The sequence below is a fragment of the Bombella dulcis genome, assembly GCF_026385505.1.
Lineage (GTDB): Bacteria > Pseudomonadota > Alphaproteobacteria > Acetobacterales > Acetobacteraceae > Bombella > Bombella dulcis.
The window spans coordinates 1-57671 of the sequence record NZ_JANIDV010000006.1 but is presented as its reverse complement, the minus strand read 5'-3'; the positions used below and the strand labels follow the sequence as shown (position 1 = coordinate 57671).

Genomic DNA, 57671 nt, shown 5'->3' with positions numbered 1-57671 from the left:
CCCTGTATCCATGCAGCAGCCTCACCACCCGGCAAGGCCCTGCCCAAAACGGGCCACTGCGCACTCCACGTCACCTGCCGGGGTAAAACGTCCTACCGACAGACGCAAGCTCCTGCGTGCCTCCGCCTCCGTCAGCCCCATTGCCTTCAGAACGTAGGATGGTGCCCCGGATGCTGCCGAGCAGGCCGAACCTGATGAAAAGGCAACTCCCGGCACGGCGGCCATGACCTGCCAGGCCTCAGGCCCGGCGGGCAGGCATATGTTCAAGACGCCCGGCAGCCGTGGGGCGGATGCTCCGTTAAGACGGGCTGCCGGGAACAGCTGCCGCATACCCTGCCATAGCCCATCCCGCAAGCCCGCAAGACGCTCCGCTTCAGCCTCCCCAGTCTCCACGGCCATCCGTGCGGCCACCCCCATGCCCACGATGAGAGGAACAGGCAGGGTGCCGGAACGCAGACCCCGCTCCTGCCCGCCACCGGACAGCAGCGGGACCAGCCGCACACGGGGCCTCCGCCGGACATACAGGGCACCCACTCCCTTCGGACCATATATCTTGTGTCCCGAAAATGAGGCGAGATCGACTCCCTCCAGCGTGCAGGGCAGCTTGCCGAACATCTGGGCCATGTCCACATGCAGCAGGGCACCGGCCTGCTTCACGGACAGCATGAGGCGGGGAATATCCTGCACCACGCCTGTCTCGTTGTTTGCCGCCATGATGCTGACCAGCAGGGTGGGTGTCTTCAGGGCCTCTTCCAGACGATCCGGCAGCAGGCGGCCATCCGGCTCCACGGGCAGGATGACAGGCTCGAACCCCTCCGCCGCCAGAGACCGCACGGCTTCCAGAACGCATTTATGTTCCGTCGCCACGGTGATGATGCGCCGCCGTCCGTCGCCCTGTTCCTTCAGGAAGCGGGCTGCTCCCTTGATGGCCAGATTGTTGGACTCCGTCGCCCCGGAGGTCCAGATCACTTCCTGCGGACTGACCTGAAGGGCTTCGGCCAGTTCCTCCCTGGCACGCTCCACGGCGTCCTCTGCCTGCCGCCCCGGAAGATGCAGGCTCCCCGCATTGGCAGGCTGCTGCGTGAACCACGGCAGCATCGCCTCCACCACGGCAGGATCACAGGGAGTCGTGGCAAGATAGTCCAGATAAATCACGTCATCCTGACGGGTCACTGGCTTCTCCCGCAGGACGATGTTTTTTTCAGGAGGCCCCGTTCAGCAAAACGCTGCGCCATGAGGCCATAAGCCCGCCCGAAGGCCCGTACATCATCAGCCACGACATTCCACGGCAGGGAGACACGGATGGCCTGCCCCGCCGCCTCACCCTGTCCCATCGCTTCCAGCACATGCGACCGGCTCACCTTGCCGGACGAACAGGCAGACCCGGCAGACACGCAGTAACCTTCAATATCCAGTGCCATGAGCTGCATCTGGGCAGGCACGCCGGGCAGGACGGCACTGACCGTGTTGGGCAGACGGGCCACCCCATGCCCCATGATGATGGCTCCAGCCTGTACCATGACAGCCTCCAGCTCATCCCTGAGGACGGCCAGAATGTTCCAGTCCTGCCTCCGGCTCTCTTCTAGGGCAGCGGCCATGCCCATGTGGGAAGCGAGGGCCGGTGTGCCGCCACGCCGTCCCCGCTCCTGCCCTCCACCGGGCAGCAGAGGGGACAGGGGCCTGTCTTCTGGCAGAAGCAGCACGCCTGACCCCTTCGGGCCTCCCATCTTATGGGCAGACAGGGCCAGACTGGCTCCCTCCAGTGAACCATCCTTCAGGGCCAGCAAGAAATCATCCTGTTCCCGCATCCGTCCTGCCGCCTGTACGGCATCAACATGCAGGAAAGCCCCATGACGGCGGCACAGAGCCGCAACCTCCCGCAGCGGTGCATGAACACCCGTCTCGTTATTTGCCGCCATGATGCAGACCAGTGGAGCTTCATGAGCCTCCAGCATCTCTTCCAGAGCCGTACGGTCAATCACACCCTGCCCATCCACAGGGATGATTCCAGCCTCCGGCACAGCCCTGCGGATGGCATCATGCTCGGTGGCCCCCATGAGGATGGGGCGTCCTTCTGCATGACCGAAGGCATGCAGGGCAAGCGTATCGGCCTCCGTCCCTCCCGACGTAAAGACACAGCTGTCCGCTTCCCGCCCGAAAGATGCTGCGATCTGACGCCTGGCCTCCTCCAGCATGATGCGGGCCTTACGTCCCGCCGCATGGACGGAGGCAGGGTTTCCCACCTGGTCCAGTCCTGCCAGCATGGCATCCCGTGCTGCGGGGCGCAGGGGTTCAGTCGCATTGGCATCCAGATAGACTGGAGCCTGCTGCATCGCCGCTGCCTGCTGAACCATCTTTCCCTTCCTCCGGCCTGATAAAGGGCCTCCGTGCCCCTGACATCCCGTGATAGGCTTCGCCCCTGTAAGGAGACAAATACAATCTTCTTTACCAATTTGAAAAAACCATCACGACAGAGTCGATTTTGGTAGAAATTACCAAGATGAAACCGATATACAACGCCGGTATGTTCCTCCCGGACAGGGGCCATCCTTCTGCCGGGGGCGTAAAATCATGCCCGGAGTCCTGACCCGACCGGGCATAGTCGGTTCGCACATCACTCTGGGCCTCCATCAGGCGGCGGGGTGGACAAGAAGATGAGAGACGCATGCCTGAAGTCATGTTCGCCGGCCCGGATGGGCGGCTCGAAGGCCATTACCATCACTCCGAAAACCCAGACGCCCCCCTCGCCCTGATCATCCACCCGCACCCGCTGCATGGCGGGACGATGAACAACCGCATTGCCTACACCATGTACCGGCGTTTCCAGACAATGGGGTTTTCCGTCCTGCGTTACAACTCCCGTGGGGTCGGCCGCTCCCAGGGGCGTTATGACGGTGGAATCGGGGAAATCTCCGATGCCGCCGCTGCGCTGGACTGGATGCAGATGATCAATCCCAATTCTTCGGAACTGTGGATCGCCGGCTATTCCTTCGGGGCCTTCGTGGGGATGCAGCTGCTCATGCGCCGGCCGGAAATCCGGGGCTGGATCAGCGTGGCCCCGCCCGCTGATGATTATGACTTCAACTTCCTTGCCCCCTGCCCGTGCAGCGGCCTGATGATCGCCGGTGGCAAGGACAGCATGGCCCCCGAGCCTGTCATCCGCAAGCTGGTGGACAAGCTCAACACGCAGAAGAATGTCACGGTCGATTACCGTGTCTTCGACAATGCCGACCATATCTTCTCCCAGCAGGCGGAACTGATTGCCGATGCACTGGAAGACCATGTGACAACCCGGCAGAAAAACCTTTTTGCCCCTGAAGAAACGCTGATGATCCAGCCTGCGGCAGAAGCTGTCGGCTGACCAGTCCCCGCCCGACAGGACATCCCTACAGGAAGGCCCTTCATGACCGATATACCGCTTAAAAGCCCGTTCCTGCGAGAGGCCAAGGCCCGTGACATGATCTTCCAGTGTACCGATTTCGAGGCACTGGACGAACAGATGCTGGCAGGCCCGATCACGGCCTATATCGGCTTCGACCCCACGGCGGACTCCCTGCATGTGGGTAATGCCATGTCGATCATGATGCTGCGCCTGCTCCAGAAGCACGGACACAACCCCATCGCCCTGATTGGCGGTGGCACGGCGAAGATCGGCGATCCCTCCTTCCGTGATGAAGCCCGGTCCCTGATGACGGACGAGACCATCACCCACAATCTCGCCGGTCTGCGGGCCTCTCTGGGGCAGTTCCTGAATTTTGATGATGGGAAATGCCGCCTCGTCAATAATGCGGACTGGCTGGACAGGCTCTCCTATATCAGCCTGCTCCAGGATGTCGGGGTGCAGTTCTCCGTCAGCCGGATGCTCTCCTTTGAAAGCGTGAAGCAGCGTCTGGACCGGGAACAGGGGCTGACCTTCCTCGAGTTCAACTATTCCATTCTTCAGGCATTCGATTTCCGGGAGCTGTACCGCCGCCACGGGGCCATCCTCCAGATGGGCGGCTCTGACCAGTGGGGCAACATCGTCTCCGGCATCGACCTTGCCCGCCGCACCGATGGTGCCCGCCTGTTCGGGCTGACAACACCGCTTGTCACCACCTCCTCCGGTGCAAAAATGGGCAAGTCCGCCAACGGGGCCGTATGGGTCCGAAAAGAGCGGCGGCCTGTCTTCGATTACTGGCAGTTCTGGCGCAATACCGAGGATGCCGACGTAGGCCGCTTCCTCAAGATGTTCACGGACCTCCCCGTAGAGGAATGTGAACGTCTCGGTGCGCTGGAGGGTGCGGAGATCAACGAGGCCAAGAAGATTCTGGCCACCGAGGCCACGGCCATCTGCCACGGCCGTGCTGCCGCCGAGGAAGCTGCCGAGACGGCCCGCAAGGTGTTTGAACAGGGCAGCGTTCAGGCCGCCCTGCCGGAAGTCACGCTGCCTTCCGGCCTGCCTGCCGAGGGGCTGCCCGCCTTCAAACTCTTCGCAGAAGCCGGGCTGGCCGCCAGCGGTGGTGAGGCCCGCCGTCTCATCCGTGGTGGAGGTGCACGGCTTAATGACGTGGTCATCAGGGATGAAAACCAGACCATCACCTCCGCCGACTTGACCGATGGAGCACTGAAACTCTCCTCCGGCAGGAAAAAGCATATTCTCGTCCGGGTGGGGTAACAGTCCACCACACAGTCAGGGAAGAATCAGACCCCTCCCTGACTGTGTGGCGTGCAGTAACGCATCTGGACAAAACTGGCCGTATGTGATTCGCTTTCCCCCTTATTCTTAATAAAGGGTTGATGGCGTGAATCCGACTGAAATCTATGATGCTCTCTCGGACCTCGCCTCTCAGCCCTACGATGCCAGTGCATTTCCCTATGATTTTGCGCTCGCCACGGATGCCGCCAGAGCGAACGTGGACCGGTTACGCAAGGGAGGAACCAATCGTTCCGACCTGCCTGATGGTGTTCTGCTGAACCGCCGGTTCCATTTTGCTCCAGCAGACCCGACGGCGGAAATGACAGTTGATTCCGTTCTGGACCAGCTGAAGGCCTCTCCCCGCAATAAACAGGCCAAACCGGCCATTCTCCTAACGACAGACGGCATCATGCTGGCCGCTTTCCACCCTGCCAGCGGGGAAAGCCTTCATTGCCGGCTGGATGAAATGGCCAGACATTTCGGCTTCTTCCTCCCCGCTGCGGGTAAGGAGCGTTACCGGGCCGTGGAAGAAAACCCCGTTGACGTGCAGGCCACGGGCAAGCTGGCCAGGCTCTATGACGCCCTCATCCGGCACAACCCGGAATGGAAGAATCCCAGCCATACGCACATCATGAACCAGTTCATGATGCGGCTGATCTTCTGCCTGTTCTCCGAAGATGTCGGCATCTTCCCCAAGGACCAGTTCACCCGCCTCGTGCTGGATTATGGCGGGAAAGAAGGTGAAGCCCTGCATACGGTCCTTCAGGCCGGGTTTGAAGCCATGAACCTGCCGAAGGACGGACGCAGCCACCTGCCGGACTGGACGGCCCCTCTGGAATACGTCAATGGCGGGCTGTTTGCGGGCGAAATTGCCATACCGACCTTTGATGTCACGGCCTTCCGCTACCTGAAGGATGCCTGCCAGCTGGACTGGAAGGACATCAACCCCGACATTTTCGGCTCCATGATCCAGTCCGTGGCGGATACGGGCATCCGGGCCGAACTGGGAATGCATTACACATCCGTCCCCAATATCCGCAAAGTCATCGATCCCCTTTTCCTGGATGGTCTACGCAGCGATATCCAGAAGGAGTGGGACAGAGCTGCTGCCCTACGGAAGCTCCGCAGCAAACTCGGTCATATCCATATTTTTGACCCCGCCTGCGGCTCCGGAAACTTTCTTGTCGTTGCCTACCGCCAGCTCCGGGAGCTGGAAATGACCATCCTGCAACGGCTGGCCACGCTGAACGGCAATGACACGATGGAGCTGTTTTCCATCATCCCGATTGCCAATTTTCACGGCATCGAATGTGCGGACTTTGCCGCAGAGACGGCCAAACTGGCACTGTTCATTGCGGAATATCAGGCCAATGCCCTCTTTGCCGAACGTTTTGGCCGGGCCATCGCCCCCCTGCCGCTACGGGAAGCTGCCCATATTGTCTGCGGCAATGCGCTGCGGCTTGACTGGGAGGCAGTCTGCCCACCACCGGGAGGTGATACACTGGTGTACATCATCGGCAATCCGCCTTTTCTGGGTTCGAACTACCAGAATGCTGAGCAGAAAGCCGACATGGCCATCACTTTCTCCGGTGCCGTGAAAAACTATCGGGGGCTGGATTATGTGGCGGCATGGTTCTTCAAAGCGGCCCGCTATATTCAGGGACGGCAGGCAGAGGCCGCTCTGGTTTCCACCAATTCGCTCTGTCAGGGGCAGGCCGTCAATGCCCTCTGGCCCGACCTGCTGAGGAAGGAGCTGGAGATCAGCTTTGCCCATACTTCCTTCAAATGGCGCAACAATGCCAGTCATAATGCCGCTGTTGTCTGCATCATTGTCGGGTTGAGAAACCGTCCGGAAACCAAGACCACAACACTACTAAAACGACTCTTCACCGGGGAGACGGAGCATCAGGCGCAAAACATCAATGCCTATCTGCTGGATGCTCCGAATGTGTACATTGAAAAGGCCAGCAAAAGCATCTTCGGGCTACCTGAGATGACTTACGGTAACAAACCTACCGATAACGGCCATCTCATCCTCTCACCAGAAGAAAAAATCCAGCTCCTGCAACAGGCCCCACAAGCTGAGCCCTTCATTCGGCGGTTCATGGGCTCCAGAGAGGCCATCAATGATCTTGAGCGTTATTGCCTCTGGATTGATGATGCAGAGCTGAAACAGGCAAGGCAGATTCCGCCCATTGCCGAACGCATAAAGGCTACATATGCAGCCCGTCTTGCCATGAAAGACGCCCGCAACAACCAGAAACTGCTGGACCGACCTTGGCAGTTCAGGGAGCATGACGCCCCACAAAACCACGCCTACCTCGTCCCCAGTGTCAGCTCGGAACGCCGTCCCTATCTTCCGGCCATCCGGGTTAAATCTGACACAATTTCCTCCAACCTCAACTTCGTCCTCTATGACGCCCCGGAATGGTGCTTTGCCCTGCTGATTTCCCGCCTCCATCTGGCATGGGCGGCCTCAGTCTGCGGCAAACTGAAAACAGACTTCCGCTACTCCAACACGCTCGGCTGGCACACCTTCCCCGTGCCCGTCCTCACGGAGGCAGACAAAGAGGTCCTGAAGCAGTCCGGGCGGGAGATCATGAAAGTGAGGGCGTCCTACTTCGACAAAAATATGGCCGAACTGTATGACCCGAACAAAATGCCCGCCGACCTCCAGGCGGCCCACCAGGCCAATGATGCCCTGCTGGAAGGGCTTTATAATAAAGGGCAGGCTTTCGCCAACGACACACAGCGGCTTGAGCATCTCTTCCGCCGCTATGCTGCCCGTGTAGAGCAGAACCGGAAGAAACAGACCGTCCGCAAAAAACGCTCCACAATGAAAAAGCAGGAGGGCTGACCCGATGGCACACATGCTCACCATGACCTATGGCCACAGCAGGGCAGGCACCAACGCACAGGGGATGCGCCCCATGCAGGAGCGTGTCTATAAGGTCCGGCAGGCCCAGCATATTCTTCTCAAAGCCCCACCTGCCGCCGGGAAAAGCCGTGCCCTCATGTTCGTTGCGCTGGACAAGATGCGCCATCAGCATGTGGAAAAAACCATCATCTGCGTGCCGGAGACCTCCATTGGTGGCTCCTTCAGCAGCACCGCCCTTCCCGGCTTTGAATGTGACTGGGTGGTGGAAGACCGCTGGAATCTCTGCCTCGACAGTGATGAAAGCTCCCCCCGCAAGGTACGGGCTTTTCAGGACTTCCTGAAAGATGACACGGCGCAGGTGCTGGTCTGCACCCATGCCACCTTCCGCTTCGGGTATGATGCCGTCATCGCACAGAAGGATGTGGAGCGTTTTGATTCCTGCTTCATCGCCGTGGATGAGTTTCATCATGTCTCAGCGGGAGATAACAACCGCCTCGGCTTCATCCTGCGGGAACTGCTGAGCCGGGACCGCTGCCACCTCATGGCAATGACGGGCAGTTACTTCCGGGGGGATTCCATTCCCGTTCTCCGCCCGGAAGATGAAAGCCGCTTCACCCCCATCACCTACAGCTATTACGAGCAGCTGGAAGGCTATGAGTTCCTCAAGAAACTGGGCATCTCCTACGAGTTCTATAAAGGCACCTACATCAACGGGCTGAAGGATGTTCTGGACCCCACACGTAAGACCATCATCCATATTCCGCATCGTGGATCATCCGAGGCCTTTGGTGACAAATATGATGAAGTCGGGCAGATCATCGACCTCATCGGCACGGTTGAAAGGCGAGACCCGGAAACCGGCTTCGACATCATCCGCCGGCCTGATGGCCAGCTTATCAGGCTGGCTGACCTTGTGGATGACGGCCCCGACCGGGACCGCATAAAAACCAGCCTTGCCAGAACCATCACCGGACCGGATGGCAAACGGGATGACGAAGCCGACCGGGCCAAGGTGGACATCATCATCGCTCTCGGCATGGCCAAGGAAGGATTTGACTGGGTCTGGTGCGAACATGCCCTGACCATAGGCTACCGCTCCTCCCTCACGGAGATCGTCCAGATCATCGGCCGTGCCACACGAGACGCCCCAGGCAAGGCACGGGCTGTCTTCACCAATCTGGTCGCCGAGCCGGGAGTGGAAACACAGACCGTACAGGATGCCGTGAATGACATGCTCAAGGCCATTTCCGGCTCCCTGCTGATGGAGCAGGTTCTGGCACCCAATTTCAAGTTTTACAGGCGGGAGGATGGTGACATCCGTGCCCCTGTCAGCACGGATGCGCAGGGGCATGTCACCATTGGCATCCACAATCTTGATGAACCCCCAACCCAGCGTGCCCGTGACATCTGCGAACGGGACATGAACGACCTTGTCGCCACCACCCATCAGCACATGTCCAGCCGTGCCCTGAACCCCGGCACGGCCCCGGAAGTCATCAACCAGCCCGTGCTGACCGGCATCATCACGCAGCGTTATCCTGACCTGACAGAAGATGAGACAGAATCTGTCCGGCAGCAGCTTTCCGCCCGCATCAACCTTCCTGCACTGGCTCAGAAGAGCCTCCCAGAAGACGATACCTCGCCGGCACAGCCCCATGAAAACGGGCCTTCTTCATCTGAAACATCAGAAGCCTCCTCCACAAAGGAAGAACGGCCTGCAAGTGCGCCCAATACCCTGCTCAGCCTCGTCCAGCGGCTCATCAACGTGAAAGAACTCGATATTGAGCTGATCGACAGCGTCAACTGCTTCCAGGAGCGATTTAAAGTCATCTCCCGGGATATGGATGCGCCCCTGCTGGCGCAGATCAAGACCGCCTTTGCCGCCCAGCGTTACGGCATGACGGATGATGAGGCCATTGCCCTCTGGCCCCGCATCAAGGCCTTCCGTGAGCAGGAGGGCCGCCTGCCCGATGCCCACTCACCCGATGAGCTGGAGCAGCGGCTGGCTCTTGCCCGTCTCCACCTCGCCAGGGCCAAGGCACGCCGCCAGCAGCAACAGGACTGACCCGATGAAACGTCTCACGCTGGATGATATTTTCGCTGAAGATGATGAACTCGGCCTGCTTCCGGATAGTGCCTCATCCATGCAGCACGGGCAGAGCACCCGCAGGACAGGGCTGGACCTCTTGGAGCAGGTAAGCCGTTTTTACGAAGACCATGACAGACTGCCAGATGCCCAGGCTGAGGATCATGATGAAATGTGCCTCGCTGCGGCATGGTACCGTGCGGCTCCAGCTCCCTCCCCGGCCATGAAAGAGGCTGACAGGCTGGGACTGCTTGCCCGGTCCACCCGGCCATCATCTTCCCTGCCAGACTGGCGGAATGATCAGGCGTTTATGAATGCGCCCCAATCGCTGGAAGATATTTTCAGTGATGACGATGATCTGGAGATGGATACCAGCATCTTCAGCCTCCGCCATTCCAGCCCCGCAGCAGAACGGGCCGTGCCGGAGCATCAGGCCAACATCACACCTTGTGCCAATTTTCAGGATTATGCGGCCCTGTTCGAGGCCGTACAGCAGGAGATATCCAGCGGCATCCGCAAGGCAAAACGTGTGCGGAAAAATCAGATTCTTGAACCGGCAGAAGGTGATTTCTTCATCCGCAATGGTCTGATTGCCTATGTCGCCGAGAAATACGAGAAAACCTACCGCCACGGCGACCGGGAACATCGGCTCCGCATCGTTTTCTCCAATGGGACGGAAAGCGATCCACTCATGTCGTCCTTCCGCAAATCCCTGACGGAAGATAAAACGGCGCGCTTCATCTCCCGCATCGGCCTTGGACCGCTTGCCGGTAGCGAGACCGTCACCAATGCCACCGGTACCATTTACGTCGCCCGTTCCCTCTCCGAGGTTCCGGCCATCCGTAACCTGCGGAGGAGGCTTCATAAAATCGGCGTCACAAGTGGCGATGTGCGCCGCCGGGTCGCCGACGCCCGCAATGACCCTACCTTTCTCATGGCTCCCGTGGAGATCGTGGCCACCCATACGCTGGTCAATCTCTCCTACCGCAAGGTGGAAGACTGCCTGCACCGCTTTTTCGCCCCCTCACGGGCGATACTGCATGTCCGTGACCGTATGGGAAAGCTGATCTACCCGAAGGAATGGTTCCTGCTGCCTGTTGAGCTTGTCAGTCAGGCTGCCGATCTCATACAGAAAGGCACACTCCACCTGTACGAGTATGCCCCCCATCAGCAGACCATCTCCCGCAAAAACACATCCCAATAATCCCCCTTACAGGGGCACATGCTCCAGAACCCATTCCACCCGCTGCTGGCGTCTGGGGGGTTTCATGGTCCTGTTTTCTGAATCGGCTTCATCCTCTGCCACGGCCAGATTACGGCCGGGAAGTGCCCTGACGATGATCTGGGAGGTCTGTTCAGGGGCACCCCGCCCCATGTAGAAATCATCTTCTAGAGCGATGACACCTCCCACCTGGCGGAAACGCCATATCTCTGACGGTGCATGAAGGAGAATCTCTTCATCCTCCCGCTCCACCCGCACGTCGGGATGGACATGAAAACGCAGCGTGAAGGGAACATCACTCTCTCCCTCCACGACATCACAGCCCCGCAGCTCTTCACCAGAAGGCTCCAGATAAAGTGACCGGTACCAGATGGCCCCATAAGACGGGTAATAGCCATTATGGGACAGGTGGAGTTCCTGTACGTATCCCTGCCGCCCCTGCCTGCACCATACCTGCGACGGGCGGCGGGTCACATGACCATCCTCTCCGAAATCGGCAGATGAATCCCCATCCACGACCAGCACCGTATGCGCTGCCGAATGACGCAGGGCACGCTGCCATGCCCCGCCTTCCGCCGCTCCACAGTTGACGAACAGACGCTGCCGGTAATGGGAAAATTCAAAGGACATCGTTCCGGCATGGGCTGTCCGGTCCATCCCATGCGGGGCCGGAGCCGCCGCATCCACCAGCAGCAGGGCACGCCCTGCCGTCAGGCGGGCAAAGCCCCCCCTGCCAAGACTGGAGGCCACGACCTTGTACCGCTCCGCCTGCTCCAGAAGCTCCAGAACGTCTTTTTCTCCCCGCTCCTGTGAACCATTGAACAGGGCCAGCCCCCCATCCCCATGACAGAATGCCCGCAGCACGGCACAGGCCCGCCCCAGCATGACAGGAACACAGTCCGGTGGCATCCACTGCAGGGTCGTGAACATGCCCTGAATGGCCGTCAGCTGCTGTACGCAGCGATACTGTGCCTCCGGGCTGCGTTCGGCCACAATACCATCTTCACCCAGCAGCCGCTCCAGCTCCAGTGGAAGCTGCTGCTCGAACCGCTTGAAGAAGCCATCATAATGCGGCACGGCCATATAGACGGCCAGCAGCCCCCGCAGCACGGCCAGCCCTTCCCAGCCTATGGGGGGCAGGGGCAGCATGGCCGAGAGGCGGCGGGCCTCCCGCACTGCCGCATCCAGAACGAGCTGCTGCGCTCCCTCAGTGGCCGTAGAGAGACAGAATTCATAATGCCCCAGCCAGTTGGACAACCGCCGCCCCATCACGCCACTTTCCCGGGCGACAGGATCAGTCGGCGGACGGTCCGCCCATGATGCCACCATGGACCGGGCCAGAAGACGGGCACCATTCGTACCGAATGTCCGGAGGTCTTTCAGCCAGTCAAACCCATAGAACCAGCGACGCACTTCCTCCGGCCAGTCATTGCTCTGCCAGACACCACGCAGGGGCAGGCTGTAGGTCTTCTGGGCAAACCGGAACACGCCGCCAATCAGCAGCGCGCCCTGATCCACGTCACCCTCCTCCCTGTCCTGATACAGACAGACAGGGCTTGCCTCCCCATGCTGCCGCCGGGGCAGGGAGACAAGCATCAGCCTGAAATAACGCCTGCATGAGCTAAACAAGCATCATTCCCCTGCAGCTGACAGAAGGGCGGGACGGGCCGCAGCCCGCATTCCTTCAATCGCCGCACGGCGGTCATCCTTGCCGAAAATGGCCGAACCCGCCACCAGCATGGTCGCTCCGGCCTCCGTCACCAGTGGTGTGGTCTTTTCATCAATGCCACCATCAACACCCAGCACGATGTCACGCCCGGTCTGGCGGATCATCCCGGCAAGGGTGCGTATCTTGGCCAGCTGGCCATGAAGGAACTTCTGCCCCCCGAAACCGGGATTGACCGTCATGACCAGAATGATGTCGACCATATCCATGACCTCGGACAGGGCCTCCGGCGGGGTGGCAGGGCAGATGGCCACGCCCGCCTTGCAGCCCAGCGCATGGATGCTCTGAAGGGTACGGTGCAGATGGGCATTCCCCTCCACATGCACGGTGATATGATCCACCCCCGCTTCTGCCATGGCGGCCAGATAGGGGTCTGCCGGTTCGATCATCAGGTGGGCGTCAAACCGTGCCCTGCTATGGGGCCGCAACGCCTTGATGACGGGCATGCCGAAAGAGATGTTCGGAACAAAATGCCCATCCATGACATCAAGATGCAGCCACGGTGCCTCTGCCACACTGCCCATCTCATGACGCAGACTGGAAAAATCGGCGGCAAGCAGGCTCGGCGCAATAATGGGCATGTAACCTCCATGTAAAGAAATCAGCACAGGTATTCGCATTTAATATTGGCAGAATGAGGGTTTTTTACAAGAGAATCCCTGCCCTCCAGCCAATCCTCCGGACCCGCGTGAAAGAAACGTGAAAGAAAATGGACAGGTACCGTTCCATCTGCTAACGAGAAGCCTGTTCCGAGGGGTGCCTTCATCATGGAGGGCTGAGAGACTGGGTAAGACCATTCAACCCTTTGAACCTGATCCGGTTCGTACCGGCGAAGGGACAGGAAAACATCACGGGGCGGACGTCTGTCCGTTATTCCCCCTGAACTGACGCCTGCACAGCGAACCTTCACCATCGTGTCCCGAAGGCGAAGATTCCATGCGCTCATTTTTCTCCAGCCGAAAAACGGCCCCCCTCTTCCTGCTTCTGTGCAGCCCCGGCTGGGCACTGGCAGCCTCCGAGAAACAGGCTCACAAGCCCGCCACACCCCATCATCCCCCCAGGCATCAGGCACCTCATGCCGTGCAGGCCAGAAAGGTGGAATACCTCACCACTCGCGCCACGCCAGAGGTCGTCCAGCGTGGTGGCGGGCTGATCCGTCCCCAGCATGGCACGCAGTCCATCAGCGAGGTGGGGCGCAGCTACATGGACATACAGGCCCCCACGGCCTCGGCCTTCCAGCTCGTGTCCATCCTGCCGGGTGCCAACGTCACGACATCCGACCCGTTCGGCATTTCACCCAACACCAACATCAGCGTGCGTGGCCTGAGTGGCGATGCGCTGGGCTATGTGCTGGAAGGGATGCCCCTTAACGATGCTGCCTCCTATGGCGGGTATCCCAACCAGTTCGCCGATACGGAGAATTACAGCAAGGTCGGCCTCCAGCAGGGATCAGCCGATCTGGACAACCCGGTCCTCAATGCCGCAGGCGGGCTGATGAAACTCTCCTTTCTCGACCCGTCCCTCAGGCCCGGCGGCCTGGCCTCCTTCTCCTATGGTTCCTTCAATACCAGACGGGGTTTCATCCGGCTGGAAACGGGTGAAATCGGCCATAGTGGCGTGAGGGGGTTCGTCTCCTACTCCAACACCCATGCGGACAACTGGCGGAGCGGCGGATATGACACACGCCAGCACATTGATTTCCGGCTTCTCAAGGAATGGGGGCAGGGAAGCCATGCCGGCATTCTGGGGTCATGGAACAGGGCCAATACCAGCTATTACCCCTTCTCCTCCCTTGAAGACTGGAAAACTGACGGCATCCGCAGCGGCTGGCTGACCCGGCATTTTGACCCTGAAAATAGCACGAATTACTGGCGGCTCTCCCGTGACCCGGAAGAAACGCTCTATGTCGGTGCGCCGGTGCATTTACGCTTCAGTCAGCGTTTCTCCTTCGACATCACCCCCTATGCCCAGAAAGCCTACGGCAACTTCCCCTATGGCTCTACACTCTCCAGCACGGGGAATTATTACGGCACCCAGCCCGTTTCCTCCCTGCCCGTGGGAGACAGCCAGACTGTCCGGGCCGATTACACCCAGCGCAGCTACCGGTCCGGCGTGAACATGGCCTTCCATGCCCATTACAGATGGAATGACTTCGTCATGGGCTACTGGTACGACTATGTAGATGACAATGAGCCACAGCCCTTCACGCTGGTCGGCAATGATGGTTCTGCCACCAACATCTGGGCGGACAAGAAGCGCAGCCGCATCCTCATGCCGGATGGCAACCCCTATCTGGCCGGGGGCTTCCACACCATGTCCCAGACCAACGCCCTCTATGTCGGAGACCATATCTCCCTGATGAATGACAGACTGGCCATGGATATCGGCTTCAAGGAGGTCATGCTGCACCGCTGGGGCACCAATGATGTACCCGGTCCGCAGCGCAACATCTCCAGCAACAGGCAGGAACCCCTGCCCCGCTTCGGCCTGCGCTGGAACTTCACGAAGCAGGATCAGCTCTTCCTCAACGTGAACACCAATTTCCGGGCACCGGCCCTTTCCACCTATTACAACAGCTATGCCGGTGTGGATGCCAATGGCGTGCCCAACGGTTCCATCAGCCAGGCCGGGACCAACCGCCTGAAAAACGAATATTCAGTCTCCGAGGAGTTCGGTTACCGCCGCACGGGGGACTGGCTGACGGCAAGCCTGACCTTCTTCAACTACAATTTCCGCAACCGGCAGATACAGACCGGGGAAGCAAACAACCCCAACATCATCACGACCATCAACGCCGGGAAGCAGACCTCCCGTGGTGTGGATGTGGAGCTGGGCACACGCCCCTGGCACCATATCAGCCCCTATGCGTCCTTCGAATATCTCCATGCCACCATCGACAATGACATCTCTGCCGGAAGCGACACCCTGCCCACAGCAGGCAAGACAGCCGTCCGCAGCCCCCATTTTCAGGCCGGGGCAGGACTGCGCTATGATGACGGGCACTTCTTCAGCATGATCACCATGCATTACATGAGCCATCAATATTCCACCTTCATGAATGACGAGCGTATCCCTTCCATCATGACGGCTGACCTGACCCTTGGTTACCGCTTCAGCACTGTCGGCTTCCTGCATCAGCCCACGTTACGGCTGAACCTGAGCAACATCAGCAACCAGCGTTACCTGTCCGGCATCAATTCCACCACACTGAACGCCCATGACACCACGGGCCTTCATGGGAGCCGGGTCAGCGGATCCGCCCCAGGCTATTATATCGGTGCCCCTTTCGCTGCCCTTGCCAGCCTGACCGCCGGATTCTGAACATGTCGGCACGTCCCCTTGGTCTGGAGAGCGGTTACAATGGCTGTGTCTGGCCTCCCCTGACAGAGAATGACATAGCCGCTCTGCTGCCCCGCTGGGGTGTCCGCCCTGCCGCCCGTGATCCCATCCTCTGGCACAGCCGCCGTCCCTTCTCCGCCTCCGCCATCGTGGCACTGGAGGATGGCGGGCGGCTGTTCCTCAAACGGCATGGACGTGCCCTGCGCTCTGCTGAGACACTGACAGAAGAACATCTGTTTGCCCGCCGTCTGGCCGGGCAGGGCCTGCCCGTCTCCGCTCCCCTGCCCATGCAGGATGGCCGGACGGCTCTGGCCACATCTGACCACACATATGAGGCCTTTCCCCTCTACATGGAGGAAGACGCCTACCGGGGACTGGACTCATGGCGGCCCTATCACAGCACGGCACAGGCAGCCTCCAGCGGCACGCTTCTGGCTCGGCTGCATCAAGCCAGTGAAAGCTACCGGGCACCACCACGCCACAATCCCCCGCTCATCTCTGCACGCCATCCCCTGCTGCATGAGAATCTGGAAGAGGGCCTGATCCCCTGGGCCTCAGCACAGGAAGGACTGACGGAGGCTTATCCGCTCACTGCCCTGCGCCGGGATGTTCTGCCCCTGCTGGCTCCTTTCCACGAGGCCCTTCACCCCCTGCTCCCGGATGACCACCCGCTCTGGGGGCACGGGGACTGGCATGGAGCCAACCTGCTCTGGCACAGGGAAGGACAGGACATCACGGCGGGTCGTGCCTTCGATTTCGGCATGTGTGACCTGACCAGTGCCGCCTTTGATCTCGCTGTCGCCATAGAGCGCAGCTTCATCAGCTGGCTGGACCCGGAAGGCGCACCCGCCGTGCATGAAGAGCAGCTTCTGACCTTCCTGCACGCCTATGATGCCCGGCGTCCCCGCACTTTCATTGAAAAACAGCTCACCGCCTGCTGGCTGCCACTCTGTCATGTCACCTTTGCCCTCTCGGAAGTCGCCTATTACAGCCACATCCTCGGCAGCAGGGAGGCGGCGGACATCTCCTGGCAGGATTATCTCATCGGCCATGCCCGATGGTTCCACACGGGGCGGGGACAGGCCCTGCTGACCCTGCTGAAAGGGACCTGACCTCATGGAACTGATCGCTGCCCTGTTCAGTGCCTCCGGTGTCTGGCTGACGGCACAACGCCGCATGATCGGCTGGCCCATCTCCCTGCTGGCAACGCTCTTTTATGGCACGGTGTTCTTTCAGGCCCATCTCTATGCGGACACGGTGCTGCAGGGAGTGTTCAGCATCGCCATCCTCTATGGCTGGGCCTTGTGGGCACGGGAGAAACGGGCCGGACTGCATCTGCCCGAGTCCCTGCCCACCCTTCCGGCAGACGAACTCCCGGCCCGCCCCCTGGCTGCCGGTCGGGCCATGCTGGAAGCGGGCTTCTTCCTGATTCTTTCGGTCTTCTGGGTTCTGGCCCTCAGGAGGTGGAGTGATGACCCCACGCCCCTGCTGGATGGCGGCCTGAGCGGAGCCAGCCTGCTCGCCCAGCTCTGGACGGCACGCCGCTACCGGGTGAGCTGGCTGCTCTGGTCGGCCATTGACGTGATCTATACGGGCCTGTTCATCAACAGGTCGCTCACCATCACGGCCCTGCTCTATGCCGGCTATACCGGCCTTGGCCTCTATGGCTACTGGAAATGGAAACGCTGAATCCCCGGACCGGAGACCGGGTCAGCCCGGTCCTCACTGATCCATCCGGTCCATTTCTTCCTGAGTCAGACGCTGGATACGGACAGGCCTGCCACTGGCATCATAATAGACGATAGCTCCCCCACGGCGTTCACCGTAGCCATCCGGCTGACCGCTCTTCTTGCGAAAGAGAAGACGATCATGCTCGGGCTGCACGGTCACCTCATCTCCCCGGGGCACGAAATGGAACATGCTGTAATCAGCATGCATCCGGGGCAGGCTGGAAGCGGGCATGGGCTTCCTGACGATGGTGTCAACATCGTCAGCCCGCGCTGGAGCCAGTCCGGCCACGCCCGTCAGCATCATGCCAGCTCCTGCCAGCAGACCGGCCTGTTTCACAAAACGCATATGCTCTCTCCTCCAGACCACACATGCAGGAGCCGGGGACGTCAGTTGGTCCCTCTGCTCTTGCGGCTCCATCCACCACCCAGCGCACGGTACAGGGTCACCATGTTCTGGAACCGTGCCGCCTCGACCATGATACGGGTCTGCTGGGCCTGATAGAGCTGACGCTCCTGCACCAGTGTGGTCAGATAACTGTCAATGCCAGCATGATAGCGCATCCGGGCGAGATCGTAAGCCCGCTGGGCCTGCGTCTCCAGCACGATCATATGACTGTCCTGCCGACGGTAGGTTTCCCGGGCCGTCAGCGCATCAGACACCTCCCGGAAAGCGGACTGGACAGCCTTCTGGTATTCCGCAACGCTCTGTTTCAGCTTTGCCTTGGCGGTGCGCAGGTTCCCCTGATTGACACCCCATGTCAGCAGCGGAATGCTGATATTGGGCGACACGCCCCACGTTTCGGCCAGATGGCTGAACAGGCGACGGAACTGGAGAGAGCTGGTCCCTTCATTCGCTGTCAGCGTCACACGGGGATAGAAGGCTGCCCGGGCCGCACCGACGGACGCATTCGCCCCCAGCAGGTGATGTTCCGCCTCCATGATGTCCGGCCGCTGCTGAAGCAGGTCAGATGGCAGACCAGCGGGAAGATCGGCAATCATCGTCTGCCGCCCCATGGGAAGAGGCGGTGGCAGGGTGGCAGGCAGAGGGGCACCGACGAGCAGCTGCAGCGCATGTTCATCATCCGCTACCGCCCGGGTTTCCTTCTCCTCATCCGACCGGGCCTGCTCAAGCTCGGTCGCACTCTGGGCCAGTGTCAGGGCATCAAGCTCGTCATGGTCATATTCCAGTTTGTTGAGACGCCATGTATCCGCCCTCGTGCGGGCTGTGCGCTGGGCAAGGTCCAGCAGACGCCGGTCCGCCAGCCACTGGATGTAGGTACTTGCCACCTGCGACACGGTCGTGATCCACAGATTCCGCAGGTTTTCCGCCGTACCGAGCGTCTGTTCCTTCTGGGCCTGGCTCATGTTGCGGATGCGGCCCCAGAGATCGATCTCATAGGACGAAAACCCGATGGATGTCTGATAGAAACGCAGGGTGGAAACGGATTCACCTGCCCCCGGTGCGAAGGAGAACCCCGCCGTATCGGAAGGCCCCGCATACTGCGCCCCGGCCCCTACCGAGATGGTCGGGAACAGGGCCGCATTCTGCACCTGATACTGCCCACGTTCGGCAGCCACGGCGGCCATCTGGGCGGCAAGGTCCCGGTTATTGGCAAGGGAGAGGCCTATCAGGGCCTTCAGCCGCGGGTCCGTGAAAAAATCTTCCCAGCCCAGGTCAGAAACCTGCTGATGGGCCGGCTGGCCCGGTCTGATCTCCGCATCTGCCGGGTACGTCTTCGAGACGGCCGGGTCAGGCCGCTGATATTTCGGGGCCAGATTGCAGGAGGACAGCAGCAGGCTGCCAAGCCCCATCAGCCCCGCAAGAACTGCCCTGTTCCTGCCATGCAGTTTCATGTTCATGCGTGGTCTCCTTCCTGCGCTGCCTCATGCTGTTCCGAAAGCCGTTTGACCCTGAAGAGACGCAGCACGACCACGAAGAACAGCGGCACAAAATAGACAGCCAGCACGGTGGCGGTGATCATGCCGCCCACCACGCAGGTCCCGATGGCCACACGGGAGGCAGCACCCGCACCCGTGGCAATCGCCAGCGGAAACACGCCGCAGACGAAGGCGATGGAGGTCATCAGGATGGGGCGCAGACGCTCCCGCCCGGCCTTCAGCACGGCATCTTCCAGCGTGTCGCCGTGATCGTAGAAGAATTTGGCAAATTCCACGATCAGGATGGCATTCTTCACGGCCAGACCGACCGTTGTCAGCAGCCCGACCTGGAAATACACGTCATTGCTCAGCCCACGCCAGAGGGTTGAACCGATGGCCCCCAGCACGCCCAGCGGCAGCACGAGCAGCACGGCGAACGGAATGGCCCAGCTCTCATAAAGGGCCGCCAGACAGAGCAGGATCACGATGACAGCCAGCGCATAGAGCGGCCCTGTGGCATTGCCGGAAGCAAGCTGCTCGAAGGTCAGGCCCGTCCATTCATGCCCGACACCCGGCGGCAAAGTTTTGATGATCTTCTCGATCTCCTCCACCGCACGGCCGGAGCTGACACCCACGGCAGGCACACCCTGAATCTCATAAGAATTCAGACCGTTATAGTTTTCCACCTTCTGCGGGCCGACAATCCAGTGACCGCTGGCAAAGGCATTGAACGGCACCATGTCCCCCACATTGTTACGGACATACCAGCGGTTCAGGTCCTCCGGTGTCATGCGGGAGAACGGTTCACCCTGAATATAGACCTGCTTCACACGGTCATTCCGGGTGAACTGGTTGACGTAGATCGACCCGAACGCCCCCTGAATGGTCGTATTGAGGTCCGCATTGCTGATGCCCTGTGCATTGGCCTTCTCACGGTTGAGGTCCAGCACGAACTGGGGAGCATCCTCCAGCCCCATCGGACGCACGGCAGACAGAAGCGGATTTTTTGAAGCCGCAGCCAGAAGCTTGTTTCGGGCGGCAAGGAAGGCCTGATGGCCGATATGGCCGTTATCTTCCAGCTCCAGATCAAAGCCGGTGGCATTGCCAAGTTCCATCACCGCAGGCGGATTCAAGGCATAGATCTGCGCTGCCGGATCACCCCGGAAATGCTTCATGATCTTGTTGGCAATGGCCATGCTGGAATGTTCATAGCCCGGCCGCTCATCCCACGGCCTGAGACGGATGAAGAACGCACCGGCATTCTGGCCCTGACCGGCAAAGCTGAAGCCGTTCATGGTGAAGACGGATTCGACATCCCTGCCATAGGTCTTCAGCACGTAGTCCGTGACCCGACGGTTGACGGCCCCTGTCTGTGCATCCGTGGCCCCGGCCGGCATGCTGATCTGCCCGAAAATGAGGGCCTGGTCCTCATCCGGCAGGAAGCCTGTCGGTACCTTCATGAACAGGAATCCAACCAGAACCGTGAGACCGGCAAAAATGACCATCGCCAGCACCCGCAGGCGCAGCATGTGGCGTACCCCGCCAATATAACGGTTCGTCAGCCGCTCGAACTGCCGGTTGAACCAGACGGCCGGACGGAAATGGACCTCATTCTGGATCGGCTTGAGCATGGTGGCACAGAGAGCCGGTGTCATGACCATGGCCACCAGAACGGACAGCCACATGGCCGCCACCACCGTGATGGAGAACTGACGGTAGATTACCCCCGTGGACCCGCCGAAAGCCGCCATCGGCAGAAAGACCGCACTGAGGACCAGCACGATACCCACCAGCGCACCGGAAATCTCATCCATGGATTCACGGGCGGCCTCCCGTGGTGAGAGCTTCTTTTCACTCATCACACGTTCGACATTTTCCACTACCACGATGGCGTCATCCACCAGAAGCCCCACGGCCAGCACCATCGCCAGCATGGTCAGCGTGTTGATGCTGTATCCCATCACCGACAGGATGCCGAACGTCCCCAGCAGCACCACAGGTACGGCGATGGTCGGGATCAGCGTGGCCCGGAAATTCTGGAGGAAAACGAGCATCACGACGAAGACCAGAACGATGGCCTCAAGCAGCGTCTCGATCACCTCCTCGATGGAGTGGGTGATGAAAGGTTCCGTATCCAGCGGATAGACGACCTTCAGCCCCTTGGGGAAGAACTGGGACAGCTGGGCGATCTTGGCCCGGACAGCCGCTTCCGTCACCATCTGGTTGGCACCCGGGGCCAGCTTCAGGGCCATGGCCGTGGCGGGCTGGTTGTTATAGCGGGAGGTAAAATTGTAGCTCTGCGCCCCAAGTTCCACATGCCCGATATCCCGCATCCGCACCTGGCTGCCATCCTGCTGGACCTTCAGCAGCATGTTGCTGAACTGTTCCGGCTCCGTCAGGCGGACAGGCCCGATGATGTTCGCATCAAACCCGATCCCCTTGCGGGCAGGCAGGCCACCCAGCTCACCGGACGCCACCTGGATGTTCTGGCTCTGAACGGCACTCTGCACGTCCCCCACGGTCAGGCCATATTTGTACAGCTTGTCCGGGTCCATCCAGATACGCATGGCATATTCGGACCCGAAGAGCGTGTGGTCACCCACACCGGAAATACGGGAGAGCGGGTCCATAACGTTGGACGCCACATAGTCCGAAATATCCTTCCCGTTCATGCTGCCATCCGTGGAGATGAACCCGATGACGAGCATGAAGTTCTTGGCCGCCTTGGTGACGCTCAGCCCCTGGCTCACCACCTCCGGTGGCAGGCGTGGCTGGGCAAGCTGAAGCTTGTTCTGCACCTGCACCTGGGCAATGTCGGGGTTCGTCCCCTGCTCGAAGGTCAGGTCAATTTCCATATGGCCACTGCCATAGGACTGGGCCGACAGATATTCCAGATGATCCAGCCCGGACATCTGCTGGAGGATCGGCCGTACCACCGTATTGTTGACCGTATCCGCCGAGGCCCCGGGGTCATCCACGGCAACGGCGATCTGCGGCGGCGCAATGGTCGGATACTGGGCGATGGGCATGCGGGTGATGGACACGCCCCCCACCAGCATGATGATCAGCCCGACCACCCAGGCAAAGATGGGGCGGTCAATGAAAAAACGTGAAAGTGACATGTAGCGTTACTCCAGCCCCATCTCGGCCAGATTGGCCTCATAGGGCTTGACCGCCACCTCCGGCCTGACCTTCTGCAGCCCCTGCACGATCACCCGCTCCCCGGCATTCACGCCCTTGGTGGCGAGCCAGCTGGACCCCACAGTCTGGCCCAGCGAGACCATGCGCATATGGACATGGTTCTGCCCATCAACCACCATGACATAAGGGTCACCCTTGGGTGTCCGCTGCACGCCCACCTGCGGAAGCAACAGTGCCTTCGGGTCACTGCCTTCCTTGATGTGCGCATGGACGAACATGCCCGGCAGAAGCAGCTTGTCCGGGTTGGGCATGACACCACGCATCACCAGCGTCCCCGTGGCGGGGTCAACCGTGACTTCGGAGAGTTTCAGCTGGCCTGTCTGGTTATAGGTGGACCCATCGGGCAATTCCAGCGTCACAGCAGCTTCATTGCCTTTCCGCTCCAGCTGACCAGATGCCAGTTCACGACGCAGACGGATCATGTCCTCGGCTGCCAGATTGACGTCCACATAGATCGGGTCCAGCCGTGTGACCACGGCGATGGGCGTGCTCTGATTGGCCGTGACCAGCGTGCCCGCCGTGTAGAGTGTCCTGCCGATACGGCCATCAATCGGTGACCGGACATGGGTATAGTTGAGATTGACCTCGGCTGTTTCCACCGCGGCCCTGGCCTGCACAACCTCGGCATCCGCCTGCCGGGATGTCGCCAGGGCGTTATCATAATCCTGACGGCTGATCGCTCTCGGCCCGACCAGCTCCTTATACCGCTTCAGCTGGGCACGGGCACGGATGGCACTGGCCTCCGCCTCCATCAGCCGGCCACGGGCCTGATCATAGGCGGCCTGGAATGGGGCAATGTAAATCTGGTAGAGGGGCTGCCCTGCCTGAACATCCTTCCCTTCCTCAAAGGTACGGGACACCAGAACACCACTGACCTGCGGGCGTATCTGGGCCTGCTCATACGCATCCGTCCGCCCCGGAAGAGATGTTTCCAGCGGGACGCTCTGCGTGTGCAGGGTCACGACAGCTACGGACTGCAGCGGCAGTGCCGGTGGGGCTTTTTTCTGACACCCCGCCAGAACACCAAGGCCCAGCAGGGCCGTACTGCCATAAAGGACCGTTTGGGACAGACATGTAGCCAGTTTCGGACGGAACATGGGCATAGACGGGCAGGCTCTCTAAGGATATGGACACGGACTGACAGGACTACAGGCAAACGGTCTTGCCTGCATCATGTCTCACCACGAAAAAACCGGGTGGGTGCGGAAACTACCCAGTTTCCACCCATGAGGTCAATCCCATTCTGGGCCGACCCAGAAAAACCGTACCCTGAGACCCCGGTTTCATCATCCAAAAAAACCGTACTCTGAGGCTCCGGTTTCATCATGGGGCTTGACAAACCCATGCCAGCATCAGGCACAAACCAGCATCTATTGTCCATCTTGCAAGGAGTTTGGTGCCGTGCAGCCCCATGATGATACGGACCGCCGTAAAACCATCCTCCAAGTTGCTTGCCTGCTGTTGCAGAAACAGGGCTACCACCACACCACAATGGACCACATTGCCCACCATGCGGGCATGTCAAAAAAAACGCTCTATCTTTTTTTCCCGTCCAAACGGAACCTGCTGGAGCAGCTTCTCCTGGCGGAGCTGTTCATCCCGCTAACCCCTACCCCCATTCCGGAAACCGGGCTAGAAGAGCAGCTCCGGAGTCTAGTCTTCCAGATGACAGAAATTCTACTCTGCGAAAAGAGGCTTAGCCTAATGCGGACCATCATCGGCGAGACCAACCGCTCCCCCTCCATCCAGCAGCTCATGACCGAACTCTTCCATATCTCCGGCAACAAGACAAAAATACAGGACTGGCTTGATAAACAAAAACGGGCCGGAAAGCTCCAGTTTCATGATGCAGCTGATGCGGCGGACCATCTTTTCGGCCTGACTGTCGGGGGGCCGATGCTGTCCCTTCTGGCCCACTGTGGTCCTGCACGGGACCAGCAAAGCCTTCACTGCTATCTGAATGAAGGACTCCGCATTTTCCTGCATGGCTGCGCACCATCATCATCGGGCCAGCAACCAGTAACCAGATGATAATGAAGCATTAAAAACAGCTTTCCCGGTACGGCGCATTGGCAAAGCGTCTGCTGTTAGTTATAGAATCTATTCGTAAAACACATGGCAGACCAGACGGAAACGAAAAGGTATCCCCCCTGCCCGGGCTGCGACCCTCCAGACTGATCATTGCAGGATTATCGCATGACTACATCCCCTCCCGACCAGCACAGCCCCAGACGCGCCAACACCCCCGATGAAGGTTACCAGAAGGACCTGAGCCGGCGGCATGTACAGATGATCGCCATTGGCGGGGCCATCGGTACCGGGCTGTTCCTGGGGGCAGGGTCCCGTCTCCAGATTGCCGGTCCCTCCCTTGCGATCACCTATGCCATCTGCGGTCTCTGCGCCTTCATGATCCTGCGGGCAATGGGCGAACTCGTGATGTACCGCCCCAGCAGCGGCAGCTTCGTCACCTACGCCCGGGAATTTCTGGGGGAAGGAGCCGCCTATGCTGCCGGGTGGTTCTTCTTCCTCAACTGGGCCATGACCGGTATCGTGGACATCACGGCCATTGCACTCTACGTCCATTACTGGCCCGTATTCGGGCATATCCCCCAGTGGCTGATCGCTCTTGGTGCGCTGCTTGTGGTGGGAGCCGTCAACCTGACCGGCGTCCGCTATTTTGGTGAGATCGAGTTCTGGTTCTCGCTGGTGAAGGTCCTCACGCTGGTCATCTTCCTTGGCGTAGGGGGCTATATCCTGCTGAGCGGGACACATGTCGGCAATTACACACCGGGCATCCACCTCATCACCGAGTCTGGTGGCATCTTCCCGCACGGGATGGTCGCATCTCTCATGCTGATCCAAGGTGTCGTTTTCGCCTATGCCGCCACGGAACTCATCGGTATTGCCGCCGGTGAATGTGAACAGCCCCGCAAGGTCGTGCCCAGTGCCGTCAACAGCGTGATCTGGCGCATCGTGGTCTTCTATGTCGGCTCCGTGGCCCTGCTGGTCTGCCTCATGCCGTGGTCCGCCTATCATGCCGGGGAAAGCCCGTTCGTCACCTTCTTCCACAAGCTCGGTGTTCCGGCTGCTGACAGCATCATGAACTTCGTCGTGCTGACAGCCGCCCTGTCCAGCCTCAATTCCGGCCTGTATTCCACGGGGCGCATCCTGCGTGCCCTGGCTCTCGGCGGGTCCGGGCCACAGGCCATGAGCAGGCTGAACCGCAATGCCGTCCCCTATGTCGGAATTGGCGTGACGCTCTTCATCTATCTGGTCGGCGTGCTGATGAACTATCTGTACCCGACACAGATTTTTGAAATCGTGCTGAGCATTTCTTCTCTGGGCATTCTGGGCACATGGGCCACCATCCTGCTCTGCCAGCTGCGCCTGCATAAGGCCATCAGGATGGGCCGGATCGCCACCACCGGCTTCTCCATGCCGGGCGCACCCTATACGGGATGGCTGACACTGGCCTTCCTGCTGATGGTGCTGGTCATGATGGCGTTTGACTATCCTTCCGGCACCATCACCATTGGGTCCATCCCCGTGCTGGCCCTGATTTTCTACGGGGGCTGGGTGCTTCTCAAACGCAGGAATGGCGGTTCCGAATCCTGACAGGCAACGGAATCACCCACAGAAAAACCCCGGCGGGACAACCTGCCGGGGTTTTTTGATAATCCAATGAGGAAGCGGCTCAGCCTGCATCTTCCTCCAGCCCCACCCGTGTCGGGCTGCCACCACGAGGGCGGGTCGTGGGCAGATTCTCGCCCGTCACGGCGTAATAGACACGCTCGGCAACATTGGTGGCGTGGTCGCCAATACGTTCCAGATTCTTGGCGATGAAGAGCAGCTCCGTGCAGGCCCGGATGTTCCGGGCATCCTCGATCATGTAGGTGACCAGCTCACGGAAAACCGTCACATAATGCTCATCCACACCACGGTCGGCGTGCCAGACTTCCATGGCCTGATGGGCGTCATGCTCAATGAGGGCATCCACCGTCCGGCCCAGATTCTCCCGCACCAGACGCCCCATGCTCCGCAGGCCGGACAAGGAAATATGACCGTCCCCTGACGCCGCCTTGATCGCCTTGCGGGCAATGGACGCAGCATAATCGCCAATGCGCTCCAGATCACCCGTGATCTTCAGGGCGGCGACAATCTCCCGAAGGTCAGCCCCCATCGGGCTGCGCAGAGCCAGAAGACGGATGACCAGCCCTTCCACCTCCCGCTCCAGCTCATCCACTTCCGGGTCCAGCCGCATGGCCTCCTCGGCCGCCGACTCATCGTGGTCGGCAATGGCCCTGAGGGCCAGCCCGACCTGTTCCTCCACGATGCGGCCAATCTTCACCATCATCGCCCGGAGCTGTTCCAGCTCCTGCTCATAGCTCGAAACGATATGAGAACGCTCGTGTGGCATGGTCTCTTTCCCTTCCCGCTTATCCGAACCGGCCGGTAATATAATCCTGCGTCTGCTTCTCACGGGGGTTGGTGAAGATACGGTCAGCCGTATCCACTTCCACCAGCCTGCCAAGATAGAAGAAAGCGACACGGTCAGCACAGCGTGCCGCCTGCTGCATGTTATGCGTCACGATCGCAATGGTGAACTCTTCTTTCAACTCATCCAGCAGCTCCTCAATCCGGGCCGTGGAAATCGGGTCCAGCGCAGAGGTCGGCTCATCCAGCAGAAGGACCTCAGGCCGGGTCGCAATGCTGCGGGCAATGCAGAGACGCTGCTGCTGCCCACCGGAAAGACCGGTCGCCGGGGCGTTCAGCCTGTCCCGCACTTCGTTCCAGAGGGCGACACGGGTCAGCACGTCCTGGACACGCTCATCCATTTCCGTCCGGCCCAGCTTCTCATGCAGACGCACCCCGAAGGCGATGTTGTCATAAATGGACATGGGGAAAGGGGTCGGCTTCTGGAACACCATCCCGATGCGGGAGCGCAGCATGTCCAGATTGATGGAATCATCAAGGATGTTGCGGCCGTCAAACATCACCTCGCCCGTAGCCCGCTGGCCGGGATACAGGGCATAAATCTTGTTGAAGACACGCAGCAGGGTGGACTTGCCACACCCGCTGGGGCCGATCATGGCCGTCACGCACCGGGCGGGAAAATCCAGTGAAATGCCATGCAGGGCATGGTGGCTGCCGTAATGGAAGTTCAGGTCCCGTACTGCAAGGGCCACATCCTGTGCAGGTGCCTTACCTGACAGCTCGGCAGACGACATTGAAGCAGGAGTCATGAAAATCTCTTCCCTTGATTTCAGTGACGGGATGAAAGCCGCACGGTGATGTTGATGAGCAGCACACCAAACGTCACCAGCAGAGCACCCGTCCAGGCCAGCTGCACCCAGTCCTCATAGGAGGCACCAGCATACTGGTAGATGGCAATGGGCAGGCTGGCCATGGGGCGGGTCATGTCCGTGGACATGGTCTGATTCCCCAGTGACGTGAAAAGCAGCGGGGCCGTCTCACCACCCATGCGGGCCAGAGCCAGCAGGATGCCGGTCGTCACCCCCTTGCGGGCAGACCGCAGGCAGAGGAACAGGATGACCCGCCAGCGGGCCGCCCCCAAGGCCGCACCAGCCTCCCGCATCGCTGTCGGCACCAGACAGAGCATGTCCTCCGTTGTCCGCACGATGAGCGGCAGGGCCAGAACGGCCAGAGCCACCGCACCGGAAAAGCCGGAAAAATGCCCGAACGGCACGACAAGCAGCTGATAGATGAACAGGCCGATCAGGATGGAAGGAGCCGACATCAGCATGTCCGCCACGAAACGCACGACACTGGCAAAATGATTGCCCTTGCGCCCGTACTCGGACAGGTAGATTCCACACATCAGCCCGACAGGAGCCGCCATCAGCAGGGCAAGGCCCGTCTGGAGAAGACTGCCCACGATGGCATTGGCCAGCCCGCCACCGGAACCGGGAGGCCCCATCCTGTGCGTCACCGTCGCCCATGAAAGACCGGCCAGACCACGGCTCAGCAATGTCCAGAGGATGGAGACCAGTACCAGCAGCAGGACACTCCCTGCCGCAATGCTGACACCCGTCGCCACATAATCCAGCATCTGCCGCCGCATGGCCTTGCGGCCCGGACGCCACCGCCCGGAATCAGAACCGGTCCTGCCTGCCCCGCTGGAAGATGCCGGAGTTACAGATGCCGTCATTGGCGTTTCCCTCTGAGACAGCGTGCCAGCACCAGACTGACACAGGAAAGAAGCATGAGGATGAAACCAAGTGCCATGAGAGAGGAAAGGCGTATGGACCCTTCCGGGCTTTCCGGAAACTGGAGGGCAATCAGTGAGGCCACGGTACTGCGTGGCGCAAACAGGGACCAGCCCACGGTCGTCACGTTGCCGATGATGAAGGTCACGGCCATGGTCTCACCCAGCGCACGCCCCATGCCCAGCACGATGGCCCCGATCATGCCATTGCGGGACCACGGCACAACGATCTTGCGCATCATCTCCCAGCGTGTCGCCCCCAGCCCGTAAGCACTTTCCCGCAGCATGGGCGGCACGGCACCGAAAACATCCACCATGACGGCCGTGATGAAGGGAGCCACCATGACGGCCAGCACGATGCCGGATGTCACCAGCCCCGTCCCCACCGGCGGGCCGGACACAATCGGCCCCAGCCCCGGCACATGGCGGAAATGATGGTTCAGGAAGGGCTGCACGTCACGAGCGATGAAAGGCACGATGGTCTGGAAGCCCCACATGCCGAATATGATGGACGGCACGGCTGCCAGAAGCTGGATGGTCGTCCCGACAATGGACGAAAACCGTCCTGAGGCAATGTAGGTCAGCCAGAAGGCCGTACCGAAGGCCATGGGCACGGCGATCAGCATGGCAATGAGCGTACTGACAAGCGTCCCCAGAAGGGGAGCCAGCACCCCGTACACATCTCTGACCGGATTCCATGATGCTTTCGTGAAAAAGGAAAGACCAAATCTGGCGAAAGCCTGCCATCCGCCTGTCGCCATCAGCAGGATCAGCCCGCCCAGCATAGCCAGCACCAGCAGCGAGCATATCAGCAGCAGCCCATGAAAAACGGTGTCAAACCCCGCTTTACGGTGTGATGAACGCAGTACGGGCGTCATGCGCATATGTCCGAAGCCTTGGCCGTTTCAACTTCAGGGGCATCACCCTATCGTGCAGGCTGCCTCCGCCTCCGTGCATTACCGTTCCTGTCCGCAAAGGACAACCGTCCGCCAAAGCGATTACATCACTTTAGGGTCGGAACTGCCCGATTTTTTCCATCATCTCCACATCTGCAGTAGAAAACGCCGTGCGCTTGTCCCGGCTTTATTTCATAATTATGAAAGTAGCATTCCTATTCAGGTCATACCGTTCAGGAGGGGTCAGTGCCCGCACATCAGTTCCGGGGCCATGTCGAGGCAGTGGACAGCCAGACCGGCATCATCAGCGGCTGGGCCATCGACCTGCACGAGCCGGGAAAGCCCGCCCTGCTCCATGTCCTGATGGATGGTCAGGAAATCATGCAGGTTCTCTGTGACCTGCCACGGAAGGACATCCGCAGGATTCTGCTGACACCCGGTGACAGGCTCGGCTTCCGGTTTGCACTTCCCGCAGAGGCCCATGACGGGCTGCCGCATGACTTTTCCATCCGCTTTGACGACCGCCGTGCCCTGCCCTTCCCGGATGAAAAGGCGGACGGGGACGGGCAGGAGGTCATCAGCCTCACCCTTTCCCCACATACCCGCTACATGAGCTACATAGACGGGCTGGAGGAAGGCCGTCTCCGGGGCTGGATTGTCTCCCGCACCCCGGCCAGTGAGACCTGGTCCGGCAGTGTCATCGTGGGCATCAGGATTGACGGCGTCACCATCGGGACCGTCCGGGCTGACCGGTACCGGAGCGACGTTTTCGAGGCCCTGCACTGCGACCCCGACTGCGGCTTCGAGTTCGCCATCCCGCAGCGTTTCCATGACGGCTTTCCGCACGAAATCACTGCCGTGAGCCTCCCTGACGGCACACCGCTCTCCGGCAGCCCGCTGAAAACATCGCTGGCCGATGACCAGCTGACGGCCAGACTGGTGCAGATCGAAAGCAACATCGCCCAGCTGCACCAGCAGCTGACCGCCCTGCGGAACAGTGCCCGCTCCCTGATTCCCCGTCAGCCGCTCGACCTGCGCCATTATGACCAGTGGGCACAAGATTATTACCGACTTCTGCATGAACAGGCGGCCCTCCAGCGGGAAGCCAATCCCCTGACGGAAACGCCCCTTGTCTCCGTCCTCTGCCCGACCTACCGGCCTGACGAGAAAGACTTCCGCACGGCCCTCGATTCCGTCCTGAACCAGACCTATGAAAACTGGGAACTCATCATCATTGATGATGGCAGCCGGTGCCGGCGGACAAAAGCCGTCATCGACGACTATGTCCGGAAAGACAAGCGCATCCGTGCCTTCGCCCTGAAGAAGAATCAGGGCATTGCCGGAGCCACCAATGAAGCCATCGGAAAGGCCAGAGGCGACTACATCACCTTTTTCGACCATGATGACGTGCTGGTGGACATCGCCCTTGAACGCATGGTCCGGGCTGCCCTGAAGACGGGTGCCAGGCTGCTCTACTGCGATGAAGACAAGGTGGACACGACGGGCCGTTTCATCGAACCCAATTTCAAGCCGGATTACGATTACCGCTACCTTCTGGGCTGCAATTACATCTGCCACCTCACCTTCATGGAGGCTGCGACGGTCCGCAGGGTCGGCCCTCTGGAAGACCGCTATAACGGGGCACAGGACCATGATTTCCTCCTGCGGGCCACGGAAATCATCCCCCGTGAAGACATCCATCACGTGCCGGAAGTGCTGTATCACTGGCGCAAGACACCTAATTCCACAGCCAGCAGCATCAGCAGCAAGGACTATGCCATCCGGGCCGCCACGGACTGCATCACGGAACATCTGAAACGGCGCAGGCTGAAAGCCAGTGTCTCCGCCGTGGAGCGTCTGAGCGTCTATGCCCTGGACTGGTCCTTCCGCCGCCAGCCTTCCGTCAGCATCATCATTCCTTTCCGGGACCAGCTGGAGATGACACGAAGCTGTGTCGACGTCCTGCTGGCCTCCCAGACATACCGCAAGTTCAGCATCATTCTCGTGGACAATTTTTCCGTCCAGCAGGACACGCTGGCCTGGCTGGACAGCATCCGGAAACACAGGCAGGTCAGCGTCCTGCGTGTGGAAGAACCTTTCAACTATGCCCGGCTCAACAATCTGGCGGCCAGACAGAGTGAGAGTGACCTGCTACTTTTCCTCAATAATGACGTCATTGTCACGCAGCCGGACTTCATCGGAAAAATGGTGAAAGAAACACAGGCCTCACCCGAGGTCGGAGCTGTGGGGGCACGGCTTCTCTACCCCAACAACACCATCCAGCATGCCGGTGTGGCGGTAGGGCCTGAGATCATTGGTATTCATGTCCACAAGCTAAGATCTGCGACCTTCATGGGCTATATCGGGCGGCTACGCCTCACCCATGAGGTGACGGCCGTCACGGGGGCGGCCATGATGGTCCCCCGTTCCGTCTTCAGTGACCTTGGCGGCTTTGATGAAGTCGGGCTGGCCATAGCCTATAATGACGTCGATCTGTGCCTGAAAATCCGCAGCTCCGGCCGCAGGGTCATCTTCTGTGCCGAAGCCGAGGCCATCCATCATGAAAGCCATTCCCGTGGGAGTGATGACCGCCCGGAACATGAGGCCCGCTTCTTCCATGAAAAACAGGTCATGATGGAACGCTGGAAAGACAATCCGCTCTTTAAAAATGATCCGGCATACCCACATTATTTCAGACAGGACCTGCGGACCTTCTTTGACCTCCGCAACCCCGAGGATTTATGGTCCTGAAGGGTGAGGAAACACGGTAGAGTCCCGTCCGGTTTTCTGAACTTTCCTTCCCCTCTCCCCGGAGGGGAAAGAAAACCTGAAGGAATGACATGATGAGCAAGATCAATCATTATCACACGAGCAACAACACGCCGGACAACACGAAGGCTGTCTCCATCGAGACACTGAATGCCCGTCTGGCTGACCTGATCGACCTGGCTCTGGTGACCAAGCAGGCTCACTGGAACCTCAAAGGCGTCAACTTCATCGGTGTCCATGAGATGCTGGATGGCTTCCGTGGTGGGCTGGATGGCTTCGTTGACACGGCTGCCGAACGTGCCGTCCAGCTGGGTGGTGTCGCTCTCGGTACGGTGCAGAACGTGCAGAAGCACACGAACTGCGCCCCCTACCCGACAGACATCTACACCGTGATTGACCATGTGAAGGCTCTAGCCGAGCGTTATGCCGTGGTGGCCAACAAAATCCGTGAAGCCATCAAGGTGACGGCTGAAGCTGGCGATGAAGACACATCCGACATCTTCACCGAGATTTCCCGTGGTCTGGACAAGAACCTCTGGTTCCTTGAGGCCCACCTTCAGGCTGAAGCTGGCCCGCGCTGAGCGTGCATGAGGGGGACGTCAGTCCCCTTCTGAAAGAAAAGGGCGTATCCCTCCACGGGGTGCGCCCTTTTTTCATGCTTCGCTTAACAAGGCAGAGGCAGACAGGCCTGCCTCCAGAGTCCCGACCCTCTGCTCCCGTCAGAGAGACAGGGCCAGATGGAGCTTTGCAAAATAGAAGGGGTCTTCCTTCAGGACATCCTTCACCAGCCGCCCGTCAGCCAGCACGTCATTCCCGGCCACATCATCGGCAGACATGTAATCAGCCCGCCAGTCCTCGACTTTCACATCCGCCGGGAAAGAAGGGAAAACGGGGTCAGGCTGTTCAGGCTGTTCAGGCTGTTCAGGCTGTTCAGGCTCGACATGAGGGGGCGGCCCGATTTCATCAAGCCTCAGACTGTTCATGATGGCCTGAAGATCATCTTCCAGAAGACGCCCCGGAACGCCACCCCGCTCACGCTGCGCAATCCATTCACCCGTCAGGTCCCGCAGAGCCGTCCTGTCCGCCATGTCACCATCAGGCCCGGCCCTCATGGCCCGCCAGCTGCGCTGCGCTGCATCCGCAAGCTGGGCACAGTCCTCCTCCAGCAGTCTCTGCGGTGCAGAGGAAGACGATTTCTTGACGATCCAGCCCGCCACAAGCTGCTGCAAGGCGGCTCTATCCATCTCTGGCATGTTCATAGCACCTCCCGACCTGTCATCCTGCATATCAACGCCTCATACTGGGCGAGATACTGTTTCATATCCAGTAACTTTTCTGCACGCCGCCGCACATTATGGCCCAGCCGCTCGGCAAGGCTGCGGCTCTCCAGCAGGCGCAGCACGGCCTCCCCAATGGCCTCCGGCCTGAGAAACGGAACCATGAGGGCCGTGTCCTCATGAGTGAGATATTCCTGCACCGGTGCCGTGTCACTGGCCACGAGCGGGCAGCCAACCGCCATCGCCTCCCGCAGCGACCATGAAAGAACAAAAGGATAGGTCAGATAGACATGGGCATCCGACCGTTGCAGCACCCGGACCATCTGGTCCCGTTCCAGCCAGCCGACAAAATGGATGCGGGACAGATCAAGCTTCCCCTTCAGCTCCTTCAGCATGGTCTGCCGCCAGGTACCGCCTCCCGCAGGCGGAATTCCGTAACTGACATCCTCCTGCCCCATGAGAATGACCTGACAGTCCGGACGTGCCTTCATCAGGGCGGGCAGGGCACGCATGAAGCTATGGAAACCCCGGTATGGCTCCAGATTGCGGGCCGCATAAGTCACCAGCTTCTCATAGGATGCGATGGTCACATCCCCCAGCTGGAACGGCCTCTGCCGTACGGATGGGTCCGGACGGTACTGGACTAGATCAACCCCTTCATCCAGAAGGTTCAGCTTTTCCTGTGCCCAGCCCGGGTATGTATCACGCTGGAAACGGGTTGGCGTCTGCCCAAGGCCAGGGCCTTCCAGAGCCTGAAGATTGACGGCATTCTTGCAGCGAATCAGCAGGCTGGCTTCTTCAGGCATGGGGAATTCCGGGTCAAAACCAATGTCCCGCCCTTCCATCCCATAATAGAACTCGAAATAGCCCAGCAGGGGCACACCGGGGAACACTGAATCCAGATTCAGCAGCTCTCCCCAGCCGTGATGACCGATGATGATATCCGGCTGGAACCCCAGATTCTTCAGGGAGCGTGCCACGAACGCAATGGACTCGGCCCTGTGGATGGCGTGATCGAACTCCCTGACGAAATAATGGGCACCATCTCGCTTCAGCTCCGGAGGCCGGTACAGCACACGGCGGACACCGGGAATGTCATCCCCCTTGCCCGCCGTGATGAAAACGACGTCATGTTCCGGCCTGCGGGCAAGGTGAGCCACCATGTGGGCATACTGCGCCGGGAAACTCTGATGAACAAAAAGAAAACGCACCACTCCCCCCCGGCCAGCCTACGGCTACGCCCCCCTAGTAGATACCCCCCGTTTTTCCCTCCCCTTCATAGATACAACCTCAAGTCGAAAACTCTCCAGCGGAGCCAGACTTTCCGCTTGAAGAACCTCCTCCCTCCCCTCCGGGGAATCAACTTTCGTCCCATCTGTAAAGCTGGCAGACAGCTTTATCCTCCATTTGGAGGAAAGATCACCTCTCAAACGAACCCGCAGCCCCAAAATCGGCAACGACATTCCCCGTGATCCACAAAATTGGCCACCTTCGGCCCACGGCGACAACCAACCACGCCCCAAAACGGCTTGATACTCTATATCCTTGGCTAGGAGACCTCCTTCAGGCCGAATGGAGAAACCTTCGATCCAACGTTTACTGCCAGGCTGCCCCACCCATTCACCAATGGCCCCACCGACATCGCCACGCCGCTGGACATGGACAACGACCTCGCGGACTGCTTCACTACCAACGACACCGGAAACAGACGCTTTGCTCGCCTTCCCAGTCGGCTGCTGTAATTCCGGACTAATCTTTTCGACTTCCTCATCCACGGTCTCCTCCGTAAGAGGCCGATCCACCGGAACACCACCAATGAGACGGATTACCTGAAGACGAGGAGAACTCCCCCCTGCATTATCTTGATAAGTCGTCACCATCACGCCAGCCGGACCACGCCGAACCCGTATCAGAGCCGCACTGTTGGCCGCCCCCATCCAGCCATCCGCCTCAAAAGTCACAACCTCAACGGCATCCTCCGATATTCCCGGTGCTCGGGAAATACGGACACCCGGCAAACCGCTCGGCCCCGCCTCCATCTGACCAGGAGCATGAAATACACAGAAGACACCGGCATCCAGCGTCATCACGTGGGCACCTGCTTTCAGGTCTACGATGGGATGATGGGGCTGTTCTTGGTCTGTGTCTGACATAGTATCTCCGGCGACCGTAATTTGCACAAGGACAGACCCCTTATACATGAAAATACTTAGGATGTCTTCGTATTCGTATATTATTTTTCAATACCCTGCAAAAAAGTCTTAAGCTCTCCACGACACGTCATCGACATGAAAACACCTGCCAGACGATCAGCCGGCAGACCCAGCGGCACAAGCTGCCCCCAGTCCGGCCCTGCCTGCCGGATGCGCTCCGCAGACGCCCCTATGTCGAACCCGACCACGGCCAGCCCTGCCTTCCACAGCCAGCCCAGCGTGTAACACCATGTCTCCGGAGCGATGGACGTGATGAAACCAACATCAGCCTTCACCGCCTGAAGGGCCGGAAGGACAGTCCTGTCATCATATGGCCCCGTCACCTCTATGCCCGCATCAAGGCAGGCATCATCATCATGTGTCCCGCCCATCAGTATCAGACGCAGGGGCAGGGCCTCCTGCTGGATGTATTTCCCCAGTGACAGGAGAACATCATACCCCTTCCACCGGCTGATCCCCCCAAGCACCAGTATCCGCAAGGGCCGTTCCCATGTCGGAGGCCTGTTTCCCCTTGCAGGAGACCCTCCCGCCCTGATCTGCCGGTCATCCTCCAGAGGGTCGATATGAACATTGATGGGGCTGGCGATGTGCCGCATCAGCCGGCGGGCGGCGTCCTCAGATGGAGCCACCACCCGGCGTGCCCGCACCAGCTCCGTCTCCGAACGGGCCAGAAAGTCCGGCAGAGGCAGGGCGTCCCCCGCTGGCACATTGCCGCCACTCAGACAGTCCACGCAGCCCGCCACGGATGGCTCTCCGCAATAACGGCCATGCCTGTCCAGAAGGGCAATGCGGGGGCAGAACCAGACATGATCATGCACATAAACATCATAAGGCACATCCAGCTGATGATGCAGCTCCCGCAGACCGGTCTCATGACCCAGCATGTGATGCCATATGACGAGATGGACGCCCATTTCCCTCAGGAAGGACAGTAAAACGGGCTGCTCTCCGGGCAGGTCAAACACCAGATTGGGCACTGCCAGCCCTTCGATGGGGCTGACGACCCGGCAGCCTGTCTCGATCGGTTCCAGAATGATGGGTAGACATTTTTCCTGCCCCAGACGGGCAGCCTGCTCCCGCACGGCACGGGCCACGCCACCTCCACCCCGGTGCTGGAGCAGGACCACGGCCCCGGTGAAATCCGCCCGATGCTGACGGATCCGCCGCCAGTCCAGCATCCTGCGATGGTCCCGCAACGGATTGACTTTCTTCCATCGCTGAATGGCTTCGTCATAACCGGGATACAGGCGGTTCAGTATCTCCAGATTGCGGAGCAGAAGCGGAGCTGCCTCTGCCCCGAAAGAGCAGTGCCCGTAATGCAGGACATAAACATCCATGCCTACCAGATGCCGGAACCCTGCCTCACTGGCCCGAAGGCAGAACTCGTTTTCTTCCGCATAGCCCTGGGCAAAGAAAGCCCGGTTCAGCGTCCCGACAGCGGCCAGACAGGCCGCCGAGATGCCCATGCAGAACCCGTTGGCCGTAGGCAGGTCAATCTCCTGCAGGGTGGCCTCCGCCTGACTCCGGAACAGCCCGTCCAGAGCCTCCGCTTCCGCCGGGTCTGGAGCGGGATTGTCACGGTTTCTGGCCGGATAGGCCGTCAGCCCGCCAGCATTGGAGAATGGCGTAACCGTGCCCGCCCTTTCACGCCGCAGCCAGTGGCAGAGACGTTCCACCCAGTTGCCGAACACCAGCGTATCACTGTTGAGCAGGATGACATCCCATCCGGCGGGCACATGCTCCAGCCCCGTGTTGATGCTGGCGACAAACCCGCCATTCTGCCTGTGACGATGCAGCTTCACACGGCCCGTTCCGGCCAGACCCTCCAGATAGTCCCGCAGCCCCTTTTCAGGTGAGGCATCATCCACGACAATGATGCGGCTGGAGGCCGGGGCCGTCGCCATGACGCTTTCCAGACAGGCCCGCACCACAGCCTCACCCCGATAGACCGGTATGATGATGGCACAGCCCCTCATAACAGCTGCATCCGGAAGGCCATCCGTCCTTCCCCGTCGGACAGCGGCACGGCAGCCCTGTCTCGTCCAGCCTTTCCGCAGGCTGCCTACCTGTTCCGGCTGCTGCATCAGCCGCACGAGAGCCGGATCAAGCGGTGCTCCCATCAGCAGACGGCCATACTGATCATAAAAACTGGTCGGCTGGTTCGTCAGCCGGGGCCAGTCCACATAAGACAGGTAAAATCCCCTCGGCCGTTGCAACAAAGCCGTACTGCTGAATCCCTCCGCCAGCGTCTCTGCCCGCAAGGGGGCTTCATGCCCTTCCACCCGGAAGGATGGCAGAAAATCAGGCTCGCCGGGATACCACAGCCAGCCCCGGACACCCTGCACCTCCGCCGTGACCAGAGACTGGCATCGTGTCACACTGCCTACGTCGAGAGGACTGCCCAGAAGAGGCTGTCCATCACAGGCTGCTGTCAGCTCCTGTCCCCGCCACCATGGGCCAGCTTCATCAGGTACCAGCACAGCCAGATCATACAGCCCCGCCGTCAGCCGCCCCAGCGGCCTGCCATCCAGAGCCAGCTCCACCTCTCCCGCTACCCGGAGGCGTATCTCCCCACTGTTGGACAGTACCATCCACCCTGGCAGCCCGGCGGGAAAAGACAGGCTGTCTGCCAGAGCATAATGGTCGACGGCCAGACTGTTGCAGGACATGACCTGCCCCATGACACGGACGGCCTCTTCCGTCCTGCCACCACGGAAACAGCCCCCTGCCAGAGCCAGCCCCGCTTCTCTCAGTCCATACCGGGTCCAGAGCGTCTCCAGCCGTGGCAGGGCCTGCTGGACATCACCATTTTCCAGCAGGACCACGGCACAGGTGAAGCTGATATTGTCATCACGGCCTGACAGGGCCTCGGCCCGTTGCAGCCAGAACAGGCCATCATGCCGTCTGCCCTGTCTCAGGCAGGCCACCCCCTGGCTGAAAGCCTTCTGGATAGCCTCCATGTGCCGGATTTTCCAGCGGGCTTCCTCCTGCGGACGATAGAAGCGGCCATATCCCGGAATGAAACTGGCCTGCCGTCTCACGAGACGCTTTCACCCTCCCGGGCTGACATGCCGGAAAGGCTGTCCAGCAGCTCCTGCGCCTGTTCAACATCCTGCTCCGCCGCCTGCTGGAGCCAGTAACGGGCCAGCTCGCCATTCTCAGATCCACCCAGCCCCTTGAGCAGATACCGGCCAAACATCATCTGGGCCAGCCCATGACCACGCTGTGCAGCCTCTTCAAAATAGTCACGCGCCTTCGGAAGGTCGGCAGGTACATCATGGCCCCCGCCATACATGGCTCCGAGCGAAAAATAGGCCTCGGGCAGCCCCTCATCGGCCGCCCTGTGATACAGCTCCAGTGCCCGTACATGATCCTTCACGCCGTCCACCTGACCGGTAATGAGCATTTGCGCCACGCTGACACAGGCCTCCGGCAGCCCCTTGCGGGCAGCCTTGTCCATCCATGCCAGCCCGGCCTGCATGTCCCTGGCGACACCCCGGCCCTCAAACATCATGCGGCCATACCAGTACTGGGCATTCACGACGCCATCCCGTGCCAGACCGAGCCAGTAGAAGGCCTTCGCCTCATCCGGAACACCTCCGACACCCTGTGCCAGACAGACCCCCAGATTGAAGGCCCCCAGCGGGTTCCCGCCTTCAGCCTGCCGCCTGAGACGCTGCTGGAGGCTGCGCTGTTCCTCATCCGGACGGGCCACCCCGGCCAGCACCAGATTGCCAAGGTCCGCATCGGCCAGATGGTCGCCCAGCACGGCCGCATGATTGAACCAGAAGGCCGCCTTGCGCTCGTCCCGTGGCACGCCCGTTCCGGTCAGATACAGGACGGCCAGCGCACGGGCCGCCGGCGTATGATGCTGCTCCGCCGCAAATTCATACCAGCGGGCCGCTTCCATCGGGCGACGGAACAGCTCTTCACCACGGATATACAGGTCACCCAGAAGGGCCGCCGCCTCGGCATCTCCACCGTAGGCCGCCTTGCGCAGCCAGCTTTCAGCCCGTATGGCGTTCGCCTCGTCGACCCCGACCCCTTTCAGAAGCATCAGCCCATAACGGGCCTGGGCGGAAGGAATGTCCTGTTCCGCTGCCTTGAGATAATAGGCGGCAGCCCTGTAGGCATCCCGTGGCTGACCACTGGCCCCGTGCTCATGAATCCAGCCCATGGCCGCACTGGCCAGCCCCAGATTCCCTTCATCAGCCGCACGCTGGAGAAGCTCCACGGCCTGTGCCTTCTGGCTGTCATCCTCGGCATCATCCAGCAGGATGAGACCAAGCCCGAGTGCGCCCTGCATGGAACCACCCCGGACGGATTCCCCATACCAATGACGAGCAGCCTCCCTGTCCTGAATGCCTTCAGGCCCATGATTGAAGATATGCCCCAGCAGGGCCTGGGCCTCGACATTCCCGACAGCGGCACTCTTCTCCGCCCAGAAACGGGCCTGCACGAAGTCGGGCTGGTATCTGTCTACATCCTCGGCCCTGGCATGGTCGTACAGACCCACATCACCCGAGACAGACCGTGACGGGTCAAACCCTTCGGGTACCCCCATGGCAAACAGAGTCGCCAGCGTGAAGCTGGCCTCCGGGATACCCATTTCTGCTGCATGATAGGTCCAACGTGCCCCTTCCTCCAGCGAAGCTGGCGTTCCCTGCCCAGAAAGATAACACTGCCCAATCCTATAAGCAGCCTCTGGCACTCCTGCCTTAGCCAGCTTCGCAAACAGGGAGAAAGCCTGCGAAACTTTCCCAGCCCCCAGCAGCCGCTTAGCACGATTTAACCGATGGGATCGGCGGGAAACAAAAAAGGCTAACCTACGCACCATGACCAGCCCCCCCCTCCCCTCAGGAAGGCTCTCTCATACCTTCTGTTGCTGCCGGGATTGCACGGCCAAACAAATAATTCAAGATTGTCCGCTTGCCGACATCAATATCAGCCGTCACAGGCATACCCGCACTGGGATGGAAGAAAGAAGGCTGACCATGCAGAGTATATTTATCAATCTTTAGCCGCACACGATAGAAAAGGACAGAGTTACCTTCCTTCATAATGGCAGCAGGATCAATCCCGGCCCTGATATTCCCCTCAACCATCTCAGGTGGTAGAAACGTATCAGCACTAATGAGGTGAACCGTGCCCTTCGCCCCACCGTACTGAACATATGGGAAGCTGGCAAATTTGATGATAGCATGATGCCCCTGCCGTACATAAGCACTATCCTGGGGACTCATAAGAGCTTCCACCTCCAACCCACTTGCTGTCGGTTCCAAGGTAACCACACGCAGAGTTGGGGCGACCATCGCCCCAACAGAGATAGGAGCCACCGTTAGCACGACGCCATCAGACGGAGCCCTCAAATCGATTTCCTTCTGCTGCACCCGCCCCTTGCGGTAATCACTTCTCAGTTGGTCCAGCCTCCGCTGACCGACCACCAGAAAACCATATATCTTGGTCTTCCAGCTCTGAATATAGCTTTCCCGCAGGGCACGGAGTGCATCAAGGCGGTTCTGTGTGCCACCTACCGTCTGCTGGGCCGCAATCAGGGCACGCTCCGTATCCATCAAAGCGTCCTGTGCTCCCAGAGTGGACAGGCGGGACCCCACTTCTTCCTTCTGCTCACGCTCTCTCATGTCCAGCACGGCTTGGGTTACCCTCAACTTACTGGCATACATGGCGGCACTCCCGCGGGCAGCCTGAAGGTCATTCAGCATCCCAGCAATGCGGCGGTCAAAATCCTCAACATGGGCCTGATAATCCGTCTTCATCTGACGGAACACCTGTTCCTGTTGGATGGAAGCAGGAACATTCATATCCGCATGATAATCCACATCTGCCGCTTGTGCCTTCAAACGGAAGACCTCTGCCTGCTGGGATTCCATCTGCGCGGACAAATTATCCATATCTACATCATTCAACGTCGGATCAAGTCGGACCAAAACCTGCCCTTTGCGGACATACTGTCCAACAGATGCGTAAATCGACCGAACACGCCCAGCAGACAACGGTTGGACGACCACGATCGGCGCCGTCGAAATAATCCGGCCTGTGACAGTCACGACCTTATTAAGTGGGAACAATGCCATTGCCAGCACACTCGCCAACACTAACGACCCAACCAACCAAGTAATGTAACGCGCCGAAGCCGTCATCGGCATATTAACCATCCCCAGTGTAGGGGAATGAAACTCCAAAAGAGCTACGGGCACATCATCCGGCGCAAAAGGATCATTAGCCTTGCGAGGCCCTTTATGATTTTCCCCTTCTTCCATCTCCGGTTCAATTCGCTGATCAGCCCCCTGTTGCACAGGACCAACACTGCCTGCCTTTCTCTTCTCCCTCATCAATTTTGTCCTCCCCCTCCAGGCCGTTCTTGCTCCACCTTTTGTCCTGGGTCGCCAGACGACCGAGCATCGGTGGAATTTAACGCCTGAGGCGGCTGCGCCGTCTGCTCAAGATGACGATTCTGCTGAAGCCACAAGGTCCGATATACATCACAGCGTTCCAACAAGACGGTATGAGGCGCAATATCAATAGCACGCCCCTGCTCCATCACAGCGATCTGATCACAATCTACCAATGAAGATAACCGATGGGATACGATCACCATCGTCCGGCCTTTGGCTAGATTCTTGAGGTTGGCATTGACCAAAGCCTCGGATTCTGGGTCAAGAGCCGACGTAGCTTCATCCAAAATCATAAGTTTGGGATCAGAAATCACGGCACGAGCAATAGCCAGACGCTGCCTCTGCCCACCAGAAATATTAGTCGACCCCTCCTCGATCCACGTCTCATAACCCGCCGGCATACGCTCTATGAACTCCTCGGCACCCGCCAGACGGGCAGCCCGGATGACGTCATCTAGCGTCAAGCCAGGACGACCGGCCGTAATGTTGTCATGAATGGTTCCACGGAACAAGAAGTTATCCTGAAGCACCACACCAAAGGACCGCCGTAGATAATGCAAGTTGATCTCCCTCAGATCGACCCCATCAAGACGCAAGTAACCCTGATAGTCACGACTGACCCCCTGAAGGAGACGGGTAATAGTCGATTTACCCGAACCAGAACGCCCCACAAGCCCCAGCATGGTCCCCGCCGGAATGTCAAAATTCACCTCGGATAGTGCCCGAGTAGAAGCCCCGGGGTAGGTAAAGTTAATGTTGCTGAAGCTCAGTGCCCCCTTGATAGGCGGACGCATGCCATGGGTAAGGGCATAGGTTTCCGTCGGCTGGTTCAGCACCTCACCAGCTTCACCCAAGGATACGGTTACTTCATTGAGGGATTCCATGATCTTGGCCAGACTGACCAGTGGAGACGCCACACGGCCACCCAGCATCATGAAGGCCATGAGCGCGCCACCCTGCATGCTGCTCGAATCCGTCAGCACCAGATAGGCACCCACAAGAATAATACCCCGGTTGATGAACATATTGAGCGGCTGGACCATCGTGCTGACCCAGTTGGCCAGACGCTGGGAGGCCAGACGCCAATGAATGACGACAGCCGTACGATTGTCCCATTCGGCCCGGCGGGTATTCTCGAGAGCCAGTGTTTTGACGGTTCGGATACCAGCCACGGTTTCATACAGGGTGGCTCCGCGCTGCATCTCCGCACGAACCATCTTGCCCGCCACGCGGCTGACTACAGGCAACATGATGACCACGATGAGACCGATAGCCCCTGCACTCACCAAGGTCAGCCACGCTAGAGTGGAACTCATATAAAACAACACGGGCATGACGACCAAAAGCATGAACATATCCAGCAGAGTATTCAGTACCTGCCCGGTCATGAAATCACGCACCTTGAAGATAGAATTAAACCGCCCCAACACCTCACCAGCCTGCTGCCGCTCATAAAACTCCAACGGCAAGGCTAACAGACGGTTAAAAGCATGGAGGGAAATGCGAGCATCAAGCCGAGTGGTAACTACCAAAGTCAGCTCCTGCCGGGCATAGGTTAATAAAACTTCATAAAGACTGAGGATAACGACAAATCCAGTCAAAGAAACAAGAGTTGCCATGGAATGATAATTGACGACCCTATCCACCACCTGCATGACGATCATCGCTGGGAAAAGCCCCAGCACGCTCAGAATCATGGACGAGAAAACAATGTCTCTCAGACCCTGCTTTTCTCGCAGAACCATCTTAGCGAACCAGTGGAAATCGAAATTAGCATCAGCTTCCGATTCATCACTACGCCGTTTGATAAGAACAATATCACCAGTCCAAAGCTGCATCAGCCGCAGCTCATCAATTGGAACAGGCGGCTCCCCCTCACCCTTTAGAGGGTCGCGCAGCCAGACGATACCCTTCTCAGGGTCCGTGCGAACCAGCAAGCCCGCCGAGCCATCACGAAATAGCAAAACAACAGGTGGCGTGTAACCCAGCTTAACAAGATACCGCCACCGCAACCGCATCCCCTTGGCAACGGCACCAAAATCCCTCAGCCAACGAACGAGGGTGGCAGGTGACGGAGATGATTCACCTGGTTCTGCAGCAAAATCCCGTATATCAAGCTCGATCCCGTGATACCGTGCAGCAGCCATAACTGCATACAAGCGTATATGAACAGGGCTGATCCTCTGAACTGACGACCTCTCTGCGCTGTTACTTTCCACCCCTTGGGTGCAAGACGCACGCCCTCCAGCATTACGCCCGGAAGACTGTTTGCCAGTTGGAGGCTGGTTCTCCACAGGATATCCTTAATCTTGTCTCAATTATCCGCGTTAGAGCTCTATCAATTTTGGCACACCCACACGCAACATGGTTTACGAATTCTATAGGGTATTATACCCTACAGCAAGGGTACATTACGAATGTTGCTAAAACTTTTTTATCCGAATGATACATATCCACCCTAACTTTCTTGCATCTTTCTTCCATTCCTTTCATCTCCTTAACTCATCTGGAGGAAACTCCATACATCAGATAAGTTGCCCCTATTAACAACGAAAAAAGACCGCTTCATGCCTATTCCCCCTCTTTATGCGACATCCCTACCCGATCTTTTTCACCGCACTATTACTCCAGCTACATCTTCATCCCCCCGGATTATTACCCTGAATATCACACTCGCCCAGCATCTGGGACTGGATGTGGACTGGCTGCACTCTCCATCCGGAATAGCCTTCCTCTCCCGTGGGGTTCTGCCGGAAGAGGGACGGAAGGACACCCCCTGGGCGGGCCCCGTCGCCACCGCTTATGCGGGGCACCAGTTCGGACATTTCGTACCGTCTCTGGGGGATGGCAGGGCCGCCCTCATCGCAGACTGCCGGACAGACGACGGCCGCACCGTGGAACTCCAGATCAAGGGAACAGGGCCAACCCCCTTCTCCCGTAGTGGCGACGGAAAGAATACACTTGGCCCCGCCCTGAGAGAATATCTTGTCAGCGAGGCCATGCATGCCCTTGGTATCCCCACCACACGGGCACTGGCCGTCCTGACCACTGGTGAAACGGTCGAACGGGAAAGCGGCCCCGTTCCCGGTGCCATGATCATACGGACAGCCCGCAGCCATATAAGGGTTGGAAGTTTTCAGTATGCCGCCGTTCATGGCGGGCTGGACCATGTCCGGCAGCTGGCCGATTTCACCATCCAGCGTCTCTATCCTGAACTCTCCAAAACGGAAGGCCCGGAGCGTTACCTGTCCCTGCTGAAAACCGTCATCAGGCGGCAGGCACAGCTTGTGGCCCGCTGGATGGAAGTCGGTTTCATTCATGGTGTGATGAACACGGACAACTGCGCCCTCTCCGGGGAAACACTGGATTACGGCCCCTGCGCCTTCATGGACCGGTTTGACCCGATGAAATGCTTCAGCTCCATCGACCGGGAAAGCCGCTACGCCTATGGCCGCCAGCCTGCCCTGGCCCTCTGGAATCTCAGCCGTCTGGCAGAATGTCTCTTCCCGCTGTTCGACGCTGACGAAAACAGGGCCATCGAACAGGCCCAGGAGGCCCTGCACGACTATGACAGCCTCCTCCACCATTACTGGCTGGCCGGTTTCCGCCGCAAGCTGGGACTGGAAGAACATGACGAGCATGACATCCGCCTGCTGGAACATATTCTGGAAACCATGCATACGGGCAAAGCAGACTTCACCAATGCCTTCCGTATGCTTGGCTCTCCCGGTGTAGCCATCGGAGGCAATTACACGGCCCTGCGGGAACTGTTCCCCGGCAATAAAGGCCATTTCGACCTGTGCTGGACCGAAATCCTCCACCGCCTGACGCTTGAGAAACGCCCTACCGACATCCGCCAGCAGGCCATGCAGGCAACAAACCCCCGCATCATTCCCCGGAATCATCAGGTCGAGGCCGTTCTGTCACAGGCCCTCAAAGGCAATTACCAACCCTTCCATGACCTGCATGACGCCCTGAAAACACCTTTTGCAGACAGTCATGACGGGCTGGATGCCCCACCCCGACCAGAAGAAGAAATCAGCTACACCTTCTGCGGGACATGAAACCGGCATGATCCCTGTGCCCCACAAGGCGAGGGGCGGGGATCATGCACAGGCACTCACTGCTGCGTCAGGACACGAATACGCTGAAGAGCGTGAGCCAAACCCTGCGTCGAAAAGAAAAGTTTCATCGGCTGGCCAGAAAACGTCATGGCCGTAAGAACAGCTCTCTTCTCTTTCAACAGAGTGCTCCACTGCCGTTCGTCAAAAGAAAGCGGTACAAAACAACCCATTGGCAAACAGGTTGAAAAAGCATAACTATCACCCACCGGCTCAGAAGCATTAGTCAAGGTCACACCACGCACAAGGTCCAAGCCGAAGGGAACGGTAACCAGACCACGCACCTGCACACCATCTGGCTCCAGACGTATACTCATGACTAATCGGTGTGACTGGCTGTCCAATACCTGCTGCCGTGCAAAACACTGCTTGCCCCTACCACCACTTACCGCACTAGGAGTCTGACAAACAACCTGCCAGTCCTGATACCTTTCTAACAAAACACTGGGATTATTAGAAAGATTCAACGTCGCATGAGCAGATGCTCCCAACAAAAACGTCAGGCCACACAGCCCCCCCAGCAACCGCCCTATCTTCATACCTCGTCCCATAACGCTCTGCCCCTGAACCATTTCAATCACTTGCGGATCCTATAGACCACAGAAACTGGCGCATCACCAGTCTGTCAGTTGCTTTCCCACCAATGACGTTGCTCCATCTTGGCAGCTTCACCGAGATCGGACTTCAGCTTCGCATCCCCCTGCGCACTCTGGAGCACGCGGTCCGTCTCTGCCTGCTTCTGGGCCAGATCAGCCTTGATGACATCATCTTCTCGGCTGGCACGGGCCTCCAGCATCTTCAGCTTGAGCTGCTGCTCCTGAAGCTCAAGCATCCGGCTGGCTTCCCGGTACCGCCTGTCATTTTCCCAGTCCGTCTGGGTACGGCTGTTCCGGCTGGCGGCGATGCGGGCCGCACTGTCCGCAGCCTGCCTGCGCAGACGTTCCTGCCGCTGCTGCGCCTGCCGGGCGGCCTGCTGCTGGGCGGCTTCCAGTGCCAGACGCCGCTGGTCCTGACTGTCCTGAATCCGTCCCAGAAGTTCAAGCTGTGCCGGATCTGTCGCCTGGGCATGGGCCAGATGCCCCAGACTCCCAACACCGCTCACCCCCAGCGCCAGACACAGCAATCCGACATTCCATCCAGAAAGACGTACCATTTCATCCACCTTTTCCGCAGTATTCGTTCCTTAACGCCGAACTGGGCAGGCGGCATTGGGCTGGATACGAGTCCCATTACCACCCGTCGAGACCAGAAGTGCCGTACCCGGCTTATACTCACAAGTCCTGCCCACCTGCGTAGAGAGCAGAACATCCCCACCCGCTCGATCCTGATAGGCAATCGTCACACCATTAACGAGCGTATGGCCACCAACAACCTGCCCACCGACCATGGTCCCCCCAATGGCCCCGCCAGCACCGGCCGCCAGACCACCACCCCAGCCAGAATGGCCAGCCCCAACGGCCAAGCCACTGCCCAGAGCCGCCCCCAGAATGCCGCCAATGATCTTTGCCGTCTGCCGGTTGCGGGAATTGTCGACATTCACCCGGGCAGCAGACACGGAAATGATCTGCACGGCACGCCCCCGCTGCAACGTATTGACCTGTGACTGGTCATACACGTCCGGCCGTGATTCCAGACCCGGCGTCGTGCAGGCCCCGAGAGCCAGAAAAGGCACGATCATGACGGCCATCAGGCCACGAATTTTCAACATGGTCTCTCCATTTCTCCAGAACAGTCTGCCACCACACAAGATCGTCATGCAGGGCCTGATGGCGGGCCCACCAATGATACAGACTATCGGACACCAGCCATCAGGAGCCTCGACCGGCCCTTTTTCCAGAAACGGGAACCTCATCGTCAAGTAAGATTTTTGCAAACTTTTCCAACCCTTGCCCTGACTCCTGGCTACCATTCCACCTTTACGGAACGATACGGGTCCGATAGTGAACCTCTTTGTCATCCCTGACTGTCAGACGGACACCTCTCCATGACCACTGCCAGCACCCTCCTCCATCTCTGGCTGCCCTATAGCCAGATGCAGACTGCTCCCATGCCGGTGGAGGCCGCCTCCACCTCTGGCAGCACCATCACCCTTGCGGATGGGCGGACACTTGTTGATGGCATCGCCTCATGGTGGACAGCCTGCCACGGCTACAATCATCCCCATATCCGGCAGGCCCTCGTGAAACAGGCCGAGGCGATGCCGCATGTCATGTTCGGCGGCATGGTCCATCAGCCCGCCATGACACTGGCCCGGCGTCTGACAGACCGGCTGCCGGGTGATCTGGAGCGGGTCTTCTTCACGGATTCAGGGTCGGTGGCGATGGAGGTCGCCGCCAAGATGGCCATCCAGTACCAGCTCAATCGGCGGCGGGAGGGACGGCACAAGCTGCTCTCCTTCCGGGGCGGGTATCATGGCGATACGCTGGCCATGATGGCCGTCTGCGACCCGGAAGAAGGGATGCACCGCCTCTTTGGAGACGCCCTGACACCGCAGGTCATTGCCGACCTCCCCACCACACCGGAGACACTGGCTGCGCTGGAGGCCCTGCTTTCCGAACGGGGGCACGAGATTGCCGCCATCATCACCGAACCGCTCGTGCAGGGAGCAGGCGGGATGCTCTTCCATGAGCCGGAAACCCTCCGCCATCTCCGCCGCCTCTGTGATGAACAGGGCATCCTGCTCATCATCGATGAAGTCTTCACCGGTTTCGGCCGGACAGGGACGTTCTTTGCCTGCGAGCAGGCCGGAATCACGCCGGACATCGTGGCTCTCTCCAAGGCCCTGACAGGCGGTACCATGCCCCTTGCCGCCACCATTGCCCGGAAACATGTGTTTGAGGCCTTCCTGTCGGATGACCCGCTCCATGCCCTCATGCATGGCCCAACTTTCATGGCCAATCCGCTGGCCTGTGCCGTGGCCAATGCCTCGCTGGACCTGTTCGATCAGGAGCCACGGCTGGAGCAGGTCCGGGCCATCAGTGCCCAGATGACTGCGGAACTGGAACCCTGCCGCTCCCTGCCCGGCGTGAAGGATGTCCGTGTTCTGGGAGCCATCGGCGTCGTGGAACTGGACAGGCTGGATGACCCGGAAACCCTCAAACGGGCCTTCATCGAAAGAAGCGTCTGGGTGCGGCCTTTCCGGCGCATTGTCTATCTCACGCCCGCTTTCACCATCACGCCTGATGAACTGAGCAGACTGACCAGCAGCATCCATCATGTCCTGAAGGACCATCTGGGATGAATGCCTTCCAGTCCGCCCTTCAGGCCGCCCTGTATGAACGGGACCAGCAGCAGACACGCCGCCATCTCGTCCCCGTGGAACGGCAGGACGGCTCCCTGCTCCGTCAGGGCCGCAGGCTGGTCGATGTCACCTCCAACGACTATCTCGGCCTTGCGGACCATCCCCTGCTGCGCCAGCGTGCAGCGGACTGGGCAGAACGCTACGGCACGGGCGCACGGGCCTCCCGCCTTGTCAGCGGCACCCTGCCCCTGCACACGCAGCTGGAAGAAAAGCTGGCCCGCTTCAAGAAAAGTGAGGCCGCCCTGCTCTTTGCCAGCGGATGGCAGGCCAATGCCTCGCTGCTCCCAGCTCTCAACCACCTCTCCCGCCAGCAGATGGGTCATCCGGCCATCCTCTTCATGGACCGTCTGAACCATGCCAGCCTGCATCATGGCTGTCTGGCAGCCGGGCTGCGGCAGGTGCGCTTCCGCCATAATGACCTTGCCCATCTGGAAAATCTGCTGGAACGCCATGCCGACCAGCCGGGCCTGAAATTCATCATCACCGAGAGTGTCTTCTCGATGGATGGAGACCGGGCCGACATCCCCGCCCTGCGCAGACTGGCGGACCGTTACGGGACTTTCCTCTATGTCGATGAGGCCCATGCTACTGCCGTGCTGGGGCCGGAAGGATGCGGCCTGTCCAACGGACTGGCAGACATTACCATGAGTACCGCCAGCAAGGCCCTTGGTGGCATGGGAGCGTTCGTGACAGGCAGTCAGGCCCTCTGCGATTATCTGGTCAATCAGGCATCCGGTTTCATTTACAGCACGGCCCTGCCGCCCGCCTGCCTCGGGGCACTGGATGCCGCCCTTGAAATCGTCCCCCCTCTGGACGCTGAACGCCAGCACCTCCAGCATCAAGCCGACCGCCTGCGCCAGCGGCTGAATGATGCGGGCTGGGACACCGGGCCTTCCAGCACGCAGATCATTCCGGTCATGATCGGAGAGAGCGGAACGGCCCTGCATGTCGCCCGCTCTCTGGAAAAGAAAGGCTTCCTCAGCATTGCCATACGCCCGCCTACTGTTCCGCCCGGCACGGCCCGCCTGCGGATCGCTCTGGAAAGCCGCCTTTCCGCCGCCACCATAGACCGGCTCGGTGATGCCCTGCTGGACAGCCTGCGGAGTGTGACGCCCCGATGACGATACTCTATTTCCAGCATGGCTGGGGCTATGACGCCAGCTTCTGGACGCCCCTGCGAAACCACCTGCGGGACTTCCAGCATGTCTGCGGGGAAGCGGGCTATTTCGGGGCGGAGGCACGGTCTGACCTGCCACAAGACCCCTTCTGGGCGGTGGGACACTCTGCCGGAGCCTGCTCCCTTCTGGCTCTGGATGCCCCTCACTGCCTTGGTCTCATCAGCATCAATGGCTTTGCCCGATTCACCAGGACCGAAAATTTCCCGGAAGGTGTCCCGGAACGCATTCTGCATCGCATGATCCGGCAACTGGACCGCCAGCCGGAACCTGTCCTGCACCAGTTCCGCCAGATGTGTGGTGAAGCTGATCCCGCCCTCCCGGCCACGCTGGATCATGACGCCCTGAAGGCTGGTCTTTCCGCCCTGGCCGCCATGGAGCATCGCCCGCTCCTGTCCCGATGGAAAGGACGGCTCCACAGCCTGCACAGCCCGGATGACCCCCTCTCTCCCGCCAGAAACGGGCTGGGACTGGACGCAGCCAGCATCAGCCTGCCCGGCGGGCATCTGCTGCCATGCACCCATCCGCAGGACTGTGCCGCTCTTCTGACACGCATCATCAGAAATACTTCTGCTGTATGACAGACAGCCGCAGGACCAGCATCGCCGCCCGTTTTGATGCCGCCCATGACTATGAACGGGCTGCTTTCATCCAGAAACAGTGCGCCCGGATGCTGGCCGGACGCATCCGCCAGCATCATGCCACTCAACCGCCCCGCCGGATTCTGGAATTTGGCTGCGGCACGGGCCTGCTGAGCCGGGAACTGGTCTCTTCCTTTCCGGAGGCAGAATTCCATCTCACGGACATTGCTCCTGCCATGCTGGAGCGTACCCGCCGTAATCTGGCTCCTCTTCCGGCAGCCGTGCATCTCCATGTCATGGATGGCGAAAATCCGCAGCTACAGGGAGCAGAGGACGGGTTCGACCTCATTATCTCCAGTCTCTGCCTTCAGTGGTTTGAAGACCGGGCAAGGGCTTTCCGTGCCCTTATAGCTCTCTTACGGCCCGGAGGACGGCTGATGGTCAGCACCCTGCTGGCAGGCAGCCTGCGTGAATGGCGGGAGAGCTGTAAAAATGCCGCCATCCCCTGCGGCGTGCCCGACTACCCCAGTCTTGCCCAGCTTCAGGAAGACTGGCCTCCGGATGGTCATGGCACATGGGACGTCTGCACGCTTCATGATCCTGCCCCTTCGGCACGACAGTTTCTTCAGGGCCTGCGCATGATCGGGGCCTCCCTGCCACGGGAAGGGCATCAGCCCGCCCACGGGCTTCGCAGGGCCATGCGGCATTTTGACAGTCATTTTGACCATGTGACCTATCAGGCCGCCTTTGGCGTCTTCCAGAAAGGATGCTGACCCCATGCTGCTTCAGCCGCCACCAGCCCTGCCACGCACCGCTCCCAGGGGCATCTTCATCACCGGGACGGATACCGGCATTGGCAAGACCCTCACCAGTGCCATCCTGACAAAAGCGTGGCAGGGAACGTACTGGAAGCCCTTCCAGACCGGCCTTGCGGAAGAGGCGGGCGATACGCCCACCATCCAGCATCTGACCGGCCTGCCCGCAGAGCATATCCTACCCCCGACCTATGCCCTTCAGGCCCCTCTCTCCCCTGCAGCTGCCAGTGTTCTTGAGGGCGTGACGCTCGAGCCTGAACAGCTCACCCTGCCCGAAGCCCCACATTCACCACTGATTGTGGAAGGAGCAGGCGGCCTCATGGTGCCTCTCACGGATGACATGCTGATGATCGACCTCATCGCCCAGCTGGGCCTGCCTGTCATTCTGGTCACAAGAAGCGGGCTGGGAACACTCAACCACACGCTGCTCAGCCTTGAAGCCCTGTACCAGCGGCGGATTCCCGTCCTGGGATTTATCACCAACGGGCCGAAGATGCCGGAAAACAGCCGGACACTGGAGCGACTGGGCCAGTGCCGTGCCCTCCATCACATTCCCGCCCCACCCTCTGCACCCGAAACAAAAGATATCAGCCGGATAGCAGCACAGATTCCACCATGGAAAAGCCTGTGGTAAGAATAAATCTCTTTCAATGAGGGGAAAACTACATATTTTTAATGTAGCCTGCCATGAAAATACCATTCCCCCGCCTTCCGATGACAGGCTAGACAGGGTCCACATTACAGACTGCAGGGTTTTTAAATCTCATTATGAAAATGCATCGTCGTGAACTTGTAAAAGCCGGTCTGGGGCTTGGAGCTGGACTGACCCTTGCGGGAGGACGCTCCCTGAAGGCCCAGACAGTGGACGTGGCACCGACACGTTTTGATGACAGCACCGTCCGGTCTCTGGCGCAGGGGCTGGCCAGCAAGAGCTATCAGCCGCCACAGAAGGACCTGCCGGATGCACTGGCGCATATGACCTTCGACCAGTTCTCATCCATCCAGTTCAATCCGGAAAAGACCCTCTGGGGGCAGGACCGTCTTGCCTTTGACATCCAGTTCTTTCCCCGTGGCTATCTCTATAAACAGAAAGTCGATGTGTTCGAAGTCGAGAACGGGGCAGCCCATCCTGTTCCCTGCACGGCGGACATGTTCAGCAGCAGAACTTCTTCCCTGAATGTCAGTGCCGAGACGGGCTTTTCCGGACTGCGCATCCGCTATGCTCTCAATCAGCCGGGCGTGATGGAAGAATGCGCCGTGTTTCTCGGGGCTTCCTACTTCCGGGCTGTAGCCAGGGGCCAGAATTACGGCCTGTCCGCCCGTGGATTCGCCAAGGATACGGGGACATCCACGGGAGAAGAGTTCCCCGTATTCCGTGCGTTCTGGCTGGAGAAACCCGCAGCAGGCAGCCAGTCTCTTGTGCTCCATGCCCTGATGGACAGCCCCTCCCTGACGGGGGCCTTCCGCTTCACCATCCGGCCGGGTGAAACAACCCTGTTTGATGTCCAGTCCTCCTTCTTCCCCCGGGTGGACATCACGGCGGGTGGGATCGCCCCCCTGACGGGCATGTACTACTTCGATGCCAATGACCGGAGGCATGTCAATGACTGGCGGCCAGCGGCCCATGACAGCGAAGCCCTCCAGATATGGACGGGTGCCGGCCAGAACATCTATCGCCCGCTGACCAACCCGACCGACCTCCAGCTGTCTTCTTTCAGCGATGCCGGGCCTTATGGTTACGGGCTGATGCAGCGCAAACGGTCTTTCCATGATTATGAAGACCTTGCCCTGCATTATGAGAAACGGCCTTCCCTCTGGGTGGAGCCTGTCGGCAACTGGGGAAAGGGCAGTGTCAATCTGGTGGAAATCCCCACCCCCAGCGAGGTCAACGACAATATCGTGTCCTTCTGGCGTCCCCAGAATCCCATGAAGGCTGGACAGGGCTACAATTTCACCTACCGCATGTACTGGGGCTGGGATACGCCCTGGCCGACCCATCTGGCCCGCATCCATGATACCCGTGTCGGAGCCGTGACGGATCATCCTGACAAGGTGCAGTTTGTTCTGGACTTCAACGGCGAGCCATTCCGTGCCCTGCCGAATGATACGGCCTATCATCTGCTCGTGCAGACATCTGCCGGAACGGTCGAGGCCACGGCACTGATGCCCAATCCTGAAATCAACGGCATCCGTGCCTTCTTCGAGCTGACTCCCGGCACGGCAAAACTCTGTGAACTCCAGGCTCAGCTGGCCAATGCACAAGGCCCCGTTTCCGAAACATGGCTATACCGCTGGACCCCGTAAGACAGATGACCACACATACCCAGCAGAATTCCTTCCTTCCACCTGAAGCCCCGCTGGCCATGCCGGTGCAGGACCTCCACAGGGCACCAGACCGGCATGGCCGGTCCTTCTGGTGGCTGCCTACGACACCCACACTGCTCTGGCTGCGGCGTCTGGCCGTCTTCGGCACGGCCTTTCTGCTGACCGGCTACAGTGTGGTGAAGATCAATGCCGTCTTCAACTCACTGGGAACGAGTACGCTGGGGATCATCATGCTGGGGCTGTTCAGCATCCTCAGCTTCTGGATTTCACTTTCCTGCGCTTCTGCACTGGGTGGGTTCTGGGCGATGCTGCGTCATGGCGGGCTGGGGCTTGGCATCCGCCGCACCGGTCCTCTGCCGGAACTTTCCAGCAAGACTGCCATTCTGCTTCCGACCTATAATGAACCGCCCCAGCGGGTGATGATCAATCTCCGGGCCATGCTCAAAAGCCTTCAGGAAACCGGGCAGGGCGAGCATTTTGACATTTTCATCCTCTCCGACACGACGGACCCGGACATCTGGATACAGGAAGAACAGGCTGTTCTGGACCTCCACAGACAGGATTATGCCCGCAGGCACCTGTTCTACCGTCGCCGCTTCAAAAACACGGATCGCAAGGCGGGGAATATTGGTGACTGGGTGACCCGTTTTGGCGGAGCCTATCCAGCCATGCTCACCCTTGATGCGGACAGTCTGATGGATGGCGGGCTGATCGTCCGTCTGGCTGCCGCCATGGAGCAGCATGAACAGGTTGGTCTCATCCAGAGTCTGCCCGTCATCGTGGGCGGGCAGACACTTTTTGCCCGGATGCAGCAGTTTGCCGGACGTGTCTATGGTCCCCTGATTGCACAGGGCATTGCCTGGTGGCATGGCTCTGAAGGCAATTACTGGGGTCATAATGCCATCATCCGTACCCGGGCCTTTGCCGAACAGGCTGGTCTGCCACATCTGCCCGGCAAGCCGCCTTTTGGCGGGCACATCCTCAGCCATGACTTCATTGAAGCGGCCTTGATGCGCCGTGGCGGCTGGGCCATCCATATGGTTCCGGGTCTCAGTGGTTCCTATGAAGAAAGCCCCCCTTCCCTGACGGATATTGCCGTGCGGGACCGCCGCTGGTGTCAGGGGAACCTCCAGCACGCCCGTATTCTCTTCACCAGAGGGATGCACTGGGTGAGCCGGTCCCACATGCTGGTGGGTATTGGCTCCTACATCATGTCGCCGCTCTGGCTGCTGTTCCTGCTCTTTGGCATTCTTATCGCCCTGCAGGCCCATTTCTATCATCCGGAATATTTCAGCACGCAACGCAGCCTCTACCCACACTGGCCCCATGTGGACCCCATTCTGGCCCGGCTGGTCTTCATCCAGACCATGATCGTGCTTCTAGCCCCTAAGGCCCTGGCATTCATTGCCATCTGTTTTGACCCGAAAGAGCGGGAACAGGCTGGTGGTGTGGTGCGGCTTGGCTGGTCCATCCTTCTGGAAACATTAATTGGTGCGCTGATTGCGCCGATCGCCATGCTGATCCAGACCTCAGCCATCCTGTCCATTCTGCTGGGACGGGACTCCGGCTGGAAAGCCCAGAACCGTGACGATGGCAGTCTGCCCTGGGCTGATACCATCCGGAAATACTGGTTCTACAGCCTGTTCGGCCTCATTCTGAGTGCCGCGGCATGGTCCGTCTCCCTGTCCCTGTTCCTCTGGATGCTGCCTGTCCTGATCGGACTGCTGCTGGCCATTCCACTGGTGGGCTTCACCAGCAGCAGCCGTATCGGACAGGCAATGCGCAAAGCTGGTCTTCTTCTCATTCCTGAAGAAACAGCCCCTCCCCCGATCATTCAGCGTGCCCTTGAAGAGCGGAATCACCCTCATCCCGTGATCGTGGAGGCCTTCCATGCGCTCCGTAGCAATGGGGAACTGAGACATGCCCATCTGGCTACCCTGCCAGCCCCCCGCAAAGCTGGAGACCCGATCTCCGTTCCCCTGTTGACAGGCTCTTTGAAATTGCAGGAAAGCTCCACTCTGGAAGCTGCTCTCTCCCAGCTGACGCCTGCTGAAAAAGCGGCGGTTCTCAGCTGTGCCAGTGACATCGCCATTCTGGCCGACCTGCCTGTCCACACGTCCAATCTGATGGATGAAGACGGCCCGAGCCATATCCATTGACAGTGGTCTTTAGGGGTTACATGCAATTTTTATGCAGTAACCCCATTGTCTGTCCAATCACGCACCCCATCTCTTAAACAGACGTCTTCGCTGGGACTGATTGAATCTGCGAGACATCTGAAAACCCTCTAAGGAAGGCCCATGGGGGCCGGGAGTGCATTTATGTCCATCAATGTTGTTTACAAGACCACAGCCCGTGCGACCGGTGGCCGTGATGGGTCTGCCGAGACCACCGATGGCAGCTTCCGTGTCAATCTCGGCGTGCCCAAGGAAATGGGTGGCGATGGTAAGGGTAACAATCCGGAACAGCTTTTTGCTGCCGGTTACTCTGCCTGTTTCCTCGGTGCCATGAAGTTCGTCGCCGGTGAAGAGAAGATCGACATTCCTGCTGATACACACGTACAGGCAACGGTTGGTATCGGTCCCCGCTCTGATGGTGGGTTCGGTCTTGAAGTTGCCATTGAAGTCTCCCTGCCGGGCATGGACCGCACCAAGGCTGCCGAACTGGTGAAGAAGACGGAGTTTGTCTGCCCTTACGCCAATGCTACCAAGGGGAACATCAAGACGGTCGTTACTCTGGTCTGATGGGCTGGATTTTTTCAGCCGAAATAAAGGAGGCGCATCCCGCAGTGGATGCGTTTTCTTCGTTTGAGCAGCTTCAT

General features: G+C 59.5%; 43 protein-coding genes and 1 riboswitch. Of the genes, 21 read left to right on the top strand and 22 right to left on the bottom strand.

Annotation, left to right across the window (positions count from 1 at the left end; genetic code table 11):
- Nucleotides 1-21: 21 nt before the first annotated feature.
- Together NQF87_RS08210 and NQF87_RS08205 are read right to left on the bottom strand one after the other, a co-directional pair.
- On the bottom strand, nt 22-1173 hold the full coding sequence (locus tag NQF87_RS08210) for a cysteine desulfurase family protein (RefSeq protein ID WP_266127924.1): 1152 nt from the start codon (nt 1171-1173) through the stop codon (nt 22-24).
- Nucleotides 1170-2354 (bottom strand): cysteine desulfurase family protein, encoded by a 1185-nt coding sequence (locus tag NQF87_RS08205; RefSeq protein WP_266127923.1) that lies wholly within the window; start codon nt 2352-2354, stop codon nt 1170-1172. Before NQF87_RS08205 ends, NQF87_RS08210 begins: the two co-directional genes overlap by 4 nt.
- A gap of 311 nt (nt 2355-2665) precedes the next feature.
- Here NQF87_RS08205 and NQF87_RS08200 point away from each other — a divergent pair, with 311 nt between their 5' ends.
- The 5 genes from NQF87_RS08200 (at nt 2666) to NQF87_RS08180 (ending at nt 10843) form a co-directional block, all read left to right on the top strand.
- Complete coding sequence (locus NQF87_RS08200) at nt 2666-3361, top strand: alpha/beta hydrolase (protein WP_323670725.1); 696 nt, start codon at nt 2666-2668, stop codon at nt 3359-3361.
- Between the two features lie 42 nt (nt 3362-3403).
- Entirely contained in the window at nt 3404-4654 is a 1251-nt protein-coding gene (gene tyrS / locus NQF87_RS08195; RefSeq protein ID WP_407652028.1) for a tyrosine--tRNA ligase, read from the top strand.
- Between the two features lie 127 nt (nt 4655-4781).
- On the top strand, nt 4782-7532 hold the full coding sequence (locus NQF87_RS08190; RefSeq protein ID WP_266127922.1) for a class I SAM-dependent DNA methyltransferase: 2751 nt from the start codon (nt 4782-4784) through the stop codon (nt 7530-7532).
- 4 nt (nt 7533-7536) lie between these two features.
- On the top strand, nt 7537-9618 hold the full coding sequence (locus NQF87_RS08185; RefSeq protein ID WP_266127921.1) for a DEAD/DEAH box helicase: 2082 nt from the start codon (nt 7537-7539) through the stop codon (nt 9616-9618).
- A gap of 4 nt (nt 9619-9622) precedes the next feature.
- On the top strand, nt 9623-10843 hold the full coding sequence (locus NQF87_RS08180; RefSeq protein WP_266127920.1) for a GIY-YIG nuclease family protein: 1221 nt from the start codon (nt 9623-9625) through the stop codon (nt 10841-10843).
- Between the two features lie 6 nt (nt 10844-10849).
- Here NQF87_RS08180 and NQF87_RS08175 read toward each other — a convergent pair whose 3' ends face one another.
- Both NQF87_RS08175 and rpe read right to left on the bottom strand, forming a co-directional pair.
- The gene (locus tag NQF87_RS08175; RefSeq protein WP_266127919.1) at nt 10850-12490 is read right to left on the bottom strand and encodes a heparinase II/III family protein; all 1641 of its coding nucleotides are present in this window, start codon (nt 12488-12490) and stop codon (nt 10850-10852) included.
- A gap of 3 nt (nt 12491-12493) precedes the next feature.
- The gene (gene rpe, locus NQF87_RS08170) at nt 12494-13168 is read right to left on the bottom strand and encodes a ribulose-phosphate 3-epimerase (protein WP_266127918.1); all 675 of its coding nucleotides are present in this window, start codon (nt 13166-13168) and stop codon (nt 12494-12496) included.
- 161 nt (nt 13169-13329) lie between these two features.
- Nucleotides 13330-13442: riboswitch (TPP riboswitch) on the top strand.
- Between the two features lie 81 nt (nt 13443-13523).
- On the opposite strand from rpe, the gene NQF87_RS08165 reads away from it, so the two are divergent.
- From NQF87_RS08165 to pnuC, 3 genes are read left to right on the top strand one after another with little or no spacing between them, the layout of a single operon-like run.
- Complete coding sequence (locus NQF87_RS08165; RefSeq protein WP_266127917.1) at nt 13524-15908, top strand: TonB-dependent receptor; 2385 nt, start codon at nt 13524-13526, stop codon at nt 15906-15908.
- A gap of 2 nt (nt 15909-15910) precedes the next feature.
- Entirely contained in the window at nt 15911-17038 is a 1128-nt protein-coding gene (locus NQF87_RS08160) for a phosphotransferase enzyme family protein (RefSeq protein ID WP_266127916.1), read from the top strand.
- A gap of 4 nt (nt 17039-17042) precedes the next feature.
- Nucleotides 17043-17615: a nicotinamide riboside transporter PnuC gene (gene pnuC / locus NQF87_RS08155; RefSeq protein WP_266127915.1), complete on the top strand. Its 573-nt coding sequence runs from the start codon at nt 17043-17045 to the stop codon at nt 17613-17615.
- A gap of 33 nt (nt 17616-17648) precedes the next feature.
- On the opposite strand, the gene NQF87_RS08150 is transcribed toward pnuC, so the two are convergent.
- From NQF87_RS08150 to NQF87_RS08135, 4 genes are read right to left on the bottom strand one after another with little or no spacing between them, the layout of a single operon-like run.
- Complete coding sequence (locus NQF87_RS08150) at nt 17649-18002, bottom strand: hypothetical protein (RefSeq protein WP_266127914.1); 354 nt, start codon at nt 18000-18002, stop codon at nt 17649-17651.
- Nucleotides 18003-18043: 41 nt separating this feature from the next.
- Complete coding sequence (locus NQF87_RS08145) at nt 18044-19510, bottom strand: efflux transporter outer membrane subunit (protein ID WP_407652031.1); 1467 nt, start codon at nt 19508-19510, stop codon at nt 18044-18046.
- A 2-nt stretch (nt 19511-19512) separates the two neighbouring features.
- Nucleotides 19513-22656, bottom strand: coding sequence for an efflux RND transporter permease subunit (locus tag NQF87_RS08140; RefSeq protein WP_266127912.1), 3144 nt, complete (start codon nt 22654-22656; stop codon nt 19513-19515).
- 6 nt (nt 22657-22662) lie between these two features.
- The gene (locus NQF87_RS08135) at nt 22663-23832 is read right to left on the bottom strand and encodes an efflux RND transporter periplasmic adaptor subunit (protein ID WP_266127945.1); all 1170 of its coding nucleotides are present in this window, start codon (nt 23830-23832) and stop codon (nt 22663-22665) included.
- Nucleotides 23833-24136: 304 nt separating this feature from the next.
- Between NQF87_RS08135 and NQF87_RS08130 the strand changes: the two genes are divergently transcribed.
- Both NQF87_RS08130 and NQF87_RS08125 read left to right on the top strand, forming a co-directional pair.
- On the top strand, nt 24137-24766 hold the full coding sequence (locus NQF87_RS08130) for a TetR/AcrR family transcriptional regulator (protein ID WP_266127911.1): 630 nt from the start codon (nt 24137-24139) through the stop codon (nt 24764-24766).
- A 165-nt stretch (nt 24767-24931) separates the two neighbouring features.
- Complete coding sequence (locus NQF87_RS08125) at nt 24932-26350, top strand: amino acid permease (protein WP_266127910.1); 1419 nt, start codon at nt 24932-24934, stop codon at nt 26348-26350.
- 79 nt (nt 26351-26429) lie between these two features.
- Here NQF87_RS08125 and phoU read toward each other — a convergent pair whose 3' ends face one another.
- The 4 genes from phoU to pstC form a co-directional block, all read right to left on the bottom strand.
- On the bottom strand, nt 26430-27152 hold the full coding sequence (phoU, locus tag NQF87_RS08120) for a phosphate signaling complex protein PhoU (RefSeq protein ID WP_266127909.1): 723 nt from the start codon (nt 27150-27152) through the stop codon (nt 26430-26432).
- A 19-nt stretch (nt 27153-27171) separates the two neighbouring features.
- The gene (gene pstB / locus NQF87_RS08115) at nt 27172-27963 is read right to left on the bottom strand and encodes a phosphate ABC transporter ATP-binding protein PstB (protein WP_407652030.1); all 792 of its coding nucleotides are present in this window, start codon (nt 27961-27963) and stop codon (nt 27172-27174) included.
- 35 nt (nt 27964-27998) lie between these two features.
- Nucleotides 27999-28817, bottom strand: a complete 819-nt coding sequence (pstA, locus tag NQF87_RS08110; protein WP_266127944.1) for a phosphate ABC transporter permease PstA — start codon at nt 28815-28817, stop codon at nt 27999-28001.
- Nucleotides 28818-28900: 83 nt separating this feature from the next.
- Nucleotides 28901-29845 (bottom strand): phosphate ABC transporter permease subunit PstC, encoded by a 945-nt coding sequence (gene pstC, locus NQF87_RS08105; RefSeq protein WP_266127907.1) that lies wholly within the window; start codon nt 29843-29845, stop codon nt 28901-28903.
- A 258-nt stretch (nt 29846-30103) separates the two neighbouring features.
- Between pstC and NQF87_RS08100 the strand changes: the two genes are divergently transcribed.
- Together NQF87_RS08100 and dps are read left to right on the top strand one after the other, a co-directional pair.
- On the top strand, nt 30104-32608 hold the full coding sequence (locus NQF87_RS08100; RefSeq protein WP_266127906.1) for a glycosyltransferase family 2 protein: 2505 nt from the start codon (nt 30104-30106) through the stop codon (nt 32606-32608).
- Between the two features lie 92 nt (nt 32609-32700).
- Nucleotides 32701-33207, top strand: a complete 507-nt coding sequence (dps, locus tag NQF87_RS08095) for a DNA starvation/stationary phase protection protein Dps (protein WP_407652029.1) — start codon at nt 32701-32703, stop codon at nt 33205-33207.
- A 138-nt stretch (nt 33208-33345) separates the two neighbouring features.
- Here dps and NQF87_RS08090 read toward each other — a convergent pair whose 3' ends face one another.
- The 7 genes from NQF87_RS08090 to NQF87_RS08060 form a co-directional block, all read right to left on the bottom strand.
- Nucleotides 33346-33879 carry a hypothetical protein gene (locus tag NQF87_RS08090; RefSeq protein WP_266127904.1) on the bottom strand — a complete coding sequence of 178 codons (534 nt, stop codon included), beginning with the start codon at nt 33877-33879 and terminating at the stop codon, nt 33346-33348.
- A 2-nt stretch (nt 33880-33881) separates the two neighbouring features.
- On the bottom strand, nt 33882-35117 hold the full coding sequence (locus tag NQF87_RS08085; RefSeq protein WP_266127903.1) for a glycosyltransferase: 1236 nt from the start codon (nt 35115-35117) through the stop codon (nt 33882-33884).
- A 21-nt stretch (nt 35118-35138) separates the two neighbouring features.
- Entirely contained in the window at nt 35139-36056 is a 918-nt protein-coding gene (locus tag NQF87_RS08080; RefSeq protein ID WP_266127902.1) for a hypothetical protein, read from the bottom strand.
- 80 nt (nt 36057-36136) lie between these two features.
- Nucleotides 36137-39157, bottom strand: coding sequence for a glycosyltransferase (locus NQF87_RS08075; RefSeq protein WP_266127901.1), 3021 nt, complete (start codon nt 39155-39157; stop codon nt 36137-36139).
- Complete coding sequence (locus NQF87_RS08070) at nt 39154-40953, bottom strand: tetratricopeptide repeat protein (RefSeq protein WP_266127900.1); 1800 nt, start codon at nt 40951-40953, stop codon at nt 39154-39156. Before NQF87_RS08070 ends, NQF87_RS08075 begins: the two co-directional genes overlap by 4 nt.
- A 19-nt stretch (nt 40954-40972) precedes the next feature.
- Nucleotides 40973-42469, bottom strand: a complete 1497-nt coding sequence (locus tag NQF87_RS08065) for an HlyD family type I secretion periplasmic adaptor subunit (protein ID WP_266127899.1) — start codon at nt 42467-42469, stop codon at nt 40973-40975.
- Entirely contained in the window at nt 42469-44679 is a 2211-nt protein-coding gene (locus tag NQF87_RS08060; RefSeq protein ID WP_323670724.1) for a peptidase domain-containing ABC transporter, read from the bottom strand. The genes NQF87_RS08065 and NQF87_RS08060 overlap by 1 nt, the downstream gene beginning before the upstream one ends.
- Nucleotides 44680-45099: 420 nt before the next feature.
- On the opposite strand from NQF87_RS08060, the gene NQF87_RS08055 reads away from it, so the two are divergent.
- Nucleotides 45100-46596, top strand: a complete 1497-nt coding sequence (locus NQF87_RS08055) for a protein adenylyltransferase SelO (protein ID WP_266127898.1) — start codon at nt 45100-45102, stop codon at nt 46594-46596.
- Nucleotides 46597-46652: 56 nt separating this feature from the next.
- On the opposite strand, the gene NQF87_RS08050 is transcribed toward NQF87_RS08055, so the two are convergent.
- The 3 genes from NQF87_RS08050 to NQF87_RS08040 are packed head-to-tail and all read right to left on the bottom strand — an operon-like array spanning nt 46653 to nt 48361.
- The gene (locus tag NQF87_RS08050) at nt 46653-47225 is read right to left on the bottom strand and encodes an invasion associated locus B family protein (protein ID WP_266127942.1); all 573 of its coding nucleotides are present in this window, start codon (nt 47223-47225) and stop codon (nt 46653-46655) included.
- Between the two features lie 53 nt (nt 47226-47278).
- The gene (locus tag NQF87_RS08045) at nt 47279-47806 is read right to left on the bottom strand and encodes a DUF5384 family protein (protein ID WP_266127897.1); all 528 of its coding nucleotides are present in this window, start codon (nt 47804-47806) and stop codon (nt 47279-47281) included.
- A 30-nt stretch (nt 47807-47836) separates the two neighbouring features.
- Nucleotides 47837-48361: a hypothetical protein gene (locus NQF87_RS08040; protein ID WP_266127896.1), complete on the bottom strand. Its 525-nt coding sequence runs from the start codon at nt 48359-48361 to the stop codon at nt 47837-47839.
- Between the two features lie 276 nt (nt 48362-48637).
- On the opposite strand from NQF87_RS08040, the gene NQF87_RS08035 reads away from it, so the two are divergent.
- From NQF87_RS08035 to NQF87_RS08000, 8 genes are all read left to right on the top strand, one after another.
- The gene (locus NQF87_RS08035; protein ID WP_266127895.1) at nt 48638-49894 is read left to right on the top strand and encodes an adenosylmethionine--8-amino-7-oxononanoate transaminase; all 1257 of its coding nucleotides are present in this window, start codon (nt 48638-48640) and stop codon (nt 49892-49894) included.
- Complete coding sequence (locus NQF87_RS08030; RefSeq protein ID WP_266127894.1) at nt 49891-51075, top strand: aminotransferase class I/II-fold pyridoxal phosphate-dependent enzyme; 1185 nt, start codon at nt 49891-49893, stop codon at nt 51073-51075. The genes NQF87_RS08035 and NQF87_RS08030 overlap by 4 nt, the downstream gene beginning before the upstream one ends.
- A complete protein-coding gene (locus tag NQF87_RS08025) occupies nt 51072-51710 on the top strand; it encodes an alpha/beta fold hydrolase (RefSeq protein WP_266127893.1) in 639 nt (212 codons plus the stop codon). The genes NQF87_RS08030 and NQF87_RS08025 overlap by 4 nt, the downstream gene beginning before the upstream one ends.
- Entirely contained in the window at nt 51707-52483 is a 777-nt protein-coding gene (locus NQF87_RS08020) for a methyltransferase (RefSeq protein WP_266127892.1), read from the top strand. The genes NQF87_RS08025 and NQF87_RS08020 overlap by 4 nt, the downstream gene beginning before the upstream one ends.
- Before the next feature lie 4 nt (nt 52484-52487).
- On the top strand, nt 52488-53159 hold the full coding sequence (bioD, locus tag NQF87_RS08015; RefSeq protein WP_266127891.1) for a dethiobiotin synthase: 672 nt from the start codon (nt 52488-52490) through the stop codon (nt 53157-53159).
- Nucleotides 53160-53293: 134 nt separating this feature from the next.
- A complete protein-coding gene (locus tag NQF87_RS08010) occupies nt 53294-54829 on the top strand; it encodes a glucan biosynthesis protein (RefSeq protein WP_266127890.1) in 1536 nt (511 codons plus the stop codon).
- A 5-nt stretch (nt 54830-54834) separates the two neighbouring features.
- Entirely contained in the window at nt 54835-57009 is a 2175-nt protein-coding gene (gene mdoH, locus NQF87_RS08005; RefSeq protein WP_266127889.1) for a glucans biosynthesis glucosyltransferase MdoH, read from the top strand.
- Between the two features lie 162 nt (nt 57010-57171).
- The gene (locus NQF87_RS08000; RefSeq protein ID WP_266127888.1) at nt 57172-57594 is read left to right on the top strand and encodes an organic hydroperoxide resistance protein; all 423 of its coding nucleotides are present in this window, start codon (nt 57172-57174) and stop codon (nt 57592-57594) included.
- Nucleotides 57595-57671 lie beyond the last annotated feature (77 nt).

Bases quoted from the DNA above. Each gene is read 5' to 3' on its own strand.
- NQF87_RS08185 (WP_266127921.1), top strand. From the start codon at position 7,537: ATGGCACACATGCTCACCATGACCTATGGCCACAGCAGGGCAGGCACC.
- NQF87_RS08065 (WP_266127899.1), bottom strand. From the start codon at position 42,469: ATGAGGGAGAAGAGAAAGGCAGGCAGTGTTGGTCCTGTGCAACAGGGG.
- NQF87_RS08025 (WP_266127893.1), top strand. From the start codon at position 51,072: ATGACGATACTCTATTTCCAGCATGGCTGGGGCTATGACGCCAGCTTC.
- NQF87_RS08020 (WP_266127892.1), top strand. From the start codon at position 51,707: ATGACAGACAGCCGCAGGACCAGCATCGCCGCCCGTTTTGATGCCGCC.
- NQF87_RS08150 (WP_266127914.1), bottom strand. From the start codon at position 18,002: ATGCGTTTTGTGAAACAGGCCGGTCTGCTGGCAGGAGCTGGCATGATG.
- mdoH (WP_266127889.1), top strand. From the start codon at position 54,835: ATGACCACACATACCCAGCAGAATTCCTTCCTTCCACCTGAAGCCCCG.
- NQF87_RS08030 (WP_266127894.1), top strand. From the start codon at position 49,891: ATGAATGCCTTCCAGTCCGCCCTTCAGGCCGCCCTGTATGAACGGGAC.
- NQF87_RS08180 (WP_266127920.1), top strand. From the start codon at position 9,623: ATGAAACGTCTCACGCTGGATGATATTTTCGCTGAAGATGATGAACTC.
- NQF87_RS08165 (WP_266127917.1), top strand. From the start codon at position 13,524: ATGCGCTCATTTTTCTCCAGCCGAAAAACGGCCCCCCTCTTCCTGCTT.
- NQF87_RS08125 (WP_266127910.1), top strand. From the start codon at position 24,932: ATGACTACATCCCCTCCCGACCAGCACAGCCCCAGACGCGCCAACACC.
- NQF87_RS08140 (WP_266127912.1), bottom strand. From the start codon at position 22,656: ATGTCACTTTCACGTTTTTTCATTGACCGCCCCATCTTTGCCTGGGTG.
- phoU (WP_266127909.1), bottom strand. From the start codon at position 27,152: ATGCCACACGAGCGTTCTCATATCGTTTCGAGCTATGAGCAGGAGCTG.
- NQF87_RS08000 (WP_266127888.1), top strand. From the start codon at position 57,172: ATGTCCATCAATGTTGTTTACAAGACCACAGCCCGTGCGACCGGTGGC.
- NQF87_RS08145 (WP_407652031.1), bottom strand. From the start codon at position 19,510: ATGAAACTGCATGGCAGGAACAGGGCAGTTCTTGCGGGGCTGATGGGG.
- NQF87_RS08060 (WP_323670724.1), bottom strand. From the start codon at position 44,679: ATGGCTGCTGCACGGTATCACGGGATCGAGCTTGATATACGGGATTTT.
- dps (WP_407652029.1), top strand. From the start codon at position 32,701: ATGAGCAAGATCAATCATTATCACACGAGCAACAACACGCCGGACAAC.
- NQF87_RS08090 (WP_266127904.1), bottom strand. From the start codon at position 33,879: ATGCCAGAGATGGATAGAGCCGCCTTGCAGCAGCTTGTGGCGGGCTGG.
- NQF87_RS08205 (WP_266127923.1), bottom strand. From the start codon at position 2,354: ATGGTTCAGCAGGCAGCGGCGATGCAGCAGGCTCCAGTCTATCTGGAT.
- NQF87_RS08050 (WP_266127942.1), bottom strand. From the start codon at position 47,225: ATGGTTCAGGGGCAGAGCGTTATGGGACGAGGTATGAAGATAGGGCGG.
- NQF87_RS08070 (WP_266127900.1), bottom strand. From the start codon at position 40,953: ATGGTGCGTAGGTTAGCCTTTTTTGTTTCCCGCCGATCCCATCGGTTA.
- bioD (WP_266127891.1), top strand. From the start codon at position 52,488: ATGCTGCTTCAGCCGCCACCAGCCCTGCCACGCACCGCTCCCAGGGGC.
- NQF87_RS08035 (WP_266127895.1), top strand. From the start codon at position 48,638: ATGACCACTGCCAGCACCCTCCTCCATCTCTGGCTGCCCTATAGCCAG.
- NQF87_RS08080 (WP_266127902.1), bottom strand. From the start codon at position 36,056: ATGTCAGACACAGACCAAGAACAGCCCCATCATCCCATCGTAGACCTG.
- pnuC (WP_266127915.1), top strand. From the start codon at position 17,043: ATGGAACTGATCGCTGCCCTGTTCAGTGCCTCCGGTGTCTGGCTGACG.
- tyrS (WP_407652028.1), top strand. From the start codon at position 3,404: ATGACCGATATACCGCTTAAAAGCCCGTTCCTGCGAGAGGCCAAGGCC.
- pstC (WP_266127907.1), bottom strand. From the start codon at position 29,845: ATGCGCATGACGCCCGTACTGCGTTCATCACACCGTAAAGCGGGGTTT.
- NQF87_RS08045 (WP_266127897.1), bottom strand. From the start codon at position 47,806: ATGGTACGTCTTTCTGGATGGAATGTCGGATTGCTGTGTCTGGCGCTG.
- NQF87_RS08010 (WP_266127890.1), top strand. From the start codon at position 53,294: ATGAAAATGCATCGTCGTGAACTTGTAAAAGCCGGTCTGGGGCTTGGA.
- pstB (WP_407652030.1), bottom strand. From the start codon at position 27,963: ATGTCGTCTGCCGAGCTGTCAGGTAAGGCACCTGCACAGGATGTGGCC.
- NQF87_RS08040 (WP_266127896.1), bottom strand. From the start codon at position 48,361: ATGTTGAAAATTCGTGGCCTGATGGCCGTCATGATCGTGCCTTTTCTG.
- pstA (WP_266127944.1), bottom strand. From the start codon at position 28,817: ATGCGGCGGCAGATGCTGGATTATGTGGCGACGGGTGTCAGCATTGCG.
- rpe (WP_266127918.1), bottom strand. From the start codon at position 13,168: ATGCCCATTATTGCGCCGAGCCTGCTTGCCGCCGATTTTTCCAGTCTG.
- NQF87_RS08135 (WP_266127945.1), bottom strand. From the start codon at position 23,832: ATGTTCCGTCCGAAACTGGCTACATGTCTGTCCCAAACGGTCCTTTAT.
- NQF87_RS08160 (WP_266127916.1), top strand. From the start codon at position 15,911: ATGTCGGCACGTCCCCTTGGTCTGGAGAGCGGTTACAATGGCTGTGTC.
- NQF87_RS08200 (WP_323670725.1), top strand. From the start codon at position 2,666: ATGCCTGAAGTCATGTTCGCCGGCCCGGATGGGCGGCTCGAAGGCCAT.
- NQF87_RS08055 (WP_266127898.1), top strand. From the start codon at position 45,100: ATGCCTATTCCCCCTCTTTATGCGACATCCCTACCCGATCTTTTTCAC.